Here is a 56,834-nt window from a genome sequence, read left to right on the forward strand (position 1 = left end):
CAATTTATCAAACGTTTGTTTGATTTCTTCAGGAACCTCATCCCAAGAGCGTTCAGTTTTTTCAGAAGGCTTTACATAATACGTAATTTCATCAAAGTTTAATGACGCTAAATCTCCGCCCCATTGCGGCATAGGCATGTTATAGAAATGGTCCAATGATTTTAAACGGAAGTCAAGCATCCATTGTGGCTCTTCCTTCAATTTTGAAATCTCTTCTACAATTTCTTTTGTCAAACCGCGTTTTGATCGGAAAATGGAAACGTCTTTATCGGCAAAACCATACTTGTAATCGCCGATCTCAGGCATCTTTTTTGCCATCGTCGTATTCCTCCATTCATATAGGAAAGGGTTCACACCCTATCAATTCATAGTTTTTTAGCACACAAGGCAGACGAAACAGTTTTTAATCAAACGTTTGATTAATTTATTCCTGGTCTTCTTTCTCCGTGCCAACGCCTTTTTCCATTGCTTTCCATGCCAAAGTGGCGCATTTGATTCGGGCAGGAAATTGGGAAACTCCCTGAAGAGCTTCGATATCGCCAAGATCCAGATCATCTTCATCATATTCTTTTCCCAGCATCATGTCCGAGAAAACTTTGGAAAGCTTTAAGGCTTCTTCAATATTTTTACCCTTGATGGCTTGGGTCATCATGGAAGCTGAGGACATGGAGATGGAACATCCTTCGCCTTCAAATTTCGCATCAGCCACTTTGCCGTCCTCAAGCTTCAGCGTCAATTGAATCCGGTCCCCGCAAGTAGGGTTATTCATATTGATCGTCAGGCTGTCATCTTCAAGTACCCCTTTGTTACGAGGGTTTTTATAATGATCCATTATAACCTGGCGGTAAAGGGTATCTAAATTTTTAGAAGACATCGCTGAAATACTCCTTTGTTTTGACAAGCCCTGAAACAAGCTTATCAATATCTTCTTCCGTATTGTACAGATAGAAGCTTGCACGTGCAGTTGCCGACACCTTAAGCCACTTCATCAGCGGCTGTGCACAATGGTGGCCGGCGCGGACTGCAATTCCTTCCGCATCCAATACAGTAGCCACATCATGTGGATGAACATCATCTATATTAAAGGTAACCAGACCGGCCCGTTTAGAGGCTTCTTTCGGCCCATATATGGTCATTCCGTCTATAGCAGACATTTTTTCCATAGCATAAGCGGCCAGCTTGTGCTCATATGCCTCGATTTCGTCAAGGCCAATCTGCTCAAGGAAATCAATAGCAGCACCCAGTCCAATGGCACCTGCAATAATTGGCGTGCCTCCTTCGAATTTCCACGGAAGCTCCTTCCATGTCGATTCATAGAGGCCGACAAAGTCGATCATTTCGCCGCCAAATTCAACCGGCTCCATTTTTTCAAGGTGCTTTTTCTTTCCGTAAAGAACACCAATGCCGGTAGGACCACACATCTTATGGCCGGAAAAAGCAAGAAAATCACAATCCAGGTCCTGAACATCAATTTTCATATGCGGAGCACTTTGTGCACCATCCACAACCATAATCGCGCCATTCTCATGGGCGATTTTTGCAATTTCCTTAATCGGGTTCATAACACCCAGTACATTCGATACCTGCATGATGGATACGATTTTTGTATCGGCTGTTACGGTTGTCCTGACATCCTCAAGGGAGATGGTTCCATCTTCCTGCAGAGGAAGATACTTTAATGAGGCACCCGTCTGCTTAGCTACCTGCTGCCACGGAATGATATTGCTGTGGTGCTCCATGTAGGAGATAACAATTTCATCGCCTTCAGACAGGTTTGCGCGCCCGTAGCTTGCTGCAACTGTATTGATGGAAGTTGTTGTTCCTCTTGTGAAAATAACTTCCTCAGTCGATTTGGCATTAATGAATTTACGCACCTTTTCCCTTGCACCTTCATAGCCATCTGTTGCTCTGGTGCCTAGCGTATGGACACCTCTATGAACATTCGAGTTATATTCCCGGTAGTATTTATCGATCGCTTCAATTACCGGAACAGGCTTTTGGGAAGTAGCGGCACTGTCCAGATAAACAAGGGGCTTTCCATTGACTTCCTGATCCAGTATGGGAAACATTTGCCGAATCTCACGGGCATTCATTATTTTACTTTCCTTTCAATAATGGCAGTCAGCTGCTTTTTAACGCCTTCGATTGGAAGAGCATTAACAACTGGCGCCAAGAAGCCGTGAATAACAAGACGTTCAGCCTCTTTTTGGGATATGCCGCGGCTCATTAGATAATAAAGCTGCAATGGATCCACACGGCCAACTGAAGCTGCGTGTCCTGCTGTTACATCATCTTCATCGATTAATAAAATCGGGTTGGCATCCCCGCGCGCTTTTTCGCTTAGCATCAGTACGCGTGACTCCTGCTCGGCATTTGACTTGGAAGCCCCATGCTCGATTTTACCGATTCCATTAAAGATGGATGAAGCAGAGTCTTTCATAACCCCATGCTTTAAAATGTAGCCTTCGGAATTCTTTCCGAAATGAACTACTTTCGTTGTAAAGTTTTGAGTCTGTTCTCCGCGTCCTACAACAACTGTTTTAGTATCCCCGAAAGAACCGTCTCCAACAAGGTTAGTTGTATTCTCTGAAACTGTATTGCCATCGTTCATAAGTCCAAGAGCCCATTCAATGCGGGCATCACGGCCTGCAACCCCGCGGCGGTTCACATAAGCTGTTGTTCCCTTAGCAAGTGTGTCAACCGCACCATATTGTACTCGTGCATTTGCATTGGCAATGACCTCTGTAACAATATTGAAGATACCGTTCGCTTCCTCAACTACAGAAACATAGTTTTCCACGTAAGTAACTGAGCTGTTATCTTCAGCTACAACCAATACATGGTTGAACAGGTTTGCCTCTTTATCATCATGGATATATACAGCCTGAATCGGCGCTGAAATTTCCACATTTTTCGGAACGTATAAGAACGCTCCGCCGTTTAAAAGAGCCGCGTGCAAAGAAGTTAAACGGTGTTCGTCCGTTTTGACGCCATCCTTCATAAAATATTTCTGAAGAAGCTCGCTGTGTTCTCTTGCCGCTGTAAAGATGTCTGTGAAAATAACACCTTTTTCCTGAAGTTCTTTAGATACAGACAAATGAGTTGGTCTATTATTGCGCTGAATATATAAATTCTGATCGCCAGCTTCTGTATCAATCAGGTTTCTTACATCCTCAGGAAGGTCGTTTAGAGACGCAAAGTCTTCGCTTCCGACAATGTGCTTTTCGAACTGTGTGAAGTTCCATTTACCTATTTTGGTTTTATCAGGCTTTGGCATTGGCAGGCTTTCCGCGTCTGCAAGCGCATTTAGACGGAGTTCTGTCAGCCATGCCGGCTCGCCCATATCTTTTGAAAAGGAACTAACATATTCCTTATCAAATGGTAGTTTTATTTCCGTTGTCATAGTGATCCCCCTAACGCTTACGCTTCTTGCCCAACTGTTTCGTCTTCAATGCCCAATTCTTTCTTAATCCAGTCATATCCTTCAGCTTCTAAGCGCTGTGCAAGCTCCGGTCCGCCTGATTTTACAACGCGGCCCTGCATCATTACGTGAACATGGTCAGGTGTGATGTAGTTAAGAAGGCGCTGGTAGTGTGTGATAATTAAGCATCCAAACTCTTCTCCGCGCATTTCATTGATTCCTTTTGAAACAACCTTCAATGCATCAATATCCAAACCGGAATCGATTTCATCCAGGATAGCCATTTTAGGTTCAAGCATCATTAATTGAAGAATTTCATTGCGCTTCTTTTCTCCGCCTGAGAAACCTTCATTAAGATAGCGCTGAGCCATGTCAAGATCCATTTCAAGGAATTCCATCTTGCTGTCCATTTTGCGGATGAATTTCATAAGAGAAATTTCATTTCCTTCTTCAAGGCGGCTGTTAATTGCAGAACGTAAAAAATCGGCATTTGTTACGCCGCTGATTTCACTTGGATATTGCATTGCAAGGAACAGGCCGGCACGTGCGCGCTCGTCAACTTCCATTTCAAGAACATCTTTACCATCTAAAGTGATGCTTCCCTGTGTTACTTCATATTTTGGATGGCCCATGATAGCAGAAGATAAAGTAGATTTACCTGTACCGTTCGGCCCCATAATTGCGTGGATTTCTCCGCCTTTAATCTCAAGGTTTACACCTTTTAGTATTTCTTTTCCCTCAATAGCAACATGAAGGTCTTTAATTGTAAGTACTGATCCTGCCATAATATATACCTCCGTCAATAAAAGAAGATTTGTAAATCGGTTTCATCCGCAAATCTCTATTCTCATTTTATTCTCATTACAATCTTATAACAAATCAAATATCATAGCAACTCTTTAAGACCATTAACAAACTTTTCAAACGAAAAAGTTTAGAAAGCCTGTAAATATAAATTTTATCATATAAAATCTTTGTCATCAAAGAGTGAAATTACCGGAAACCAGCATGTCCTGTCTATTTTTTCCCGGTACTGAAATTTCATGTACTGCAAAAAGAAAACCAGTGCATCATTGGCACTGGTTACTATTTACTTCATTATTATATATACCTTTAACTTAGGAATGAATTTTTCTTTCAAGATCTGCAACTAAGCGCTGGCTCTGAAGATAATCTTCTTCACGTCTTTTTTCAACTTCCATTCGAATATCATGTTTCCGGCTGTACACTTCATATCCAACTCCATGGGCAGCTTGCATAGCTTTTTCCATTTCACTCGTGTAGTTCAGCTGTAACTGACTAATAATGAATCAATCCTTTCGGTTTTTATGCTTTTCAGCATTTGGTTTTACATCTAAAATCTTAACACTCAAACTATACCCCGCACAAAGCGGAAAAAACCTGATTTTTTTAGCAAAATAAGGAATGAGAACTGGTGAAACGCTTTCATACTTCCTTTCCTTAGAATACTGGCCGAATGCTCTGGATAAATGGTTGTTTTTATAAATTTTCTGAAAAATCATCATTGCAAAAGAAAACTCCTGCTGCCAAGCAGGAGAAGATTTTCAGTGATTTTGCTGATTCAATTCGGTCATGGCCTCCTGGACGAGCGTAACCGCCTGGCTCATGGCCGCTCCGCCACCAAAAGCTGCTGTTACTCCTACTGCCTCAAGAATCTCTTCTTCGGACGCCCCTTGATCAATGCAGCCTTTGGTGTGGTAAATAATGCAGTATTCATCCTGAGAATATAAACTGATGCCGAGCGCGATCAGCTGCTTCTCTTTTTGGGATAAAACCCCTTCTTTAAAGCAGGCTTCTGTAAAAGCATTATAATGCTTTGCCAAATCAGGCATTTTTTCAGTGAAAACACCTAATCCGACTTTATAATCATGCAGGGCTTCTTCTATTGAGTTTGAAGGTTCATGATAATGTTCCATCGATCTCCACTCCATTTCAAATAGTATCAAGGTTAGTATGTTTGATTGCATTTCAATCTATACGGGAAGTGGGGCTGCTGATCCACAAAAAAAACAGGCGCTGTGAACGCCTGCATTTCTGCCTTACTCAGATACCGGCACAACGGCACCTTTATATTTTTCAAGAATGAAATCCTGAATTTCTTTAGAACGAAGCACTTCTACAAGAGCTTTAATTCCTTCTTTTTCTTCATCGCCTGTGCGGACTGCAATTACATTTACGTATGGTGAATCTTTGTCTTCAATTGCAATTGAATCTTCAAGAGGATTCAACCCGGCATCAATTGCATAATTGGAATTGATCAGGACTGCATCCCCTTCTCCATTATTGTAGATTTGAGGAAGAAGTGATGCTTCATATTCAGTATCAAACTTTAACTTTTTAGGATTTTCTTTAATATCTTCCAGAGTTGCTTCCGTTTTTTCTACATCTTCATTTAAAGTAATAAGTCCCTCTGCTTCAAGCATGGAGAGAATACGGCCATGGTCTGCTACTGAGTTGCTCATGATGATTGATGCACCCTCAGGAAGTTCATCAAGGCTCTTATACTTTTGGGAATATACTCCGATTGGTTCAATATGAATTCCGCCTGCATTTGTAAAATCATATCCATGTTCAGCTTTCTGTGACTCAAGGTAAGGAATGTGCTGGAAATAGTTTGCATCCAGCTCCTTAGACTCAAGAGCCTGGTTTGGCAATACATAATCCTGGAATGGCACAACATCAAGTTCAAAGCCTTTTTCTTCAAGTAATGGCTTTGCTTCTTCAAGAATTTCAGCGTGAGGTACGTTGGAAGCCCCTACTGTAATTTTAGTGTTTTCTTTACTTTCTCCGCCTTCACCGGCATTGCCGTCTTTTTCCGAAGTTCCGCAAGCTGCAAGAACAAGTGCTACTGCAAGTGCAAGAGCAAGTGATAACCATTTTTTCATGTCAATCTCTCCTTAACGTTTGTCTAATTTTGTTGTTATGATATCTCCAATAAACTGGATGATAAATACGATGATTAGAATAATGACAGTCGCCATAACCGTCACATCATTGCGGCTCCTCTGGAATCCTTCCAGGTAAGCGAGGTTTCCAAGTCCCCCAGCACCGATAACACCGGCCATGGCTGTGTAGCCAACCAGCGCGATGGCTGTAACGGTAATTCCTGAAACAAGGGCGGGCATTGATTCCGGAAGCAGAACCTTCCAGATAATCGTGCTTGTTTTTGCGCCCATAGACTTGGCCGCTTCAATTACACCTTTATCTATTTCCCTCAAGCCGATTTCCACCATTCGGGCATAAAACGGGGCAGCACCAATAATTAATGCAGGCAATGCTGCATCCTCCCCAATCATTGTCCCAAGCAAAAACTTCGTAAATGGAATCAGTAATACAATAAGGATAATAAATGGAATCGAACGGAAAATATTGACGAACGCTGAGATAATTTTATTGATTGCTGCATTTCCCCAGATATTCCCCTTTGAGGTTAAAAAGAGCAGCAGCCCCAAAATTGCTCCTAAAATAAAGGTTGCAATAACAGAAATAGCTGTCATATAGAGAGTTTCCACAGTAGCTTCCCACATGGAGTCCCATTTCACATTTGGAAACCATTCATTAAGCATTGGAAATCACCTCCACGCCCACCTGCTGAGAATGGATAAATTCAATCGCTTTTGCAACTTCCTCTGCTTCTCCATCAACATGGATGAATAAGGTGCCGTAGGAACCATTCTGTGTCTGGGAAATCTTCCCCTGCAGAATATTAACAGTTACCTGGAAGTGACGGATCAGGTTTGTAATCAATGGCTGTTCAGCTGATTCGCCGACAAATCCTAATTGGACTACTTTTCCTTTTGGATACAAATCGACCAGATGATCAATCGTTTCCTTCGTTTCTTCAGGCTCTGTCACCTGCTGGACAAAGCGCTTTGTAATCACAGCTTTCGGATTCTTAAAGACATCCAATACAGGGCCGATTTCCACAATCCGGCCGCCTTCCATAACAGCAACCCGATGGCAGATTTTACGGATTACGTGCATTTCATGTGTAATGAGGACAATGGTTAAGCCCAGCCGCTCATTGATGTCAACAAGCAGCTCCAAAATGGAGTCTGTTGTCTGCGGATCAAGGGCAGATGTTGCCTCATCACAAAGCAGCACTTTTGGATTATTGGCTAGGGCTCTGGCAATCCCTACTCTTTGCTTTTGACCCCCGCTAAGCTGGGAAGGATAGGCATCTTCTCTTCCCTCCAGACCGACGAGTTTAATGAGCTCATCTACTCTTTTGAGCCTTTCCTGCCGGGAAACCCCTGCGATTTCAAGCGGAAATGCAATATTCTCTCTTACTGTCCTCGACCATAACAGGTTGAAGTGCTGGAAAATCATGCTTATTTCCTGCCGCGCTTTTCTTAGCTTGCTTCCCTTTATCTTTGAAACCTCATTGCCTGCTACTGTTACACTGCCATGGGTAGGAAGCTCCAGCCCATTCAGCATGCGGATTAAGGTACTTTTACCTGCACCGCTGTATCCGATAACACCGAAAATTTCTCCTTCTTTTACCTCCAGGTTTACATCGTCAACTGCTTTTACCTGACCGTTTTTTGAAGAGAATATCTTCTGTACATCTTTTATGGAAATCAACGTGATAGTCACCTCTTTTATCGAAAGATACAGATAATAATTAATAGACTGCTTTTATTCCCTATTCTTCACTCTAAATAGGCTTTCATGCGCAAAAGCAAAAATGCCTTTCTGCACATGAGCAGAAAGGCATAAAAAAATTTAGTCCTTTCTCTCATCTATCAAAGCTATGCTTTGAGTGAATTGGCACCATTTCAACTAATTGACGGTTGCCGGGCTTCATAGGGCACTTCCCTCCACCTCTCTTGATAAGAGCGTAACGTTCTATATTAAATTAATACTTTAAATGAATTAAGCAGTTTTTTAATTACGTTTGCTATCGTATCATAGCCATTAAAAAGGTGTCAACGATGAAATTTCAAACTTTCGGAAAAAAGTGAATGGTAAATTTTCCTTTACGCTTTTGCAGCTAGCGATGTGAGACCTGCAGCTGCTTCTATCGCCTGTTCCAGGTCTTCAATTAAATCTTCTGCATTTTCGATGCCGATCGAAATCCGAATCAAGTCCTCCGGCACTCCTGCAGCTTTTAAACCTTCCTCATCCAGCTGCTGATGAGTCGTGCTTGCAGGGTGGATAATCAGGCTCTTTGCGTCCCCGACATTTGCCACATGTGCCCATAGCTGCAAACTATTGATCAGCTTGGCTCCAGCCTCTCGACCGCCCGCAATTCCAAATACAGCCACTGCCCCGGCTCCTTTTGGCAAATATTTATCTGCCAAGTCTTTGTCCGGGTGGCTTTCATGACCTGGATAGAGCACCCAATTAACGGCCGGGTGCGCCTCCAAATATTCCACTACCTTTTTGGTATTGGCAACATGTTCCTTCATTCTCACATGCAGAGTCTCAAGACCCAAAGTGAACTGGAATGCACTTTGCGCACTCATTGCAGGTCCTAAGTCTCTTAACAGCTGTACCCGTGCTTTTATAATATAAGCAGCTTCGCCAATTGCTTCGCTATAGACAATATCATGGTAGCTCGGATCAGGCTCTGTAAAGCCCGGAAACTTAGGAGAATTCCAGTCAAATTTCCCGCCGTCTACTATAACTCCCCCCATTGTGGTCCCATTGCCGAGCAGCCATTTTGTCGCAGAGTGTATGACAATGTCAGCTCCATGTTCAATAGGCCTGCAAAGATAAGGGGTAGCAAAAGTGTTATCGACAATCAGGGGGACACCGTTTTCGTGTGCAATTGCGGCAACCTTTTCAATATCCAGGATTTTCAGGCTGGGGTTTCCAATCGTTTCGGCGAAGACAGCCTTTGTTTTATCTGTAATGGCGCTCCGGAAATTTTCCGGATCCTTTGGATCCACCAGTTTTACCTTTATTCCATACTTGGGAAGTGTAACTGCAAATAAATTATAAGTACCCCCATATAAATTGGATGCGGCAACAATTTCATCACCAGCTTCGGCGATGTTTAAAATGGCAAGTGTAATAGCAGACTGGCCGCTGGCAAGGGCCAGCGCACCCACTCCTCCTTCAAGCAGGGCCACTCTTTCCTCAAACACACTGACAGTGGGATTATGTATCCTGCTATAAATATATCCCGGCTCTTTCAGGGCAAAGAGGTCTGCAGCGTGATCTGTATTTTTGAACTGATAAGCATTATTCTGATAAATTGGGACCGCCCTCGCGCCAGTTACAGGGTCAGGCTTCAGCCCCCCATGTACTCCAATTGTTTCAAAGCGGTAATTTTTCTGTTTGTCCGTCATCGCTATCTCTCCTCTATAAAAATGTTTGTATTTCATTTCTTAAAAGCAGAAAAACCCTCTTCATAAGAAGAGGGCTGTATCGACTCTTCTTATCTTCCAGAGCATTCTGCTCTGCTGGATTTAGCACCGTGTACTTTACCGGTTGCCGGGCTTCGCTGGGCCAGTCCCTCCGCCTCTCTTGATAAGAATATTCAGTTAATTAATATTAAAAGGATATTATCATACTATTAAAAAAACGGTCAAGTATTGTGCAGTGAAATTTTCCCTAAACAGAAAAAAGACTCGAGCAGCAACTTTTTTCTAAATGTGGTTTCCAGCATTATTTCATTTTGGGAAATGGCATTCCTTAGCTTTACTTTCCCTGTAATCAGTGACAATACAGCTTCTTCCGATCCCGCGATTTCCACATCATAATGGCTGGGGCGGCTAGCCTTCCGTATTTCCCCATTCGATATTTCCAAAGGAATGCATGTGTTTCCCGCCTTAATAAGCAAAGAAAAGTTTGATTTTCTTAAGAAAAATCTGAGGTGCCCTTTAGTCTTTAATTCCCGGATAAATACATCAGGTAAATCCCTCACAGCCTCACCTCTTTTAATGGGGTCAATTGACTTTAATATTCAGTAATAAAGAGCTTTAATCCTTTATTATTCATTCGACAAAATCTGAAAGGCAATGCCTGTTTAATTGGCATTGCCTTTTCATTTCCCGAGAAATATGTCAGATCATACTATTTTTACAGAGGCTGCTGCAGTTTTTGTCTTTTTATAGCCTTTGAATACAAAGAAAAAATATAGAGAGCCAATCAAGTATAAAGAAGCTGTAATGGTGAATACGAGTGCATATCCCCAATATTCTCCATACCTCATGACGATTCCTGTTGAAACTGGGCCCATTACAGCCCAGCCCAGATTGAACACCATCTGATTGACTGAGTTTGCCAATCCTTTCATCGAATCATTTACCTTTGACATCATCAATGACATTTGTATAGGATTTCCGGCATTCATCAACGCCTGCCGGAACAAAAAGCCGATGGCAGCCAGCCAAAGGTTTTCAGTATAAGCGGTTAAAAGCAGGAAAGGAAGTGACATGAGCTGCAGGATCACAACAGCTTTAACCTCTCCCACTTTTCTTACCACAACCGGTCCGATAATCATGGCAAAGGCCGTGGCAGCCTGCCCTAATGAAATAATCATGCCAATAGCTGAATTGGAGGCTTCAAAGCGGTCTGCGAAGTATAGATTCAGATAGGGAATAACTAGTCCTGCACCAAATCCAATCAGCAGTTGAGCAAAAGCAAACATCGCGATAATTTTGACACCGTTATTTTTAACTGAGAGATTTTTGAATGACCAGCCTTTTATGCCCTTTGCACCTTTTCGATCTTTCGAAACCTCTGCGAAACGCAAAATTGGAAATAAGCCGGCTACGAAAAACACACTTGCAATCAGAAGGGTGATGCGTATGCTGGTGAGCTGATCCATAAACAAAGAAAAAACATCCGTTAAGATGCCCCCGCTTAAGTTCCCGATCACATTTGCGCCCGTCATTATAGCAAAATGGATACTGAATAAATGAACCCTTTGATCAGCCTTTGAATTTTCAGCCAGCCATGGTATGCCGGATACCTGAAGAAAGGCTGTTGTCAGCCCGGTTAAAAATGCAAATAAAATCAGGAGCTCCTGCATTTCAACTATACTTCTGAAGAGCATAACTGCACCTGTTGCAACTGCACCAAACATCATCGCTTTTTTTCTGCCAATTCGGTCGCTGGCGATCCCTGCCGGCACAAGAATCATTGCTGTCGCGAGAGCAGTCATGGATATGATTTGTCCATTAACACTTTCTGAGTAGCCGAGCTCCCTTATGTAGAAATTATATATTACCATGAATATCCCAAAACCAATTTGTGTAAGGATATTCGCCATAAACGCCAATTTTATGTTTCGGTTATAACCTTTAAATTGACCAGCCCACTCCCTGTAAAATGCCATGCGGATCCCTTCCTGCACTGTATGATTTTTATTTCGATTTCCTAAATATCATACTCTTTCGGAAAGGGTTTGTAAATATATTTTGAATAGTGAAAAGGCTTTTTTAAAACATGCAAAAAACCAGGCTGCTTTGCTCCTGGTTTCTGCTAATCGATGCTTCTAATTTTATCCAATAAATAGGGTACGGATCGGAAAGCATATAATTTTTCATGTAAATTCCCTTTTCTGAAGATGAGGAGGCAGGGTACGCTTTCCACTCCCCATTTTTCAGCCAATTGCGGCATATAATTTAAGTCCGCTTTTCCCATTTTTTGACCTGGCAGCAATTGCTCTGCAACTGCCAGCATCTTTCCTGCCATCTGGCAGGTTCCGCACATAGGCGTATACAAATAGATAAGAATCGTTTCTTCTCCGCTAATCGCTTCCTCAATGTCCTGCTGCGACCATTCCTGCATTTTATCATCCTTACTTTATCTGTCCAGATATTGTGTATAAACGTCAATGTTAGCTCCCAGCAGCACTGTTGCCAAATGGTGTTCCGGTGCTGTCGCTACTTCTCTGTACATTCTGTCGATGTATAGATGCTCTGCCTCTGGAAATTCCCTTTTGAATTGTTTTCTCAGCTTTTCACCTGCTGAATCTGCATCCACCAATATATATACATCCTTATCAAACAGTGTGTCAATTAATTCATCCAGTTTGGTAATGCTTATTGTTCCATTTGTGCAGATAATTTCAACGGGCTCTCTTATAATGCTTTTAACCTTTGTTTTATCTGACTTTCCCTCGACAATAATCACTTTTTCCGGAATTCCATCGTTCATCGTCATCACCTGAAAGGAGTTATTTTGAAACTGTTCGTTAAGCTAAAAGCCAGCCATGCCATTGGTTTTTATCTTAATATATTCATTATTCTCGGTTATGGTGTGAATCTCCTGCCCATTTCACAGGTTAGGACTGCTCTGATTTTGTATATTCCTTGCCCAGTTTAGGAAAGGAAATGTTTTTGAAGAAAAATATTATAACGCAATCTTTAAACGGCCTATTTCATTGTATGCCCGGCCAAAATGCTTTAGCCTATTAAATAAACAGCGGAAATCATTCCGCTGTTTACAGTAGTCAGCACCAGCCGCCTTCGTCACAGTCTGTATAACGCTCTTGCGCTTTATCCGGAACGGAGACATTCTGGTATATTTTTTGGTGTTCGGTTTCAAAATGATGGGACAAGTTGAAAGAAGAGCCTTCAGGAAGGCTGATTTGACCAATTTTTTCGTTTTCAAGATAAAGATCTATCCGATTATTGTTAAGCTTGCCGACAACCCGGTCCGTTATATCGATTTTCTGCTGATTCAATGTCATGGGTAACCAATCCTTTCTTGCATTTGGGTACCTATAGTTTTGCCCTGTCTCTCTAAAAGAAAAATAGCAATTAAAGGTAAGAACAAAAAGCAGATGCAGCTGGACATAACCGGACACGATAAACCCTAAAAAACAAAAACCGGTTCGTAAATGAACCGGCTTTCAAATTAGTCTTCGTTTGTCATTTCTTCATATTGCTCAGCAGTCATTAAGCTTTCTACTTCGCTTAAATCTGAAGGCTCCACCACAACCATCCATGCTTTTTCATATGGAGATTCGTTTACGAACTCAGGGTTGTCGTTAAGGTCTTCATTTACTTCAACCACTTTACCGCTTAAAGGCGCATAAAGTTCAGACACTGTTTTTACAGATTCTACGCTTCCGAATGGTTCGTTTGCACTTAGCTCATCTCCAACTTCAGGAAGCTCAACGAATACGATGTCCCCAAGTTCTGATTGCGCGAAATGCGTAATCCCAATGCGGACTTTCCCATCTTCTGTTTTTACCCACTCATGCTCTTCTGAATAACGTAATTCTTTTGGTGTGCTCATTATGTATCCCTCCATAATAATATTTCAATTTATGATCATTAAATCGATCTCAGGTTAATGATGGCTTAAAAGCTGCAGCTATTAGGAAAGCCATGTCTTTTCATATTCCTCTTCTTTGAAGCCCACTGTTACTTTCTCTCCATCTGTCAGCAGCGGACGCTTGATCAGCATGCCGTCTGTTGCCAAAATATCGAGCAGCTCTTCATCTGAAGAGGTTTTAACTTTGTCCTTCAAGCCGAGCTCCCGATATTTTTGGCCGCTCGTATTAAAGAACTTTTTTAGTTCCAGACCGCTCTTTTTATAAAGCTCTTCAAGTTCGCTTCGAGAAGGCGGATTCTCTGTTATATGTATTTCTTCATAGGACAGATTATGTTCGTCAAGCCATTTCTTGGCCTTCCGGCATGTCCCGCATTTAGGATACCAATAAAAAGTCAACGCCATTTTTCACCACCCATTTGCAAATTCAGGCTTATCCAGAATTGCTACCTTTTAATTGAATAGTAACATAAAAGGGTGTCAAAGCATAACCTTGATCACTAATTTAATATTCGACATTTTTCTAATTGTTCCTGCATGCCGAAAAAAGTTTTTAAATGGTTATTTTTGCAAAAATAAAGCCCCCTTCATCTGAAGGGAGCTAAGTCAAATTAAACGGTAAAACGTTCCGCGTCGATCAGCTTTTCTGATGCTTCACGCTTCTTTGTAATCACGTTGACTGGGGTGTGGCGCGTGAATTTGCGCAGTGCTGAGATCATCATGCGCAGTGCATCGCCGTTTTCAACTGCCACAAGTGTTTCCTTTGCATCCTGCTCAATTTCGTTAAATGCCTCCTGGCAGAAGATTTGAGTGTACAGAAGCTTTTGTTTGCTCTTTTCAAGGCCAGCTTTTTCGATGGCCTTTTCAGTGCGAAGAACGACAGATTCCATTGCATAAGCATTCGAAATAATATCCGCAATGTTTACAAGTACTTCCTGTTCTTTATCAAGAGCCTTTCCATACTTTTGTGCTGCCAGACCAGCAGCAAGCAGTCCGATCTTCTTCGCGTTCTTAACCAGATATTTTTCCTGTGCAAGCGGCTCGTCACCAGGCTCTTCAGGCATCATCATCATGAGCTCTTCCTGCAGAGCCTGGGCTTTTTGGAATAACGGAAGCTCTCCCTTTAGTGCTTTGCGGAGATACGTTCCTGGTACTAATAGTCGGTTGATTTCGTTTGTTCCTTCGAAAATACGGTTAATGCGTGAATCACGGTAAGCTCTTTCAATCTCATATTCAGCCATGAAACCATAGCCTCCGTGGATCTGAACACCTTCATCTACTACGTAGTCGAGGACTTCCGTATTAAAGAATTTATTCATGGAGCACTCAATTGCATATTCAGCAATTGACTTTGCAACTTCCTTGCCATCTTTTATTTCTTCATCTGTAAGCTTGCTCATACGGTCCTCAAATAAGCCTACAGTCCGGTATACTGCACTTTCTGCGGCATAAATCTTAGAAGCCATCGTTCCCAGCTTTTCTTTTGTCAAATTAAACTGAGAGATTGGTGTCTTAAATTGCTGACGCTGATTGGCATATTGAACAGCAAGTTCAAATGCGCGCTTCGCCCCGCCAACTGCACCTACTCCTAGCTTATAGCGGCCAATATTTAAGATATTAAAAGCAATCACATGGCCCTTGCCGAATTCACCCAGCAGGTTTTCCTTTGGAACCTCGGCGTCTTCAAGAATTAACGTACGGGTAGAAGAGCTCTTGATTCCCATTTTCTTTTCTTCTGCCCCTACTGATACGCCAGGAAACTCTCTTTCAACGATGAATGCAGAGAAGTGTTCGCCGTCAATTTTTGCGTATACTACGAATACATCTGCGAAGCCTGCATTTGTTATCCATTGCTTTTCGCCGTTTAATACATAGTGTGTGCCCTCAGCATTCAGCTTGGCAGTTGTTTTTGCTCCAAGAGCGTCAGAACCGGAGCTTGGCTCTGTCAATGCATAAGCGGCAAGCTTTTCGCCTGTAGCAAGTTCAGGAAGGTATTTTTGCTTTTGCTCTTCATTTCCGAATAGAACAATTGGAAGGGAGCCTATGCCGACATGTGCGCCGTGAGAGATGGAAAAGCCTCCTGCACGCGCCATTTTCTCTGCAATAAGTGCTGAGCTTACTTTATCTAACGCAAGCCCGCCGTATTCCTCCGGAACATCTGCGCCCAATAGGCCAAGATCTCCAGCTTGCTTCAATAGTTTTACCGAACGGTCAAATTCATGGTTTTCAAGATGTTCAATTTGCGGGACAACTTCATTCACTACATAATCTTCAGTCGTCTTAGCAATCATAACCTGCTCATCTGTATAGTCTTCAGGTGTAAAAACCCGGTCATAGGAAACATCTTCGATTAAAAAGCTTCCGCCTTTGATAAGATTTTCAGTTTGATTTGACATTTACTTTCCTCCATTCTCTTATTGTGGAGAAAAGCCTGTGGCTTCTCTCCAAATTTCGATTCATCTTATAAAAGTTCAAATACTCCGGCTGCGCCCATGCCGCCTCCGATGCACATTGTGACTACTCCGAATTGCTGATTGCGGCGTTTCATTTCATGGATTAGTGACAGAGTGAGCTTGGCGCCGGAACAGCCCAGCGGATGCCCGAGTGCAATTGCGCCTCCGTTAACATTTACCTTCTCTTCATCCAATCCCAGTTCACGGATAATTTGAATAGATTGAGAAGCAAAAGCTTCATTCAATTCAAATAAACCGATATCCGAAAGCTCCAGTCCTGCAAGCTTTAATGCTTTAGGAATGGCCACAACCGGGCCGACACCCATGATCTCAGGAGGGACACCGCCTACGGTAAAACTTCTGAATTTAGCCATTGGCTTCAATCCGGATGATTCTGCCTTTTCCCGGTCCATAACCATTACGGCTGCTGCCCCATCACTTGTCTGAGATGAATTTCCGGCTGTGACACTGCCGGTTACCGAGAATGCGGGACGCAGTTTTCCAAGTGATTCAATTGTGGAATCTGCACGGACACCTTCATCCTGGCTGAATTGGATTGTTTTTTCTACCAGCTTATTGTCTTTTCCAACAGATCTGAACGTTACGTCCACAGGTACAATTTCATCTGCAAATTTGCCTTCCCGGATTGCCTGCGCAGCCTTCTGATGGCTTCTGACAGCAAATGCATCCTGGTCTTCACGTGTAATGCCGTACTTCTTTGCAACTTCTTCAGCTGTATGTCCCATACCCATATAGTATTGAGGAGCTGTTTCCGCCAGTTTGGCGTTCGGGCGGACTACATGCCCCATCATTGGCACCAGGCTCATAGATTCTGCTCCGCCGGCAATAATTGTATCTGCATGGCCAATCATGATTTTTTCAGCTGCATAGGCAATAGCCTGCAGGCCTGAGGAACAATAGCGATTGATCGTTATCCCCGGCACTTCATGTGAAAGTCCGGCAAGGGCGCCGATATTCCTGGCCATGTTCAGCCCCTGTTCTGCTTCAGGCATAGAACATCCGATAATTAAATCATCGATATTTCCTTCATAATTTCCTGCACGCTTTAGGGTTTCTTTTACTGCGAGCGCTCCTAAGTCATCCGGCCTGACATTTGCAAGCGTACCTTTTTTGGCTTTTCCGACCGGTGTCCTGGCACCTGCAACTATAACCGCTTCTCTCATCATGTTCCCTCTCTTTCTATTAATGTCCCACTCTATCACTTAATTGCGCAATGGTTTCCCTTTTAAAAGCATGTGCTGCATGCGCTGCTGTGATTTTGGTTCCGCAACAAGACTAAGGAATGCTTCGCGCTCCAAGTCAAGCAAATATTGCTCATCAACTTCTGTTCCGTATGGCACTTTTCCGCCTGCAATTACATAAGCAAGCTTTTTGGCAATTTTCAAATCATGCTCTGAGATATAGCCGGAGTAAAGCATTGCCTGTGCTCCAAGCAGAAGGGTTGCATAACCTGTTTCACCGACAACAGGCACCTTTTTGCGGACAGGGGGCTTATAGCCTTTCTCATGCAGCGCAAGGACAGCCTGCTTTGCATCATAAAGGAGATGATCCCCATTTACACTGATGCCATCTGCCAGGTTCAGGAAGTTATTGTCTCTTGCTTCCTCGCCGGATGTTGAAACTTTTGCCATTGCAATCGATTCAAACACTTTATTCGCAATCTTTTGAAGGTCAAATTCCACACCATTTGGCATGCTTTCAAGATGCTTCATATAAAGCTCCTTGTTTCCGCTTCCTCCCGGGATCAGTCCGACACCCACTTCAACGAGTCCCATATATGTTTCACTTGATGCCTGAATATGTGCAGCAGGCAGACATACCTCTGCCCCGCCGCCAAGCGTCATGCCAAACGGAGCAGCAACAACCGGCTTGGCGCTGTACTTAATTTTCATCATGGCATTCTGGAAGTGGCGGACTACCATATCCAGTTCATAAATATTGTCATCCTGGGCTTCCATGAGAATCATCCCGAGGTTGGCACCTACACAGAAGTTTTTACCCTGATTCCCAATTACAAGACCTTTGTAGTTCTTCTCCACTTCATCTACCGCAAAGTTGATCATCTGGATAATATCCAATCCAATGGCATTGCTTTGCGAATGGAACTCCAGCAATGCAACCCCATCACCTAAATCAACAAGGCTTGCACCGGTATTCTTTTTAATAACACCATTTTGCTTCTTAAGCTGTTTTAAATTAAGTACTTTAGGGTTTTCCTCGATTAATCTGTACTCGCCATTATGATAAAAATATTTCTGGCCCTCTTCTTCTTTGTAGAAGGAATTAATGCCTTTTTCCAGCATCTCTTTTACCCATGCTGGCACTTCTTCGCCTGCTTCCTCCATTTTTAGAACCGATTTCTCTACTCCAATGGCATCCCAAGTTTCAAATGGGCCCAGTTCCCATCCAAAGCCCCATTTCATAGCACGGTCTATCGCTGTTACATCATCAGCTATTTCGCCGTGAAGCTGTGCTGAATAGAGAAGGGCCGGACTGAGAATGTTCCACAATAATTGGCCAGAACGGTCATCTGAATATACAAGCGCTTTCAATTTTCCTGCAGTGCCTTTTGCCTGTTTGGCCAGTTCAGTCGAAGCTGTCTTAAGCTTTTGGCGCGGGCCATATTCCAGAGTTTCCGGATTCAGCTCCAGAATCTCTTTGCCCTTTTTCAGGAAAAATCCTTGCCCTGTTTTGCTTCCAAGCCAGCCTTTTTCCTGCATCACTTTCATGAAGTCAGGAACTTCAAAAACAGCCTTTTCTTTCCCATCCACCTGGTCATAAACATTGTTTGCCACGTGTATAAATGTATCAAGCCCTACTACATCAAGTGTTCGGAAAGTAGCACTTTTCGGCCGTCCAATCAGCGACCCTGTTATGGAATCTACCTCGCCGACACTGTATCCGCCCTTGAGCATCTCCTGCACTGTAACCAGCAAGCCATACGTGCCGATTCGGTTGGCGATAAAGTTCGGTGTATCTTTTGCTTCAACTACTCCTTTTCCCAGTACATCTTCGCCAAATTGCTTCATAAATGACAGCACTGCAGAAGAAGTTTTTTTAGTAGGAATAACTTCAAGCAGCTTTAAGTAGCGGGGAGGATTAAAGAAATGTGTTCCAAGGAAGTGTTTTTGAAAATCTTCCGAGCGCCCTTCTGACATTGCTTCAACAGATATCCCGGACGTATTGGAGCTGATAATGCTCCCTGGCTTACGGTGCTGGTCTACTTTTTCAAAGACCTGCTTTTTTATGCTGAGGTTTTCCACAACAACTTCAATAATCCAATCGACATCTTTCAGACGCTCCATGTCATCTTCAAAGTTTCCTGCCTCAATCAAACCTATATTTTTTTTAGAAGTTAATGGAGCGGGCTTTTGTTTTAAAAGCTTTTGGCGGTTTCCTTCACTGATTCGATTGCGGACTGCTTTATTTTCAAGAGTAAGCCCCTTTGCCTTTTCGGCATCCGTTAATTCGCGAGGCGGGATATCGAGTAAAAGTGTTGGAATTCCGATATTGGCCAGATGGGCTGCGATCCCCGAACCCATGACTCCGGAGCCTAAAACTGCCGCCTTTTTTATTTGTTGGATCAACTTTATTTCCCCCTTTTTCTTTTTTGAATGAATACTCATTCATTTTATTTTCAAAAAAAATATGCATCTCTTCTGAATGAGTTCTGTTAATTATAACTATAAAATATTTGCAAAATTTACGCAATGATTTTAAGCGGAAATTTAAAAATGTTTTGAAATTTTATAATGCCTCAGCTGTAATTTTTTTGTGCAATTTGTAATAAGTGTTTTGGACACTCTAAAAAGGAAACACTTTTAATTCGTGACGGAGGTGATAGAAATGGGAAAGATGAAAAAAGATCCTTCTAAAGCAGGAGTCAGTGCTGCAAGTGTCCAGGGAGATGCGGGCCCAACTGTTGAAAGGGAAGGACCTAAGAAAAGAAATAGCCAAAATAATCAATATAAGCGATGAGCCGTTTTTTGAAAATAGGCTGCCTCTGGTCTTTTTATAGTTTGCATTATGCATATAGGTAAATCATCTTCAGCAGAATAGCAAACATTTTTCAGAGGCAAGATATCTTCGAAAGGAATTTATAGCGCTATTAGAATTGGAGGGACAATTTATGCAACAGCAAAATATGAACATGCAGAATCAGCAGGGCGTTATGCAGCAGCCTCCTGCTGTCATTTCCACTAAAGATGCCCTTTATTTAACAGATATGCTTTCCTGGAACCTTCTTGCCTGTAAAAAAGCGCATTTTTACGCTCAGCAATGCCAGGACCAGGAGCTAAAAACACATTTCGAGCAATGCGGCCAAATGCATCAGCGCCACTACGAACAGCTGCTTGTTCATTTAAACCAGCAAAGTCAGCAAAACTTTATGGGAATGCAATAGGAAGGAGCCTTGAAAATGAACCAGAACCAGAATCCCAATACGATTCAAAATCCCGAAACACAGGTGAATAAGACACCGCAAATGAATGAGCGGGATTTTACAAATGATATTCTGTCTACTGAAAAGTATATGACAGATGCCTATTCGGTTGCCTTAAATGAGGCAAGCCACCAGAGCCTGTATCAGGATATTCTTGCAGCATTCAATGAAACACAAAACCAGCAGAGGGAATTTTATAACTTAATGTTCAGAAAAGGCTGGTATAAGGTTGAAGCTGCAGATCAGCAAAAGCTCCAGCAATCCTATCAGCAGTTTCAAGGCTATACTAATCAATTGCCTTATGGCAATGGCCAGATGCAATAGGAAAAGCAGCCTTAATACTGCCTGCAAACAATATGCTAAAAACAACCGCTGCTTTTGAAGGCAGCGGTTTTATTAAATACAAAATAGCTTTACTTTTTTTTGCTTCTCATCTCTTCATTCAATGTTTTAATTTCAGCTATCAGTGTTTTCATTTCCTCTTTTGCATCAGGATATGTTTCATTCCAGTGCTTGGCTAAAGGAGGCATGGATTTCGCAATAAAAGAGTACAGTGCCCAAGCTTCAACCTTTTCTATTAACTCCGGAGAGGCCTCACCGATTAGGAGTTCGGTATATTTTTCAAGCAGGCCATCCAGCTGTTCCTTCAAATGATCATTCATCAGGATTCCTCCTCTTACTATTGCAGGAATGTGGACAAGTCCCGCATCTTTTACCGCTGCTGGTCAAGTAGGAATAGCAGCATGTTTTCCTGGGCCTTACTGCTGTGCCGGTGTTTTCAATCACTATTTTTCTGCTGTCAAATTTCTTTATGGGATTCGTATTTTCACAGCCGAATAAATTGCCTGGAGCCTCCTCCAGGATAAACCTATAATCTTCAGCTGCCCTTTCCGAATGTGTTTCCAAGGGTAAAATTTTTTCGTAAAGCCAGAACAGATAAACCGCAATATTCTCCCAAAGAATTAGTTTTGATACTTTAGCTTCACCTGCTATTCTATTGATCAGCGGAATGATATGGCCATTAAAAAGAGTGCGCACGGCATCCTCTCTCCATTGTTCCCTCTCCGTACCAGCACCATGGCCCTGAAGGCAGGTAAAGTGAAATCCCGGAAGCCACAGACCGTCTCTTTCCTGGCTGACAAATGTTATATTTTCATGCCTGATATCCAATTTTACGTTCCATGTCGTCATGCAATACAAATAAATGACAGGCAGAAAGGCATACCTTTTTATTAAAATAGAAGCTGCCGTTTTGTTATCAGGTGCTCCTAAATGGTTTTTCACTTCTTCCAGATATGCACCCGTTTGAATCGGGTCCAGCAAATTTTCCACTTTAATGGTTAAAGGAGAGCTTTTCCCTGAAACCCGGGCAAGTCTGAACTGCCCGAGAGCTTCTGCCTGTTCTCCTGTTAATTTAATCATCCTTGAAGTCCTTGACCCTTTAAAATACATCGCCCTTTTCCATATGGGATGCAAAGCGGTGTGCCGAATAACGGGTCTATCGTCACTTCGCATTCCATGCCAAAAACGTTTTTAACCAATCCGCAATTAATGACATGTTCCGGTTTGCCCTGAGCAAAAACCTTTTGATTTTTTATCGCGACAATATTATGAGCATAGCGGCAGGCCAAATTCAGATCATGAAGCACCATGACGATGGTACGCTTTTCCTTTTCATTCAACTCGAATAATAAATCAAGGATTTCAATTTGATGTGTCATATCCAAATAGGTTGTTGGCTCATCCAGCAGAATGGTATCTGTATCCTGTGCCAGAGTCATGGCAATCCAGGCCCTCTGACGCTGCCCCCCTGATAGGGAATCCACTGTCCGGTCTTTCAATTCTTCCATTCCTGTTGCCTTTAATGCATTTCTGACTTTTAATTCGTCTTCAGTAGACCATTGCTTCAGCCATGTTTGATAAGGGTATCTTCCCTGTTTGACAAGCTGAAGCACTGTGAGCCCTTCCGGAGCTGAAGGAGATTGAGGCAGAATCGCCATCTTTCTGGCCACATCTTTCGTGGAAAGTTTGGCTATAGCCTCACCTTCCAATAATACTGCACCAGATTTCGGCTTTAGCAGCCTGGCAATAGACCTTAGCAATGTCGATTTCCCGCAGCCATTTCCACCAATAAATACAGTGATTTCCCCTTTAGGTATTTCCAGGTCCAATTCATTAATAATAATGGTGTCTCCATATGACAAGGTTAAGTCTTTTGTAGCGATTGCTTGCCCTGCTGTCATCTCTGCCCTCTCCTTTTCCTAATATATATCTATAGGCTCTCCAGTTGCCTGTATCATACGAGTTTCAAGCTTTTCCAGCTTATGCGTTTCTTGTCTTGAAAAGCAGGTAAATAAAGTAAGGTGCGCCGATGCTGGCTGTAAACACCCCCGCTGGGATTTCAAGCGGCGAGAACAAAGTCCTGCCTATCAGATCGGCTGCCATGACCAGGATTCCGCCAATCAGAGCAGAAGCCGGAAACAAAGCGCCAAAAGCAGAGCCTACCATCCTTCGTGCCATATGAGGAGCCATTAAGCCAACAAAGCCTATCCCTCCGCCGAATGCGACAGCTCCGCCAATTAATGCCGTGCTGACCATCAGCAGAAGAAACCGGTATTTCTGTACAGTGCTGCCTACGCCCATGGCAATATCATCGCCAAGTTCCTGGATATTAACATTGCGCGCCAGAACAAACGCCAGTACCAGAAACACAAGCGTCCATGGAACCAAAATTGCGACATTATCCCAATTTGAACCGTAAACTGTCCCGGTTATCCAAATATTCGCCTGACTGGCCTGGTAAATTGGCCCAAAGACCATCATCAAAGTGGTCAGTGCCTTCATTAAGCTTGCAAGCCCAATCCCAATTAAAACAAGGCGTATTGGCGATACTCCATCCTTGTAGGCTAGAAAATAAACAAGGAAAGCCAAAATAGCAGCACCCGCAAAAGCTGCAAGAGGCATCCAATTAATACTTACAGTTAATGCATTGTTTTTATCACTAAAGAAAGCAAGAAAACCTACAACTGCTACAGATGCTCCCCCTGTAATCCCGATAATATCAGGAGATGCAAGCGGATTTCTTATAATACCCTGCAGGATTCCCCCCGCAGCAGCAAGCGCCATTCCCACCATTAAGGCAACGATGATTCTTGGAAGCCTGAATGACTGAATGATCAGCCTGTCCATATCTGACCCACCGCCAAAGAATACCTGCACTACCTTCAGAGGGCTGATTTTCATTTCACCCGTGCCGGTGCTGATCACGAATACTCCAGCAGCAGCTGCTGCCAATAATAAAAAAGTGTTAAGTGCTTTCCGGTTTACTAAAAAAGATATCTTATCGCCAAAAAGGCGCAGATTATAATATTTTTTCATTATTTATTGAACCTCCTTCTGGCAATATACACAAAGAAAGGAGTTCCAATGACGGCGGTCATGACGCCGACAGGTACTTCCTGCGGCATGATGATGTACCTGGATGCTATGTCTGCAATCAGAAGGAGCATCCCGCCGAGAAGTCCCGCATAAGGAATAACCCAGCGGTGATCAATGCCAACGACAGCCCGGGTCAAATGTGGAATGACAATGCCGAGGAAGCCAATGGGACCTGCGACAGCTACCGCTCCTCCTGACAGAAGAACAATAACAATGCCTGCACCCAGTTTAAGCAATCCTGTTTTCAAGCCCAGCCCCTTCGCTACGTCCTCACCCATTGACAGGACGTTCAATTTTCCGGCAATGATGAGTGAAAAAATCCAGCCGGCCAGTAAATACGGGAATACAGCTGCAAGGGTTTCAAGCTTCCTTCCGGATACAGATCCCGCCAGCCAAAACAGCACCTGTTCCAGGGCAGTCTCATTAATGACGAGAAAGCCTTGTGTCATCGAAGCAAACATGGCACTCATCGCTGCACCGGCAAGGGTTAATTTCATCGGTGTCAGCCCTTCCCTGCCGATAGAGCCGATAATATATACAAATATAAATGAAACAGCTGCTCCCAGAAATGATACCCATGTAAAGACCTGCAGATTACTGATGGAAAATAGCGTTACTGTAATGACAACTGCAAATCCGGCACCTGCGTTAATTCCGAAGATCTCAGGAGCAGCAAGAGGATTCTTAGTTAATGACTGGAGCAGGACACCCGCAATCGCTAAGCTTGCCCCTACCGCCGCTGCAATCAATGCTCTCGGCAGACGGACAGATTGAATAATTATGTGTTCATTCGTTCCATCGAAGTTTGTAAATGCATCAATTGCCATTTTCCAGGTGGTGTCGGTATATCCGTATACAATACTGAAAGACATTAATACTAATAATAGGAGAGCAGCTGCAAATAGCCCAGCCCATCTCAGAGAATTTGTTTTTAATAGCATAGCGAGACCCTTCTTGCATCTATTTAATAAGGTATAGTTACATTTTCAGTCTATTGTACAGAGGAATAGCTGTCAATGAGTTTGAAAATCATTTTCAATGATCATTAAATAAATTAAATGAAAATGATTTTCAATTACCTATTGACAATGTAAAGCGTTCACATTAGTATAATAGTATCAAATGAAAATGATTATCATTAACAACGCAAAATGGAGGAATACATAATGAAAATCAAGTCTTTACTTGCCATTCTTTCAGTTTTCACAATCTTGTTCCTGGCAGCCTGCGGGAATAGCAGAGAACAGGATGATAAAGCCGATAAGGAAAAAGAAGGTACTAAAACAGAAGATACAAGCTATACAGTTGAGCATGCAATGGGCACAACTAAGCTTGATAAAGCACCTGAAAAAGTAGTCATTTTGACAAACGAAGGTACTGAGGCATTACTTTCCATGGGTGTTACTCCAGTTGGTGCCGTCCAGTCCTGGACTGGCGATCCGTGGTATGAGCATATCGCTGATGATATGAAAGATGTTCAGGTTGTTGGTACAGAAAGTGAAGTCAATGTAGAAGCAATCGCAGCGCTGCAGCCGGACCTTATTATCGGCAACAAAATGCGTCAGGAAAAAATCTATGATCAGTTAAATGACATTGCTCCTACTGTCTTTGCTGAAACATTGCGCGGAGACTGGAAGGAAAATTTTGAGCTTTACGCAAAAGCAGTAAATAAAGAAGAAGAAGGCAAAAAGGTCCTTGCTGATTATGACAGCCGCATCGAAGAAATTAAAACTAGCCTTGGCGATAAATTAGACCAGGAAGTATCCATTGTCCGCTTCATGGCCGGCGACGTCCGCATCTACCATAAAGACTCCTTCTCAGGCGTCATCCTTGATCAAATCGGGCTTGCGCGTCCGGAAAGCCAGAATGTTGATGACTTCGCTGAAAAGAATGCTACGAAGGAGCGCATTCCTGCCATGGATGGTGATGTATTATTCTACTTCACATATGAAACAGGCGATGGCGAAGCAAACAAGCTAGCTAAAGAATGGATTGAAGATCCATTATTCAAAAACCTTAAAGCAGCTCAGGAAGGCAATGTTCATGAAGTCAGTGACACCATCTGGAATACTGCCGGAGGCGTTATTGCTGCTAACCTGCTATTGGATGACATTGAGAAATACCTTGTGAAGTAATGCAAAACTTGTGATTGCGCTCCCATAATACCCCCTCTTTTATGAGAGCTCAAATATATATTAAAATCAGCGCCTGCCCAACTGACTCGAGTGGCCAGGCGCTGCAGCTTAACAGAAAAGGAACCTTACCCAGGTTCCTTTTTTATTTTCCCTCACTATCTTCATAAAATTACCCGACAGCTAAACCTTATTTTTATTGCCTTCCATTCATAAGTTTTCCAAAACCGGCAACAATAAGCGTAATGCCGAAAATGATGGTGATTTACCTATGAGAAAATGGTTGAAGAATAAACGGATTAAAGAGGATATAGACCATAAGGAATGGGAGCAATCCTTTATTAAATCCAAAGACTTTAAAAAAATCTTTTATTATAACCAAAAAACAAATGTGCGTTTTGGACTTACTTTCATGGCCACTTTAATCGATGAAAATATTATCCAGGATGGAATCCTCCCTAATCTGCTCGAAGACGAGTTCCGGGAAATCGAGGACATTAAACAGCTTGTCCCAGTAGCTGATGTGCAGATTTGCGAAGACCCGTCTTTAATTGAACAAAAGCTGATGAATGGATACGTCATGCTGACGATCGAGACAGAGCTCAAACATTTCGGCTTTATAGCTGCGCAAAAAGAAATAGTCAGAGGTCTAAGCCAGCCTGAGGTTGAGTTTTCTGTTATCGGTCCTAAGGAAGCTTTTGTAGAATCTATGGGCCAAAATTTGAATTTAATCCGGAAACGTCTGCCTGTAAAAGAACTGATCATTGAAGAATTCACATTGGGAACCCTGTCAAAGACTTCAGTCGCAATCCTTTATATGGAAAATATCACAAATGAGGATAATATCAATACTGTCAGGCAGAGACTTAAAAACGTGAAATTTGATGCCATCACAGACAGTTCCTATATTGTCCAGCTGATTAGCGATAACTCCAATTCCCCTTTCCCGCAGCTGCTTGATACAGAGCGGCCTGACAGGGTCGCAGGGATTTTGGCCGAGGGAAAAATCGCTATTGTGGTTGATGGCTCACCACATGTATTAATAACGCCAACCACTCTCGTTGAATTTTTCAGCTCTTTTGAAGATTATTTTTTAAATTGGATTTTATCTTCTTTTTTCCGGCTTATCCGTTTGTTCGCGGTTGCGTTTTCTATTCTGATTACACCTATTTATGTAGCAACTCTTTCATATCATTATGAACTGATTCCGAAGGATTTGATGAGTACTTTAATCACATCAAGGCGGGAGATTCCGCTTCCTCCTATTCTTGAAGCGCTGTTTTTGGAGCTTACGATTGAATTGCTTCGCGAGGCTGGAGCTCGTCTTCCGACGAAGGTCGGCCAGACAATCGGTATCGTGGGAGGAATTGTAATAGGAACTGCATCAGTAGAAGCAGGCCTGACGAGTAACGTCCTGCTTATTATTGTAGCCCTTGCAGCTCTCGCTTCCTTTACAACACCTGTATACAGGATGGGCAATACTATTCGTTTGCTTCGCTTTCCTTTTCTCTTTTTCGCAGAGTTATGGGGCCTGCTCGGAATTGTATTTTGCTTCTGTGTACTGTTGACTCATTTAACCAGGCTGACTTCTCTTGGAAGGCCATTCCTTGAACCGCTTTACCCCCCGCGGGTGGTGGATATGAAGGATGCCCTTATCAGGCTTCCATTTGAAGCACAATCCAAAAGGCCGATTTTCTTAAGGACTAAGAACCCTATCCGCTTTAGCAAGAAAAAAGCAAAGAAGAAGAAAGATATTGATGAATGATGAAACAGTAACCTGGTCAGAGCGCTTTTAGATCATCATATGGAGGTGAACCAGATGAAGGAACAGCCAATACCAGAGAGATTACAAATATCCCCCTTTTTAGTATTTTACATGGTCATGTCCATACAAATCGGAATTGGCGTATTAGGTTATCAGAGAATTATTGCAATGGATGCAGGATACGATGCCTGGATTTCCATATTATTTGCCGGCGGATGCATTCACGTAATTATTTGGTTAATCTATAAAATCTGCGAGACTGCCGGCGGTGATATTGTAACTGCACATAAATACGTCGCAGGAAACTTTATTGGCAAAGCACTCAGCGCCATTTTCATTGGCTATTTTATTCTGTTTTCCTTAACAGTATTAAGGACATTTATAGAAGTCATTCAAGTTTGGATGTTTCCGGAAATCAGCACCTTCTGGTTCTCCTTCGGTTTTATGGCGCTTTGTGTATACATTATTTTTGGGGGATTTAGGACTGTCGTGGGTATCGCATTCTTTGGGCTTGTTTTGCCGGCCTACCTTCTCCTTACATTTGGCTGGGCGATTAAATTCTCCAACTTTTACAATCTGCTGCCCATTTGGGACCATTCCATAAAAGAGCTGCTTACTGCTTCTTACCATATGTCCCTTACTTTTATCGGGTTTGAAAGTATCATTTTTTTCTACCCTTTTATTAAAGAACCAAAAAAATCACAGAAATGGGCTCATTTGGCCGTATTGACAACTACTCTTATATACACGATTTTAGCCATCATTACGTTTGCCTATTTTTCCGAAGGACAGCTGTCTAAACAAATTTGGGCCAGTTTAACAATGTGGAAAATAGTTGAAATGCCCTTTGTTGAACGATTTGAATATATTGGAATTGCCAACTGGAACTTAATTATCCTTCCTAATATATGCATATCCGTCTGGATCGCCTCACGGCTCATTAAAAGGGTCTTTAATATCCGCCAGAAAGTGGGCGTGTTTTTTGTTGTTGCCGCAGTGCTTTCCATTATTACTTTTTTGGATACGAGGGAAAAAATTAATATGCTTAATGACTCTATTGGGAAAATGGGATTTGCATTTAACTTTATTTATATTCCTTTGCTTTTCACCGCTGTCATGATCGCCAAGAAGCTGAAAAAGGGGAAAAAGAAATGAAAAACCTGCTGCTTATCTTTCTTGTGCTGCTGCTTTCCGGCTGTGTGGACAAAGAAATACTGGATGATATCAATATTGAAGTAGGAGTTGGCTATGATTTAGCAGAGGATTCAAAAGAAAAATACAGAGGGACGGTGTTATTTCAGGAATTCCAGCCTGATAAAAGCGTAATAAACCGGACCTTTTCAGGAAACGGAAAGCTAAGACAAGATCTTTTATTAGATGTGACCCGGCAATCATCTGAGCCGGTAGTGACAGGCGGGTTAAAGGTGGCCGTCTTCGGACCTAAAATTTCCAGACAAGGTATCTATGACCTGATAGATTCTTTTCAAAGAGACGCAAGTATAGGAGCACGGGTATTTGTTGTGACCTCGGAGGATAAAGCGGAAGATGTGATGAAGGGAGAGTATGGAACAAGGGGAAATTCAACTTACATTTATAACTTGATACAGCATAATATTCAGCACCGGGATATTCCGAAAACCAACCTCCACATTGCTTCCCGTAATTATTACGAGAAAGGGAAAGATACTTTTCTTCCCCGCATCAAAAAGATTGGGAATGATAAAGTAGAAATAATCGGAATTAGCCTTTTCGACCAGGATAAGGAGGTAGAAATCCTGCCTTTGAAGGATTTATTCTTTTTTAAACTGCTGGTTGACAAATATAGTGAAGGAAATTTCGACGTTAAATTAAAAAAAGACGATATTGCTGCTGTTAAAAGTATTAAATCCAAACATAAAATTAAGATTACTGATAATCACGCTTCCATTCACATCAATATAGAAGGCATTATCCGTGAGTATACCGGCGATAAGCTAGCTTCAGAGGTGGTTGATGACGTTGAAAAGAAGCTGGAGAGAAAGGTAGAAAAGGAATGTCTCAAACTATTGAAAAAGTTTCAGGAGCTTGGGATTGATCCAGTTGGGCTGGGGCAAATTAAGAAAACACAGCACCGGAATTTTGATTATAAAAAGTGGGAGGATGATTATAAAACACTGGGATTTGATGTTACATGCAATGTAACAATTGAAGAAACAGGAATTATTGAGTAAGAGCGGGCTGTAATAAACCCGCTCTTTCTATTTAATCACTAGTTGAGAACATATATTTTTTATAATGGTAGCGAATGGAGAAAATCAGCCCCATGGCCAGCATATTCCCCATCAGCGAGCTTCCTCCATAGCTGATGAAAGGAAGCGGGATGCCTGTAATGGGCAAAAGACCAATAGTCATTCCGATATTTTGAAAGACATGAAATGTAACCATGCTGATAACCCCTACACAAATATAGGTATAGAAATTGTTCTTCGTTTCCATGCCAATCTTGGTAATATGGTAAATCAGCAGAAAGAAAAGGCTGACAACAATACTAGCCCCTACAAAACCAAATTCTTCACCTACAATACTGAAAATGAAGTCGGTATGGCTTTCAGGAAGATAGACCTCCCTCGTTCCATATCCTTTCCCGCTTGTTTCCCCGGATCCAATGGCAAGAAGAGAACGCGTCAGCTGAAATCCAGTTGAACTTTGGTAATTATAGGGATCAATCCAGGAATAGATGCGCGCAAACTGATATTCCTTTACTCCCAAATACTTCTCAAGGATGTCAGGATGCCATAAAACAAAATATAAAATAGTGCCTGCAAGAGCCGCTCCAGTTCCAAATATAGGGGCCAGCAGCTTCCAGCTGATTCCTGAAATGAAGATCATGCCAAGCATGATTGCCAGAAATACAAGGCTTGTCCCTAAATCGGGCTGCTGCATAACCAGCAGCAGGGGCACCATTGTTAATCCAACCAATTTAACCAGCAGCCATAAATCAGTCTGCATGGTTTTGTATTGATTTTTTTGATGATGCTCATCGATCGTTTTCGCCAATACCAAAATAATGAACACTTTAACAAGCTCAGCCGGCTGAAGGGAACCCATCCCAGGAACCTTGTACCATGCTTTTGCCCCGTTAATGACAGGAGCTATGCTTGCTGGCGCGACAACCAGGAAGCCAAGCAGTACAATGCCCAGGCCATACACATACCAGGAAATCTTCTTCAGCTGATCGGAATCCAGTGTGATTACCGCAGCGATGATTCCTGTTCCAACGGCATACCAGACAACCTGCTTTAAAAGGAAGTTTTCTGTATATTGCCCTGTAGTCTGTGCGCTGTAAATAGATATGGCACTTACCAGGAATAGCAGCATCAATATTAATACTAAGCCCCAATCCAGCTTAGGAGGTGTATATCGATTTGAGGTCATGATCATTCTCCTTTAAAGAAAAGCGGAAGCGCCTTGCCCACCCCCGACCAGCACAAGACAAGCCTGCCGTAAAGGCGTCATTTGCCTTTTTGGGAGGGTTGCCCGAAATGTGGAGGCGACTGCCCAGGGACGACAAGCATAAGACGAGCCCTGCAAGAAGGTGTTCTTTCCTTCTGAAAGGGATTGGTTAGTCTTTCGTCCCTAGGAGCCGCAACTAGACAAGCTTGTGACCTCGAGGGGGCAGGCGCTGGAGCTAGACAGTTATCTAACTTCAGCATTTATACTTTCTTATCAATTAAACAAAACCATTTGCCTTTTAAGGCATAACGGAGCAGAGCGCAAGGAATAGCATATGTAAATCTCATTATTCCTCGCTACAATATTTCATTATATTTTTTATAGAGAAAAATCACAACTTCTAAAAGCGAATGGTTATTATTTCAAATTTTTACGATTACTGTGAATGGTTATTTACGGTCATATTCAGTACAGTCTAAGGAGATGCAAAAGGTATTAAGACCCGGTTTTAAACTCCCCGCTGAAATATCTCACTTTTATATCATCTCTCATCCACTCGAGATTATTAGGCACCTGAGGGATGCTGTATCCAATGAAAATAGGCGTTGTAATATAGCGCGGAACAATTTTCGCGTAAATCTCCCTGCCCAGCTTGTAGAAAAACAAGTTATAACTATTGCTTGGAAAAGGGAAGGCATTCAGAATATAATGGGCAGCAGTCTGGATGCATTTCGCAAAGTACGGAATATCATCCTGATCGGCAAGCTTCACATTAAATTCATAAAAGCCGATTCTCGGGGAAGTCGATAAAGTGAACACCGTGCCGCTTTCCTCATGAATGAGGAGCCCTTCAAAATCCTGCGCCTGAATTTTTTCCTTGTAATCAATATTTTTCAATCCCACAATCTGCATATGCGGATGGGCGATACTTCCCCCGGATAATGGCCCATGGTTTTTGAAAAATAATACAGATTCATATTCCCCGCTTTCTTCCATAAGCAGCCAATGTTTTAAACCAAATGAAATTAACCTGATCAGATGCTCCTCTGGGTAAACTGACAGCTCACCGTCACATTGATCCGTTTCAATCAGCACCGTCTGATAGGAATTTTCCAGAACAGGAAACTTATTTTTCAGCAAAATAATAGAATCCTCTACGGCGATGATATCGGTCAGCTCCTCCCTTGCACAAAAAGGGCAGCTGATATCCTTATTCCGAATGCTATTAGGCTTTTGGACCCCAATCCCCGTATTAAAATGCAAATGTGTATCTGACATATCTCTTTGACACCTGCTTTTCTGTAATCTCTCCTTCTATATTATCATGAAACCTGGTGTAGGGTATCTGTGCCAGTTTCATTAGTGCTCTTGATCGAAGTTGCTCTTGGCGCCGGGGAAGGGTTCGGACTTACATCGGCTTTTTCTTGGGCTTAGTGTCTGTAGTTGCCCCGGCTTCGGACTCAAACTGTCTTATTCCTGCCGTTTGTGTCTGAAGCTGCTCCAGGTTCGGACTCAAACTAACTTGTTCCTGCCGTTTGTGTCTGAAGCTGCTCCAGGTTCGGACTCAAACTAACTTGTTCCTGCCGTTTGTGTCTGAAGCTGCTCCAGGTTCGGACTCAAACTAACTTGTTCCTGCCGTTTGTGTCTGAAGCTGCTCCAGGTTCGGACTTAAACTAACTTGTTCCTGCCGTTTGTGTCTGAAGCTGCCCCGGCTTCGGACTTTCAGCTGCCTTTTCAGGGGTTTTTTGTCCAAAGTTTCCGCCAAGACACTTTGCGAACTAAAAAATCTTCCTCCAATTAAAAAATCAGCGGGGATATTAATCAACCCCGCTGAAAAGTTTTTATTGCACCGTTAATTCAGTTTCTGTGTGCTCGTGAATGTCGTCGCCTTTCTCTACATGTGTCGTGATAGTGTATGTGCCTGCATTTGCAAACTGATAGCCGGCTGTGTAATTGCCCGGTTCTGTTTCAGACATGTTCACCCATTGAGGTGTTGCACCATTCAGTGAGATTTCAAGCTTTACTTTAGCATCCGCCAGCGGTTCCCCATCATTATCAACCAGGGCAGATAGGTGTGTCTTTTCGTTCGCATGGATTTGGGCAGGGACCTGCAGCTCAATGGATACTTCACTGCCATGGCCATGAGAGTGGCCTTCTTCATGGCCCTCATTTTCTTGATCATGCCCCGTTCCTGATTCCTCTGCTTTTGCCTTACCAACTTGTACAGAAACCATTGGCATGGTATGCTGGCTTCTTGCCGTAACATGGGACTGAACATAGTAGAGGCCTTCCTCAGCAAAAGCATGATCAGCAGTATATTTACCCTCTGACCCGTGCTTTGCCTCTATCATTTCACCGTTTTCTTTTTGTCCTTCCTGCCAGACTTCAAATTTCACCTCATCCGCATCCGTTACAGCTTCACCGCCTTGTTTGACAGTGACAGCAAGAGCTGCATCCGCGCCAGGGTTAATAGTTTCAGGCACCTCGATGACAGCTTCAATGATCTGCGGCACTTCGCCGTTTTTTGCTGGCTTTTCTTCTTCAGATTGGCTGCATCCGCCAAGAACAAGTAAGCCCGCCATTATGCTGAATAATATCTTTTTCAATTTAGTGTCCCTCTCTTTATCTATATTGTTCCTTGATAAGATAACTATAAAAGCCATTTGTGATAAAACAATGAAATCTTTTCAAAAAATAAAAGGCCCTTTCAGGCCTTTTGAGATTCTTTTAATAAATTCCTCAAACAGCCCAATTTCCTCTTCGTTCCTTATCTTCTAATTCAGCTTATCCGTCATATATTTAGAGAGTGGAGGGATTGATATGAATTCTAAATTAAGTGTCCATTCTCTTTTCTTTTATATAAACAGCTGGCTTTTCAGTATTTGTGCGGTCGTGGTGCTTGCCGGGGCTGTTACACTTTATCCGGCTGCCTTTTCTTCGTCACATATGAATGTGCTGCTGAAGGATATTAAAGCCGACCAGCTCTTCATTCACTTTTTAAAAGCTGAAAATCATTATTTTTATAAGGAAGCTCCTGCCGAAAGCTACTCCCTGTCCGGAACCCTATTTAAGCTGGCAACCAACACACAGCCGCAGGATATTAGAACGTTCCTTGGCCGGGAGCTCCCTGGTTTTTCGATTTTTGATACCGGTATTGCTGTTGCCGGAGAGGGTACCGATTTTACCAACCTGCCAGTGGAATCTGCCCCTCCCCTTGAAGTTCTTTTAAAAGAAAAAGAACTGGCTATGAATAACAGCCAAAGTGAGGAAAATGCTGCTCACCCGGCAATTCCGGATGAAAAAGGGGTTTTCATTTACCATTCCCACAGCTGGGAATCATTTGCTCCATTGTTAAAAGATGTAAAGAATACAGATGAGGCCGTCAGTTCCAATGAACAGGTGAATGTTATTGCTGTCGGGAAAAAGCTTAGTGAAGAACTGGCCAGAAAAGGAATAGGTGCTGAGCATGATAAAACCAATATAGCCGCAGAACTGAAAAAGAAGGGCTGGAACTGGGAAAATTCCTATACGATGTCCAGAGAAACTGTCCAGACTGCCATGACAGAGAATAAAGATGTTAAATTCCTAATCGATATCCACAGAGATTCGCTTCCCCGCGGGAAAACAACCGCATTAATTGGCCAGGAGACCTACGCACGACTGTTTTTTGTCGTCGGCAAGGAGCACAAAAACTATGAGCAGAACTTAAAAGTGGCTACAGAGCTCCACCAGGCACTGGAAGCAAAATATAAGGGAATTAGCAGGGGGGTCATTGTGAAAGGAAAAAGTGAAGGAAATGGCATATATAACCAGGACCTTTCCGAACGGGCCCTTCTGGTTGAGTTCGGAGGTGTGGAAAATAATCTGGATGAACTGAATAATTCCATTAAAGCATTTGCGGATGTGTTCAGTGATTATTACTGGAAGGCAGAGCCGGTCAATGCGAAAGATTAGCGCTTGTCATTATTGTCTCCTGTTTACTTTTTTCACCACCTTTTTTCTTTACCTTCTGTTTGGCATAAGCACGATTACGGTTGCCTCCCTGTTTTCAGGAATTTCCCTCTCCATTATCAATTTAATAGAGGATGAAATAAAGGTATTCAGACAGGAACACAATGGCCGATCCAGGAAAAAATAATTGTTTTCTGCTTTAATAGGAGATAATGAAGGAGAAAATAGGAGTGATTAAAGTGAAATTAGCTATCATAACAGGCGCATCAAAAGGGTTAGGAGCTTCTATCGCCAGGAGAATGATGACAGAAGGAACAGGAGTCATATCTGTATCAAGGACAGAAAACCCGGAATTGGCGAAACTTGCTGCAGAGAACCACGTATTCTACGCCCAATATTTCTGCAACCTGTCTTCACCTGATGAGCTTGAATCAGTTTTCAGCAAACTGACTGCATTATTGCAGGAAAAACAGCCGGAGACCGTATATGTATATAACAACGCAGGGGTCATTGATCCAATCGGTACAGCCGGGAATCTCAATCATGAGGCATTAATTCAGAATGCAAACGTTAATCTGATTGCTCCTATAATGATTTCGAACATCCTGCTGCGTGAAGTTTCAAGTGATATGGTCATTGTCAATATTACTTCAGGCGCTGCGGAAAGACCTATACAGGGGTGGAGTGCTTACTGCAGCACTAAGGCCGGAATAAATATGTTCACGGAAACTGCTGCATTGGAATTGCAGACAGCAGGAAGCAGCCATAAGATTATTGCCTTTAGTCCAGGTGTCATGGACACAGATATGCAGGGAACAATTCGTTCTTCAGCGAAGGAATCATTTCATGATCTGGAGAAATTCCAGGCATATAAGGAGAAAGGAATGCTAAGGGATACGGAAACTGTGGCAAACGCATTGGCCGGTCTGCTGCATAAGGAGATTGAGAGCGGTAAAGTGTATTATGTAAATGACTTAATTTAAAGATGTCAAAAGCCGGCTGGCGGGCCGGCTTTCTTATTTATCTTCCAATATATTACTATCGACGACACCATGGTGAATACGCAGAACTTCATGGTTATTTTCTCTTTGTATAACAAAAAAACCATTTGAGAAGTCAGAGGATAATTCTTTAAAGAAGATGCCCTTTATTCCATTCTCGTGACTTTCTCCCATGATCAGATGATAATCGGAGCCTTTTTTGACGATCTGGGCCGGCAGCCCTTTATCTGTATCATCAGAAGGATCATGGACCTTTCTGGAAACTTCTGCGACAAGAATATCCACCCCATCAAGCAGCTGGAATAATTCATTGACCAAGGAAGGCTTTACAATCCGCTCCAGCTTGGTTTGAACAGCCTGTCCAAGAATAATCTGGGTAATTTTATACTCCTGAACCACTTCAGCGATCACCCTGGCAGTTTTCTTGCCCCCGGCATACTTGGCGAGCATCTTCAGCCCGTATTTCTCTGCTAAACTTTCGAACAAGTATTTTGTCTGAAGCTCGTTAAAGTTAAACTCTTCCTGTTTCCGGTTTTCTACAGAGAGAATATAGCCCTCTCCCTGAAAAGCTTCCTTCAGTTTTTTTCCTCTTTGGGCCAGTCTTTCCGCATGATTGGGATTGCTTACACAAATTAATATATTTTCCTTCATTTTAGCACCTCTCCCACCGGATTCTATTTTCAGTATAGCACGAATAACTTGGAATAAACCTGGGGCACAAGGGAACCAAAGTTTGAATCAAAACTTTTTTAGAAAATATGAATAAGAATTTCTTAGTACGGGCATAATAATCCTACAAGTGTAAATCCCCCTTTTTTCAGCTTCCTTTCAAGGAAGCATTTTTTTTGCAAAATTGCCTATTTGCCCGCCAATATAAAAAATAACCCTCCCTTTTTAAGAGAGGGTTCCAAAAGCTATTATACATAAGACGGTTTTTTCAAAGAACATTTTGAAGCTTCTCCCGCTAGTTCAGGAGCATAATAACTGAGCTTTTTAATTAAATAGCAGGCTTCCGGGAAATGGTGTTCGAGAAATCTCAGAGTCGTTTTATTGAGAATTCTTTTGCCTGCATATTTCTGTACAATGCCTTTAATATATTCATTCATTTCAATTACAGCAGCCCCCACGTCCCTCGCCATTTCCTGCTGGCGCGGAAACCCCGGCTCCGTGAATCGGAGATACCCCTTCATATGGCGGTTCTGCACGAGGAACCCCTGAAAAATCCTCGTATAAATTTGAGCCTGTTCCTCTACAAAAACCTCAATTGGATCAATAGAATTCCTCAAAAGGATAATATGCCCCAGCTGATCCTCGAGCCACAAATCCAGCAGATCAAAAAGAGATTGCGGCGGAGGTGTAAGCCCTTTTGCATAATAAGACAGAAGCCGCAAATATTCCTGATTTTCACTTAATGTGCCGTTAAAATACGTTGGCGAAAGATTAATATTGATCTTGTTAATGATTCTCAAATTCTGAAGTTTTCCTTCAAATTGAAAATAGCCATTTGCAATCGGCCATATCTCCATCGCCATTGCAATAGCCTCCTGGGATTCTGCCAGTACAGAGGGGGATAATTGGTTAAGCCTAATCCTGAGATCCCGGAAGGCTCGCCTGTATTCATCCGCTCTTTTTACAAACTTGCCTTCAGCCGGAGAAAGATTGTCCCTGACAAAAATCGCATGATCTTCAAGAATCTCCAGCCAAAAAGCATGCTCCTCCCACGTTGTCAAAACCATTTCATTCATCCAGATCCCCCCATATTAATCCTTTTAAATGTATATGCAATTTAAAAGGAAACATGAAGGCCGGTCCGGATAAAAAGGAAGTGGTTTAGAGAAAATAAGGAAACACTTTTATGAAAGGAGAATCCCAATGACCAAAAAGTATAATAAAGGCAGCAATAATCAAAATTCACCAAGAGGGAACCAATCCCCGATCAGCGGTGATAACAGCAAAGGCAACAAAAGGAATAAAGACCAAAAAGATAAGACTGATTTGGATTAAGAAAAGCGCAATGCGCCCGCCTATATAGAACGCAGACTAAAACCGCCACGTCCTGTGGCAACGTCTGCATGACCCGCATCGTGCGGGCCTCAAGCATAAGACAAGCCGGCTGAAAGGTTGTTCTTTAACCTTTTGGACGGATTGGCTTAGACCCGAGAGCCGATGGCGCCTGGAGCTAGACAGTTATCGAAGTTCAAAGTTATACTTTTAATCCTTTAAAAGAAAACCGGCTTCCTGTTCGAAGCCGGTTTTCTATTCGTCATCGCCTGATATTTTAATTGCTGGTGTTTCGTTATAAAGGTACGTTGGAGCCATATTTTGTTTTGGCTCACGATTATTCATTGCTTCTTGCAGCTTAAGATTAGCGTCTTCTGTTTCTGTCGTACTGCTCATTTGGGAATAAACAGTCTGATCTTCAAGTTTTTCATTTAGCCTGATATTCGTTTCAGCAGTTTTATCATCCATTTACCTAATCCTCCTTTTGTTATAGTTTGTTTTAAGTGATTATTAAATATTACCCCAGTCTGTTTCCATAAAACAAAAAGCATAAACCGATGGCCTATGCTTCTAAAAGTTCTCCATAACCGAGTGTTCCGGAACTTTGAACGGATCATTTTTATCAATTCGATCATAAAACATAATTCCGTTCAGATGGTCAATTTCATGCTGCATGATGATAGACGGAATCCCCTTAAACCTGAGTGTCACTTCCTCGTCATCAAGATTATGTGCTTTTACCTTAATTCGCTCATAACGGGGCACATACCCTTTTACATCACGGTCTACAGACAGGCAGCCTTCACCCTCCGGAAGAAAAATGACACCGACAGAGTGGCTGATAATTTTCGGGTTAATTATATAATGCTCCTGGGGCTCACCTTTTTCATTGGTAAAATAAGCAGTAAACATGCGCTTATTAAGGCCAATTTGGTTGGCGGAAAGTCCAATGCCCGGTCGCAAACCATATTTCTTTGCAATGGCAGGATCCTGGCTGTTTTTCAGATACTGCATCATCGCAATCAGCGTTCCGCGATCTTCTTCAGTCAAAGGCACTGTGACTTCTTTTGTTACTTCGCGCAGGATCGGATCGCCCTCACGTACAATATCCTTCATCGTAATAATTGTATCAGCATTAAATTTACTCATAAATAAACAATTCATCTACCTTTACTTTTAGTGTTTTAGAAATTTTAAAAGCGAGCTTCAGTGTGGGATCATATTTATTATTTTCTATGGAGTTAATTGTCTGCCTGGCCACACTGCATTCTTGAGCGAGCCTTTTCTGAGTTATTCCCAGCTTTTTTCGTATTTCCTTTATTTTATTCTTCATCCTACCACCTTTTGGGCCGAAACTGTTCTTATGGTAGCATTTCAGATGGCTGGATGTCTAATACTTTGGACATTCGTAGCTGCACAAAAAATTTTTTCGCGAAAAATTGAAGATAACCGCAAAATTTTGATTTCATTGTCGATTTACCTTGCTTTATCCGCGAATATGCAAAAAACCAGTGCAGATCCCCTCCACACTGGTTCCCTATTTAACTACGCCTCAGCTTCAACCAGAGTTTCAGCTGGTTTTTTCTTTTTCAGCAGCAGTTTGAGCTCTCTTTTATATTTTCTCTTAGTAAGGATGTAAAGAAAATCTCCCTGCTCAATTTGGGTATTGCCTGTAGGAGTAATTAACTCATCTTTACGAATGATTGCATTGACAAGCGCGCCTTCAGGAAAAGGAATCTCCATCAGATTTTGCCCGATAATGAATGCATCTTCTTCGATTTCGAATTCAATCATTTCAGCATCTGCTTTCCCAAGGGAGACCAATTCCAGGGAATGCATGGGAGTAGCCTTTTCAGGCCCAGTCAGACCAAGCTTTTCAGCTAACAATGTAATTGTTGATCCCTGAATAAGAGCGCTGGTCAGGACAACGAAAAAGACAACATTGAAAATCTCGTGACTGCCTTCCACGCCGGATAGCAGCGGAAAAGTGGCCAGCACAATTGGCACAGCCCCTTTTAATCCTGCCCAAGATAAGAAGATCAATTCTTTCATCGAAAAGCCCATTTTAATGGTGGTTAGAAAAACAGCAGCAGGTCTGGCAACAAATATGAGAAGTGCTGAAAGAGCAAGGCCTTTTAGCAAAATGTCAGATTGGAAAAGTTCATTTGGAAAGACCAGAAGACCTAAAATAACGAACATTGCAATTTGCATCATCCAGGCAAAACCTTCCGTAAAACGGAAAACAGAGTGGCGATAAGCAATGTCTGCGTTCCCAATCATAATACCCGCCACATATACAGCAAGAAGGCCGCTGCCTCCCAGATAAGCTGTTATTCCATATGTCAGCATGGCAAAACCAGTTGCAAACACAGGATAAAGCCCGCTTGAATCCAAGTTAATTTTATTCAATGACCATATTGCGAACTTGCCAAACAAGAGACCGGCTATTGCTCCTACTCCCATTTGGATAAAGAAGGAACCAATAAGTGAGAAAATACCCGAGCCGGGAGTCATGATCAGCTCAATCATGGCAACTGTCAGGAACACTGCCATGGGATCATTAGAGCCAGACTCGGCTTCCAGTGTTGCGGAAATCCTGGGCTTTATATTTTGCCCTTTTAATACAGCAAAAACGGCAGCTGCATCAGTCGAACCGACAATCGCACCAAATAGCACCGCAACAGGCCAATCTACACCGAGAATAAACTTTGCTGCCACAGCAACAAGTCCGGTGGTAATCACAACACCTAAGGTTGCCAATAATAAGGAGGGTACAATGACCGTCCGGGCTGTTTTCCAGTTCGTCTGCAGTCCACCTTCAAACAAAATAATGATAAAGGCCAAAACCCCAATCATCTGTGCAATTCTCGCATTATCAAAATAAATGAATTGACCCAATCCCATTCCGACCGCTATAAACAGAACAAGAGCGGGCACGCCAAGCCGTGCAGAAAATTTAGTTGTCATAACACCAATAATAAAAAGAATAGCAGCCAGCAGGATAAGTGCATCTGTGTGCCAAATAAATTCAGCCAATACGATCACCTTCTTTATTCAGATTTAATTAAAGGTAGGTTAATAAAAAATGTTCTATCGTTGTTGAGGATTTCTTTTTATTGCATCAGCAAACAGGATTATGCCAGGAGAGATGATGACAGCAGCTCATTGCGGATCTTTAGCATGGTGCAGAGCTGCTATTAGAAAGAAGTGACAGTGAGACGTTGGCTTTATTATCTTTTGCAGCTTCCACTGTCTTTATCGTTTTTTAATGTAACATAAATACATCATAACATATATTATGTAACATCGCACTTCATATGCATGATTTTTTTAAAAAAAATCGGACTTGCCCTTAGGCAAATCCGCTAAATTTCTTTAGATAGATGAATCATCTCAGCTTCCATTTTATACTCCTTATAACCGCAGCTTTTATAGAGGTTTACCGCACTATCCCAGACAATATTTGTTTCTAGGACAACTTTTATGTAACCGGCTGCTTTAGCATGATCCTCCAGTTTCCGTACCATCATTCGGGCAATGCCCTGACCCCGGAATTCCTTTTTTACAGACATTCGCTGCAGCCTGCACTCCCCATTGCCTTCATTGGTAATTGCACCCGTACACACCAGTTCATTATCAATTAAACCAGCCAGAAAAAGAGCACCTTCAGCGCTGTATGTTTCTGTAAGGCTGCTCAAATCAGGATTTAACGAATGGTCAATAAACCCGAAGCGTTCCTGGAATCCATTCAATATTAATTCTTTTGCAGCAGTTTCGTGATCTATTGAGATCGGAACAATCTTTATATGCGATTTAATCATTTTCAGCTCAAGCGCAGTCAGCTTTTTATCGCATACCTCATGCTTACTGACATTTCCAATAACATTTGTGATTTTCATAGATTCTCCTGTTTTTTCCTTTTATAATAAGATATTAGCAGGGAAAAGAGAATTCTTTTTAGCGAGTTACTATAGGCAGAGCTCCTCTCTACAACTTCTGCTGCAGTGTATATTCAATTTTGCACATCTTTCGCCGGACAAAACGCTATATATTATATTCCGTAAGACTCAAGTCTTAGCTGAAATTAAACCTGGGGCTCAATGTGCATGAATTGAGATTAGCATAAAATATAATTAAGAAATTATTGAGGGAAAGCAGGGATTCATATTGAAAAGAATCTTCACCATTTTTATCATTTTAGTCTGTTCCTATTTGCTCTTTACCGGCGTGAACAGCTGGCTGAGTTTTGGAGGAAACAGTAATGAAGTTTCTCTCAGTAAGAGGACAGACCATATCAGCATAGATGTATCAAGTTCTGATACAGTCATTATTCCTGAAAAGAGGAATGATGTCAGAGCAGAGCTTGATGGTAAAGGAGAAGTGACCGTAAATAAGTCTGGAAACGAAGTTAGTGTAGAATACAAAAGAAAGTGGCTGGACGGCTTTCAGTTTGTCAATAACAAAAGCAATCTGAAAATCTACATTCCTGAAGATTTCAATAAGTCCATGTCCATTGACATCGGTTCCGGCCGTTTGAATTTCGCCGGTGAATCTGAGAGCAAGCCTTTTGAGCTTGAGAGCCTGGATGTTAATATGAGCTCTGGAAAAGTCAGCCTGGCCAACATAAAGACAGATGAATTTGAGCATGAAGGCTCCTCAGGAATGATGGATGCAGATCACTTATTTGCCCGATCAGGCGAAATAGATATGAGTTCAGGCAAAGTGAAGATTCGCAACTACCAGGGCAAGCTTGACGCCGGGGTCTCATCTGGACAGCTCGATATAATGGTCGGCAAACTGATTGACTCTATTAAAGTGGAAGCCAGTTCAGGCTTTGTCCGTCTTGACTTGCCTGATGATGCAGACTTCACCTTAAAAGGCAAAGCAAGCAGCGGCCATATCAGCAGCGATTTTGAATTGGATGAAGAGGAGCGCGATAAAAATGATATTTCCGGCAAACATGGATCAGGAGAACATGACATCCGCATCTCTGTATCCAGCGGGAAAGCCGAAATTAATTAACTGCTGTATTAAAGTCCGGGAAACCGGGCTTTTTTTGATGATGAATGAGGATTAAGGCTGAGCGCTGTGGGGAACTAGTCTTATACGCAATATTTTGACAAGCGAAATTTGCACAAAGGAGTGTGAGTCTTGAAGAGAGCTATTTTACTGGTATCCATCCTGCTGTCAGGCTGCTCATCACCATCCTGGATGACCGGCCAGGAAAGTGAAACCGAATCCGCAGAACAGGAAGACGGCAAAGTGTTAATTGATGCCCCTCATTATTCACAAAAGCCTGAACTTGAAAGAGGATGTGAAGTAACCAGTCTTGCCATGCTCCTGAATCATGCTGGAGAAGAGACCGATAAAATGGAATTAGCCGAAAAAATAAACCGTGTTCCTTTCGAAAAGGATGGCTATCGCGGAAATATTCACAAAGGCTTTGTTGGCAATATGCAGACATTGAACGAACCCGGGCTCGGCGCCTACCATGAACCCGTTGCAGAACTGGCTGAAAGCTATTTGCCCGGGAAAATTGAAGACCTGACAGGCAGCGGATTCGACAAAGTGATCGAGCAGCTTGATGACGGCAGACCAGTCTGGGTGATCATCACCAGCACTTACGACGTATTGCCTGATTCAGAATGGGAAACCTGGGAAACAAAAGATGGTCATGTCAAAATAACATACCGAATGCATGCTGTATTAGTCACAGGCTATGATGAAGATCATATCTATGCAAATGATCCGCTTAAGGAGAAAAATACACAATACCAAAAAGACAAGTTTATTGCCGGATGGGAACAGATAGGAAGACAGGCAATCACTTATGTGGATAAATAAAAGAGGATGTTGTTTGGGGATAACTTTTATCTCAATCATAATCATCTATGTGGATAACTCTATTATCCCCTTAGTTTATCCACTTAGTGTGGATGAATCGAACAAAAAACGCTTCTAATTGTGGATACTTCTGAAAAATTAAAAAAATCAATGAATTAGTTATGCACATTTTGAAACAGCGGGAAGTCAATCCCCAACCGTTGGATTAATTGTGGATTACAAATTCTCAACTTAAGCCGATAACTTCAGCCAGCAGTGTGTATGAATTCAGCTTGCCCTGAAAATCATGAATATTGGTGATGATCATAAACTCATCTGTTGCGTAAATTTCGCTGAGCAGCTGCAATTCTTCTTTTATTTTTGCCGGGGTGCCGATTAATATCCGCTTGCGGTTTTCTGTAATTTTTTCTTTTTCCTCATGTGTTAGCTGGATATCTACTGCTTCTATGCTTGGGATTATTCTCGTATCCCTCCCTTTTTCAACTGCCAGAAGCCACATATCCTGGCTCAATGCCAGCTTCTCAGCCTCTTCCTGTGTCTCAGCGCATACAACAAAAATACACACATTTGCTTTCGGTTCAGCCAAAGCTGCTGAAGGCTGGAATTGACTGAAATATGTATCCATTGCTCTCTTTCCATTGGCAGGATTGATAAAGTGTCCATACGTAAAGGCAACTCCAAGTTCCGCAGCCAGTCTTGCTCCGCGATGGGTGATTCCAAGAATCCACAATAGTGCAGGGTCTTCAGCCTGTGGAAAAGCTTTGACTTGCTGATAAGGATGTCCTTCTGGAAGCTCTTTGTTCAAAAACCCCTGCAAATCCCTAAGTTGTCTCGGAAATTCATTCAGACTTTTCCTTACTCCATCTGTCAGGGCAAGCCTTGTGGATGCGGATCCTCCAGGAGATCTCCCAACGCCCAAATCGATTCTTCCTGGAAATAATGTCTGCAGGACATTAAAGTTTTCGGCAATTTTATAAGGACTGTATTGCGGTAAAAGAACCCCGCCTGAACCAACCCTGATTCGGCTGGTGCTTGATGCTATATGGGAGATAAGAATTTCCGGTGAGGAGCCAGCCATTCCGTTCGAATTATGATGCTCAGCCACCCAAAAACGACTGTAGCCAAGCTCTTCTGCCATCTGAGCAAGCTTGACTGTTTTACGAAAAGTATCCGCTGCAGTATCCCCTTTTGCCATGACCGATTGATCCAATACACTCAGCTTCATGCGAACTCCCCCTTTTTATTGAAGCGATCTTATCATAATGTCTATAGCTTCCTCAAATGTCTCAACTGCGCAAGCGGTTTATTAGGAAATCCATCTGCTTTCTGGTAGTATATGAATGATTTTTTTTAGAGGAGGAAAAACGATGCATACATTAAAAGGTAAAACAGCTCTCATCACAGGAGCAGGCAGAGGGATAGGGCGTGCAGCAGCTATCGCGCTCGCGAAAGAAGGCGTCCATATTGGCTTGCTTGGCCGCACGATTGAAAATCTTGAAAAAATGGCAGATGAACTGAGCCAGTACGATGTGAATGTATCTGCTGCAGCAGCCGATGTTGCCGACCTTGAAGCTGTTACTCATGCAGTCGAGCATATTAAGTCAGACCTTGGCTCTGTGGATATCCTGATTAACAATGCCGGAATCGCCAAGTTTGGAGGATTCCTGGAGCTGTCTCCGGCTGAGTGGGAAAGCATCATCCAAGTCAACTTGATGGGTGTTTATAATGTTACAAGAGCCGTTCTCCCTGAAATGATTGAACAGAAGTCCGGAGACATTATCAACATTGCATCCACAGCAGGCCAAAAAGGTGCGCCTGTCACCAGTGCATACAGCGCATCCAAATTTGCCGTTTTAGGCTTAACAGAGTCCCTGATGCTTGAGGTTAGAAAACACAATATCCGAGTTAGCGCGTTGACTCCAAGTACGGTTGCCACTGACCTTGCGATTGAAACAAACCTGACCGACGGCAACCCTGAAAAAGTCATGCAGCCGGAAGATCTGGCAGAATTCATGGTAGCACAGCTGAAATTAAATCCGCGGGTGTTTGTGAAAACAGCCGGCATGTGGTCGACAAATCCATAAGATTTAGCAGAAGCCCCAATTGCTTAATGATTGGGGCTTTACGCTTCTTTTTGAAAGCTGTTTTCGTAAAGTTTGTTGCTTTTTTATAACTTAGATTAATTTGCTGAGTTGATTGGAGCGGAAGGTGCGAGACTCCTGCGGGAGTAGCGGGACAGGTGAGACCCCGCAGACGCGGAGCGTTGAGGAGGCTCACCGCCCGCCCCGCGGAAAGCGAGCAGCCTGGAGCGGAAATCAACGGACAACATTGATAGGCGAAAACAACAATTTATACGAAAAGAGCCTTTTGAAATAAACCATCAAAAAAAGACTGCCATAAAGACAGTCTCCGCTTTCATTAATTCTCACTTCTTTTAAATGGCCACCAGTTTGCCTGGCCGAAGTTCTTGACCATGACCGGTATAAACAGCGGCAGCACAACCAGTGCGTAAAGCATTAATCCAATCAGAACGATGGATGCGATCTGCAATAGCGACAGCATTCCGGATGGCATCATTGCCGCGAATGTTCCGCCCAGGATTACAGCAGCTGAAATAATAACAGTGCCCATCTTTTTCATGGATAACAGCATGGCATCTGCGATTGAAAGGTCACGATATTCATTAAAGCGGTCCATTAAGAAAATGCTGTAGTCAACGCCAAGCGCGACGAGAATAACGAATGCAAAGAATGGAACCGCCCAGCTGATGCCTGTATATCCAAGCAGATTCACAAAAATCGCCTCGTTCATTGCCATACTTGTATAGTAGGTCAGAATCAATGAACCAATTAAATAGATTGGCATGATGATAGACCTGAAAAGGAACACAAGGATGATGGAAATGCCCAGCAGCATCAATACGACTGTACGGGAATAATCCTGATCAGACATTGTGCTTAAGTCAGCATTGGTACTTGTAATCCCGCCTACCGCCACAACCGCATTTTCAAGCTTAGTCCCTTTTGTCGCTCTTTCCACAGCTTCCTTGATTTCATCCACCTGGTTAATGGCTTCGTTGGAATAAGGATTTGCTTCAAGCACTACATCCATTGTCATAACTTTACGATCCTCTGACAAATAGACATCAAACACCTGAGCAAACTCTTTATCCTCCAGAACCTCCGGCGGCAGATAGAAACCATCCATATTATCCGAGTTTGAAAGACCTGACAGGTAATCCTGTGCAGAACCAAGTCCTTCAGATACCTGCTCAAGCCCATCTGCACTCTGGCTAAGGCCATCTGTCAGCTGGCTTATTTGTCCTCCTAGATCGCCAAATCCGGCAAGAAGCTGTTCCTGCCCGCCATTGATTCCGGCTAAACCATTTGTCAGCTTTGGAAAATTATTAACGATTTGTCCCTGGCCATCAGCAAGCTGATTGAGTCCTGCCTGCTGGGCTTCGATTCCATCGATCAGCTGCTGGAGCCCGGCAGCTAATTCCTTTTGGCCGGATATGGCGGTTCCGAAGTTTTTATTTGCTTCCGCCAAGCCATTTTGCAGCTGTGTTAACCCCCTATTAGCAGCATTGATTCCTGCTGAAACTTTTGGAAGCTGCTGCTGCAGGCCTGCTACTTGACCTTTGATTGCTTGGTATTGAGGGTCTTGGGCCAACTCAGGGTCCTTGGTTTCAACATAGCCAAACAGTGCTTCATTTGCCTGTCTGATGCCATCCGACAGCTGATTTAAATTCGCCTGGATTTCTTTATAGCCCGCCATTAAGGAAGGAATGGCCTCTTCTCCTGACTGATACCCAACTAGCAGCTGCTGGTATCCGGCGAGAAGCTCTTCGGCACCAGCCTTGGATTTTTCCAAACCATCTTTAATTTGATCTGAACCTGCCGATCCCTGACGAATACCATCTTCGATTTTAGCCAGGTTTGTCTGAATTTCACCAAGACCCGATTTGATTTCATTGGTGCCGGAAATCAAGTCATTGATTCCTTTTGTGGCATTCTGCAGCTCAGGTTCTGATTTGGACAGTTCGCTGCTTGCTTCATTCAAGCCATCTGAAATTTTGTTCAGTCCATCTTTTCCTTCCCCAAGCCCTTCTTCAAGCGTTTCAGCTTGTTTGGCAACAAAGAAGTCTTCGATCGGCTCTCCAGTTGGTCTTGTAACAGAACGAACTGTATCAACCAAGTCTACTTTTTCAACCTCACGGCTAATTTTTTCAGCCAGGCCTACATATTCTGCTGAATCCATTTCCTCATCGTTTTTCAAGACGATCTGCGTTGGCATGGATTCTCCCGGCCCAAAGCTGTCAGCAATGGCATTAAACGCCTTAATGGAATTAACATCCCCGCCGATTTCCTCAAGGGAGTTGTATGAAAGTTCTCCGTCATATGTCACCAGGAATGGCACACAAACGGCTGCTACGATAAGCAATGCCAGGAATGGACGCGCCAGCGAGAATCGGCCGGCCGTACCCCATAGCTTGCTTTCACCGTGCTCGGCACTCTTTCTCGAAGGCCAGAAAATTTTCTGTCCCAGCACCGCCATAAAGAATGGCACAATCGTAAATAAAGCAATTAAAAGGATCGCTACACCAATGGCCACAGCTGCTGCTGACTGGTAAAGAATAAACTGCGAGAAGCCAATTGCAGCAAAGCCAATCATAACAGCCAGTCCGCTGAAGAATACTGTGCGCCCCGCATTGCGGTATGTTGCCACAATGGCGTCCGCTGTGCTTTCATTATAGGAAAGCTCTTCTTTAAAACGGCTAAGCAGCAGGATACAATAGTCTGTTCCAATCCCAAACAGAATCGCTACAAGGAAAATTTGGGTATAGTTTGAAATGGGAAAATCCAGCTTATCTACTAAAAATGCCACAATGGATTGTGAAGCAAGGTAAGTGAATCCCACTGTCAGGAGCGGGATAATCGGAGCAACCACTGAACGGAAAACCAGCAGCAGAACAACCAGAATAAAGACGACTGTAATTCCTTCCGTCTTTTTCAGCCCTTCCTGCGAACTGTTCATGAGATCTTCATTGATCAGCCATTCACTCGTATAATAATGATCTACCTTTGCATCATCAATAGCTGAATAAAGATCTTCACTCAGCTCAGCTGGCTCACGGCCGTTCCAGCTTACGTTGACAGAAGCCAGAATGGACTTGCCATTCTCTGAAACAAGCTGGTCCTTCAGGCTTTTTTCATTAAAATGGGTAAGCATTTCTGTAATGCCCAATTCGCTGCTTTTGTCTTCAAGCATGCGGATAGCTTTCTCCGCTTCTTTGATTTCTTCTCCTGTGAGCTTTTTATCATTATGAAAAACAAGTGCGATCTGGGTCTCATCCCCGCCGCCTTCCTGTTTCTGCACTTCTTGCATGATATCCCCGGCAAGTGTGGATGAATACTCTTCAGGAACAGTAATCTGCCCTTTATCACGGACCAGATCTGCCATGTTTGGCGCTGCCATAAACAAGCAGGCAGCCACTGCGATCCAGACGGCAATGACAAGCCATTTTCTTTTAATAATTGAATACACTATATTATCCCCCGCTTTGTTTTCTGATAAAGTGAAAGCTCAATCAGTGGGTACTTTACCCCTCTGATTGTTAGTCTTCCGCCATACTCTTTGATTGCTATGAGTCTAGAGGCGGCAGTCTTACTGCCCGTTAGACTGCGATAGTACTTTATCCAATTTCTCAAAGGTTTCAATGAACTGCTGAATTTCAGCCTGATCAAATCTGTTTATCAGTGACTCTACAAGATTATGAATCTTTTCTTCTGCTTTGACGTACAGCTCATTCCCTTTTTCGGTAAGTGTCAGATAGACTACCCTGCGATCATTCTCATCACGTGTCCGCTGAATCAGGCCTTTTTCCCACATGCGCGTAATCATGGCTGTGATCGCACTCTTTTTTACATCAAACACTTCCGCAAGCTCTGACGAAGTACAGGAACCTGCCTGATTTATGTACCTCAGAGTAAAATGCTGATCATTGGTCAGATCGCTGCCAATCTGATTTTTTACAAGTGACGCAGCCTTTTTCTCAACAGAAAAAGAAACGGCAATATACCGGTCGACCAAATCCTTAATGTCTGGCACACTCACTTATATATTCACCTCACAGTGTGATTATTCTATCGTTTAACTGTTCAACTACTTAACTATTAACGTAGTTAACTTTAATATAGGGAAGGATTGTTGTCAATTTAACTTTATCAACTGGAATAAAATAAAGTTCACCTTGCTCATTTGCGATAACAGCGAAGGATTCTAATTCATTGAGTTTGAACTTATCGGCGAAACTAAAAAAGACCCCATCTCTGGAGCCTTGTCCGTTAAAATTCGATTTTAATCTTTTTTGCATCTTCAATCTTGTTATTATCACCACTAAACACGTCGCTGGTGGTTATTTCAATACTATTCAGATCCGATTTTTCAATGATAAAGCCAACATTGCCGTATTTGGTTTCGTTAGGCCCAATTTCTTCGTTAAGCCCATCAAGATACATATCTTTTTCCCAGGTTATTTGCTCGCCTTCGCTTGTTTCAAGGATGGCTGCCGGGGCAAAATTCACTTTTTGATCAGAGGTGTTCTTTATTTCCACAAAAACCTTAACAAAGTCGAATTCCTCGTCATGGGTCAAGGTGTGAAAATAGTCAACCAGACTGTAGTCAGGCTTCAGATGCATCACTTTGGCATCAGTTATTTTCATTTCGATTGGGCCAATATTATAAATTCCATCCACAGTTTTTGCTTTTTTTAAAGTGATTTCACCTTTTTCATCTATGTGAGTCTTCCCTTCTTTCCACAGCTGCCGGTCGTCCGGAACCTGAGGGTTTGGGTCATAATTTTTCACCGATTCGTTTTCTGCCGGAACTTCTGCCTTAACCTCTGCAGGCTGTTCGGGGGCACTTGAGCAGCCGAACAGGACAGTGGATAAGAGCGTAATCACTGTGATTATTTTTATCATGATGATCCCCCTTCAGTTATTGTAAAAAAGTTCCCGCTGCATTCCAAAAGCAGCGGGAGATAAAAATTTATTTATCTTCAATCTTTACTTTAGACTCTAATATCTCAAAGATCAGTTTAGCCTGGTCAGTATTCTCAATTTGCCCTGCAAATCGGTCGCTGGCTGGGCCAAATGCATAAACAGGCACATCTTCGCCAGTATGTCCGCCTGTTGTCCAGCCCGTATGGGAGCGCTGGTTGAAAATTTCTTCAATGGCGTTATCGATGTCTGCTGCCTTTTTCGTTTCAGCAGCTTTTTTAACAGATTGAATTTCTTCTTCTTTTAAATCAAGATCAATATATTCCTTTAGCGTTTCTTCCACACCGGCTCCATTGGCAATTTCCTGAGCCATGAAATCTGGTGTGCGCTTCGCTGCTTTAATTGGCTCGCTGAACCAGTTATAGTTGCCATCTGAACCGATGGAATAGCCGCCAGTTGAATGATCAGCAGTTGCTACCACAAGGGTGTGCTTGTCCTTCTTCGCAAACTCGATCGCTGCTTTGAATGCTTTCTCGAAGTCTTCCATTTCACTCATTGCGCTAACGATGTCATTATCATGGCCAGCCCAGTCTACCTGACTTCCTTCTACCATCAGGAAGAAGCCGTCTTTATCTTTGTTCAAACGCTCGATTGCAGAAGCAGTCATATCCTTCAGTGAAGGTGTGTCTTCTGTGCGGTCAATCATTTTGGGCATGCCGCGTTCTGCAAACAGACCAAGGACTTGTTCATTTTTATCTGCCAATAATTCTTTGCGGTTTGTTACATAGCCGTATCCGTCTTTCTTGAATTCCTCCGCGATGTTTCTGTCTTTGCGGACAAGTAAATCAGTTCCCCCGCCAAGAAGAACATCTACTTTGTGCTTGCCATTGATAAGCTCATCATAATAATCATCGGCAATGGCATTCATATTCTGCCGGCTTTCGTCATGCGACCCGAATGAGGCAGGAGTGGCATGCGTAATTTCTGATGTAGCTACAAGACCAGTCGCTTTTCCTTGCTCTTTCGCTGCTTCCAAAACTGTTTTTACCTCAGAACCGTCATTATCAACAGCAATGGCATTGTTATATGTTTTTATGCCTGCAGACATGGCTGTGGCTGCCGATGCAGAGTCTGTAACATTTTGTTCGGGATCTTCCGGATAAGTCATTTGCTGGCCGACCAAATATTTATCTAACTCAGTACGTTCAACAAATTTTGTGCCGGGATCGTCTTTTAAATAGCGGTATGCAGACGTGTATGATACGCCCATCCCGTCGCCGATAAGGAAAATAACATTTTTGATTTCTCTTTTATCTGATTGTCCTTTAGCTTCTGTTTGCTGTACTGAACCAATAAGTCCGCCAAACGCAACTGCAGAAGCAGCAAGGATTGGAAGTGTCTTTTTTGTGAATTTCTTGAATGTCATTCTATGAACCTCCCTTTTTTAACTTACATGTAGTAGTATAGAACCCTAATGTAAATGAGAGATTAATAGAATGTAAATATGGATTAACACTTATGTAAAGATGCTTTTTTTGCTTCCCCTAAAATTTTTATGTAAAATTCATACAAAGACGATAGTCGAAGGAGAGATTTCAATGAAAGTATTGGCTTTGCTGGGCAGTACCAGAGAAAACGGGAACTCGGAGTATTTGGCAAATAAGATTGTGGAAGGGACTGATCACACCCTGGTAAAATTAGCAGACCTGCATATCGAACCGATTGTGGATAAGAGGCACGCGGAAGGCGGCTTTACAATGGTCGATGACGACTATGAACAAGTAGTGAGGCACATGCTGTCACATGATATTTTCATATTCGCAACCCCTTTATACTGGTATGGCATGAGCGGTCCCATGAAAGATTTCTTTGATCGCTGGTCACAGTACCTAAGGGATGAACGCTTTAATCTGAAAGAAGAGCTGGCAAGGAAGAAAGCCTATGTTGTTATTACAGGCGGCGCCAGCGCGAAAGTAAAAGGACTTCCTCTTGTTCAGCAATTTCAATACATTTTTGATTTTGTCGGGATGGAATTTGCTGACTATATCATCGGGAGCGGGGTAAAGCCGGGAGAAGTGAAAGAAGATTCTTTAGCATTAGCGATGGCCGAACAATGGAATAAGTTATTTTCATAATAAAAAGGCGGACTCAAGGGTCCGCCTTCTTATATATTATGATTCCTGTCTCACTCTGGATTCTTTTTTCAGCTGGTTTTCGCCCTCAGGATCTAAGTATAGTTTCCTGCTTGGCATAGCAACATAAACACGCTCATTTTCAAGAATGTCCATGATCTCAAAATTGATTTCTTCCTTAATTTTCAGGAATTCGCCCCAATTTGTCGTTTTGGTGAAGAAATAAAGGAATATATCGAGCCCATTTTCTTTGTAGTCGTCAAAGGTAACAAGAATGGTTTCCGGATGAATATCCGGATGATTTTTTAAAAGATACTCGATCTGCCCGACGACATTAGCCATTTGATCTTTAGTTGTATCATGGGTAACACGCAGTCTAAAGCTGATCTGTCTTTTTCCCATCTTGCTCCAGTTGGTAATGGATTCATTTGCTAAAGTTGCATTAGGAACAGTAACAAGCGCCTGGGAGAAGGTTCTAACCCTGGTGCTTCGAAAAGAAATGTCTTCAACGGTTCCCTCTACACTTGGTGTCATAATCCACTCACCGATTGTGAACGGCTTTTCAGTAATAATGACGAAGCCGCCTAACAAATTGCCAAGTACGTCCTTAGCAGCAAAAGCAATGGCAACTCCGCCTAACCCGAGTCCTGCCACAAAACCATTCACATCATAGTTAAATTCTTGAGCAACAATGCTGATACTAATAGCCACAATCACGAATCTCAATGCCTTAGAAATGAATGGAATGAGAATATCATCAATTTCCAGATTGTACTTAACCTTTAGGCTTGTGAAAAGGGCTGAAGATGCCGATGCCATATTGTACAAGCCCCATGTGAGCATGATGATGACAGATGCTCTAATAATATCCAGGAACAGTGAATTATGCTGATTCAGATAAGGAAAATAACCAACAGAAAAATAGATTCCTATAATAATGAATAAACACTGAATCGGCTTTTGAAATGAAACAAATACGTGTGAGAAAAAGTCATTTGGGGCTTTTCTGCTAAGCCTTAATAATAGTGTAAATACATATTTGGCAAAAAGCTTCCGGAAAAAGAGAAACAGCAGGAAAATTCCAATTGATATTCCCAAGTCCACTAATATATCTTCTTTCATGTAAGTTTCCCAGAACATATGAATAACCTCCTTGATGCTATTTGTTATCATAACATAATTCTGTAAGACAGGTTATCATACGAAATTCCCTAAAAAACGCATTGGAAAAACCTTTCTTCATCTGAGGAGCACTCCCATTTCAATACCCAGAAAAGCCAAAAGAACACCGCCGCCATAGCTCAATACATTATAAAGAATGAGCTCTTTTTTCCTTTTATCTATGTGAAGCTGTATCGCTTCCAGCTTAAATGTAGAAAAAGTAGTGAAAGCCCCCATAAATCCTGTGCCGAGCAGCATAAAAAGTCCGCCCTTTATTCCTGAACCCACCATGATTCCGAGAAGCAGTGAACCAAATAAGTTAATAATAAGCGTGGCAGCAGGGAAACCCGACACAAACCTTTTACTAATAAACTGACTGACCCAAAGCCGGGAAATCGCTCCAAAGAAACCGCCTATCCCCACCATTAGTACATATAACGTACTCATCCGGCATCTTCTCCTTTCCTGACTTGAAATCCCAAGCGGCTCATCCATAGTCCGCCAAAAATGCTGGCCGCAATATACAAAACGGCCAGAACTGTCTTTCCATTGAGAAAAAGTGCTGCCGTTTCAACACTCAATGTCGAAAAAGTGGTAAAGGATCCAACAAAGCCCGTTCCCAATGCTGTTTTTATATGGGCCGGCAAAGAAAAACGAACCATCAGCCCCGTCGTCAGCCAAGCCAGGAGAAAACTTCCCAGAAGATTAACCGTCAAAGTGGCAAATGGAAAAACGGCACTTTCCTGAAAAAAAAGAACACCCATGCTGTAACGTAATGCGGCACCTAAAAACCCCGCTGCGCCAACCAGTATATATACCATCCGGAACCCTCCATTTTTCTTAGTTTACCCAAAACAAAAAGACTCCTGCCAGTTACCACATAACTGACAGGAGTCATTAGCCAAAAGGCAGTTAAAGGTGAACTCCATCACCTGATAAGACGAATCTTTACTAACACTATAAAACATATTAACAAGGATTAAAAGACAATTATCCTAATTCAGTAAGAATTCCCCTTTTTTATAAACAGCGAAGAAAGCAGCAGACCATATAACAGATGGCCTAGAAGCCAGAAAAATATGGCAGGTAAAGATGTAAGTTCAGGGGTTCGATCAGATAATGCAGTCGTCGGATAAAGCAGAAATCCTATCGAAAAGGTGATGAATAATGTACGGACGATGATTTGGGTCCCGTTCCAGCGGTATTTTTTTATTATAAATAATAAACTGAATGCCACAACAACTGAAATGATCAGATGAAATCCAAATTCGATTAATTCGGGAAAATGGTAGTTTTTTAAAATCGGAAAGTAATCCACATTTAATAGCAATGTGTACACTTTTATACCAGTGGATATCTCAATCATTTTCAGAAATAACCCCAGAAAAGTTCCAGATAGCAGTCCCTTAAAAGTGCCCCGTATCCAAAGTTTCCTCATTTGTTCCTATCCTTCCCATTGATCACAGGATAAAATCAAGCTATTTATGATTTTCCGGGATCTTGCCTTTATTAGGCCCTATCGTGGATTGTTTTATATAGTCCTGTATTTCCTCAATTGTTAACCCCAGCTGTTTGGCTGTCAATATTAGCTCAACCCATTCTTTATCAATTTTCCCCTCACAGGTTTCCATTCCCTTTTCCACTCTCCCGTAAAGATTCTGTTCCCCTCAGAAGTCTTCATTGAGTGCTGCTTTTATTAATCATTCCATATAGGAATAAATGGACAATTTCTTTTGCTAAATCTTCTGGAGTCTTTATCCCTTTAAATAATTTGGTTAATGTCAGGCGTTCAATAATCCCTGTCAGACTCTCTGCGACAGTTCCCATATCAATATCTTCCCTGAAGTATCCTGCCTGCTGCTCTGACAAGAGGTTGGCTTCAATTTGACCAGCAAGTATCTCCTTAAATTCGCCGGCATCCGAAGCCATAAAAAAACCGATGCGGGTCAATTCCTGATTCTCCATAAAAAATGTAAAGATAGCAGTTAGGCCTGAGGTTATTCGTTCAGGCAATGATGACAAATCAACACCTGTTTCCACACGGCTCCTGGACGTAAGCTCTGAAATCCGTCTGCGAAACAGGTCGACAAGCTCTTGGAAAATGGCATCTTTGCTTTCAAAGTAAAGGTAAAACGAAGGCTGTGTCAGACCCGCCCTTTTCACAATATCGCTGATTTTTGTATGAAAATAGCCTTTCTGCGCAAATTCCTCCTCGGCAATTTCAAGAAGCAATGCGCGGCTCTGCTCCCCGCTGGCCCCTATTTTCCGGCCTCTGTGCCCCATAAATAACAGCTCCGTCTGCATTATATTACTCACAAGTATTATCCGCCATCACTATAGGGAAAGTCAACCAATTATCTGAATTTTTTATTAATATATGGAA

Annotated in this window: 61 protein-coding genes and 3 riboswitches (1 of these 64 only partly in view); of the genes, 14 read left to right on the top strand and 47 right to left on the bottom strand. The window is 42.5% G+C overall.

The annotated features are described in order from the left end of the window. The 21 genes from sufB to NYE23_RS22030 form a co-directional block, all read right to left on the bottom strand. On the bottom strand, positions 1-318 hold the beginning of the coding sequence (gene sufB, locus NYE23_RS21930) for a Fe-S cluster assembly protein SufB (protein WP_061793255.1). 1,080 nt of this gene lie to the left of the window's left edge; 318 of the gene's 1,398 nt are visible here — the first part of the coding sequence; the start codon lies at positions 316-318; the stop codon falls past the left edge of the window. Positions 319-424: 106 nt separating this feature from the next. After that, positions 425-874, bottom strand: coding sequence for a Fe-S cluster assembly sulfur transfer protein SufU (gene sufU / locus NYE23_RS21935; protein ID WP_197218604.1), 450 nt, complete (start codon positions 872-874; stop codon positions 425-427). Further along, on the bottom strand, positions 864-2,093 hold the full coding sequence (locus tag NYE23_RS21940; protein ID WP_341081090.1) for a cysteine desulfurase: 1,230 nt from the start codon (positions 2,091-2,093) through the stop codon (positions 864-866). Before NYE23_RS21940 ends, sufU begins: the two co-directional genes overlap by 11 nt. Further along, on the bottom strand, positions 2,093-3,403 hold the full coding sequence (sufD, locus tag NYE23_RS21945; RefSeq protein WP_341081092.1) for a Fe-S cluster assembly protein SufD: 1,311 nt from the start codon (positions 3,401-3,403) through the stop codon (positions 2,093-2,095). The genes NYE23_RS21940 and sufD overlap by 1 nt, the downstream gene beginning before the upstream one ends. A gap of 17 nt (positions 3,404-3,420) precedes the next feature. Then, a complete protein-coding gene (gene sufC, locus NYE23_RS21950; protein WP_035329355.1) occupies positions 3,421-4,206 on the bottom strand; it encodes a Fe-S cluster assembly ATPase SufC in 786 nt (261 codons plus the stop codon). A 333-nt stretch (positions 4,207-4,539) separates the two neighbouring features. Next, a complete protein-coding gene (locus NYE23_RS21955; protein WP_169799774.1) occupies positions 4,540-4,692 on the bottom strand; it encodes a hypothetical protein in 153 nt (50 codons plus the stop codon). A gap of 294 nt (positions 4,693-4,986) precedes the next feature. Beyond that, positions 4,987-5,358 (bottom strand): carboxymuconolactone decarboxylase family protein, encoded by a 372-nt coding sequence (locus NYE23_RS21960; RefSeq protein WP_048008467.1) that lies wholly within the window; start codon positions 5,356-5,358, stop codon positions 4,987-4,989. A 123-nt stretch (positions 5,359-5,481) separates the two neighbouring features. Next, complete coding sequence (locus NYE23_RS21965; RefSeq protein ID WP_341081095.1) at positions 5,482-6,327, bottom strand: MetQ/NlpA family ABC transporter substrate-binding protein; 846 nt, start codon at positions 6,325-6,327, stop codon at positions 5,482-5,484. Between the two features lie 12 nt (positions 6,328-6,339). Further along, a complete protein-coding gene (locus NYE23_RS21970; protein WP_341081098.1) occupies positions 6,340-7,008 on the bottom strand; it encodes a methionine ABC transporter permease in 669 nt (222 codons plus the stop codon). Then, positions 7,001-8,026, bottom strand: a complete 1,026-nt coding sequence (locus NYE23_RS21975; RefSeq protein WP_222499099.1) for a methionine ABC transporter ATP-binding protein — start codon at positions 8,024-8,026, stop codon at positions 7,001-7,003. Before NYE23_RS21975 ends, NYE23_RS21970 begins: the two co-directional genes overlap by 8 nt. 151 nt (positions 8,027-8,177) lie before the next feature. Next, a riboswitch (SAM riboswitch) is annotated at positions 8,178-8,281 on the bottom strand. 140 nt (positions 8,282-8,421) lie between these two features. Beyond that, positions 8,422-9,738 carry an O-acetylhomoserine aminocarboxypropyltransferase/cysteine synthase family protein gene (locus NYE23_RS21980; protein ID WP_341081103.1) on the bottom strand — a complete coding sequence of 439 codons (1,317 nt, stop codon included), beginning with the start codon at positions 9,736-9,738 and terminating at the stop codon, positions 8,422-8,424. 86 nt (positions 9,739-9,824) lie between these two features. Beyond that, positions 9,825-9,926: riboswitch (SAM riboswitch) on the bottom strand. A gap of 51 nt (positions 9,927-9,977) precedes the next feature. After that, positions 9,978-10,316, bottom strand: a complete 339-nt coding sequence (locus tag NYE23_RS21985) for an SCP2 sterol-binding domain-containing protein (protein ID WP_341081104.1) — start codon at positions 10,314-10,316, stop codon at positions 9,978-9,980. Between the two features lie 144 nt (positions 10,317-10,460). Further along, on the bottom strand, positions 10,461-11,732 hold the full coding sequence (locus tag NYE23_RS21990; protein WP_341081106.1) for an MFS transporter: 1,272 nt from the start codon (positions 11,730-11,732) through the stop codon (positions 10,461-10,463). Between the two features lie 146 nt (positions 11,733-11,878). Continuing rightward, complete coding sequence (locus tag NYE23_RS21995) at positions 11,879-12,187, bottom strand: thioredoxin family protein (RefSeq protein ID WP_341081107.1); 309 nt, start codon at positions 12,185-12,187, stop codon at positions 11,879-11,881. 15 nt (positions 12,188-12,202) lie between these two features. Continuing rightward, on the bottom strand, positions 12,203-12,556 hold the full coding sequence (locus NYE23_RS22000) for a toprim domain-containing protein (RefSeq protein ID WP_035329346.1): 354 nt from the start codon (positions 12,554-12,556) through the stop codon (positions 12,203-12,205). Positions 12,557-12,851: 295 nt separating this feature from the next. Further along, a complete protein-coding gene (locus NYE23_RS22005) occupies positions 12,852-13,091 on the bottom strand; it encodes a YusG family protein (RefSeq protein WP_341081110.1) in 240 nt (79 codons plus the stop codon). A gap of 167 nt (positions 13,092-13,258) precedes the next feature. Continuing rightward, positions 13,259-13,642, bottom strand: coding sequence for a glycine cleavage system protein GcvH (gene gcvH, locus NYE23_RS22010; protein WP_009331744.1), 384 nt, complete (start codon positions 13,640-13,642; stop codon positions 13,259-13,261). 81 nt (positions 13,643-13,723) lie between these two features. Continuing rightward, positions 13,724-14,083 (bottom strand): arsenate reductase family protein, encoded by a 360-nt coding sequence (locus NYE23_RS22015; RefSeq protein ID WP_341081113.1) that lies wholly within the window; start codon positions 14,081-14,083, stop codon positions 13,724-13,726. 206 nt (positions 14,084-14,289) lie between these two features. Further along, the gene (locus NYE23_RS22020) at positions 14,290-16,074 is read right to left on the bottom strand and encodes an acyl-CoA dehydrogenase family protein (protein ID WP_341081116.1); all 1,785 of its coding nucleotides are present in this window, start codon (positions 16,072-16,074) and stop codon (positions 14,290-14,292) included. Positions 16,075-16,139: 65 nt separating this feature from the next. Continuing rightward, entirely contained in the window at positions 16,140-17,315 is a 1,176-nt protein-coding gene (locus tag NYE23_RS22025) for an acetyl-CoA C-acetyltransferase (RefSeq protein WP_341081819.1), read from the bottom strand. Positions 17,316-17,354: 39 nt separating this feature from the next. Further along, on the bottom strand, positions 17,355-19,736 hold the full coding sequence (locus tag NYE23_RS22030) for a 3-hydroxyacyl-CoA dehydrogenase/enoyl-CoA hydratase family protein (protein WP_341081822.1): 2,382 nt from the start codon (positions 19,734-19,736) through the stop codon (positions 17,355-17,357). Between the two features lie 262 nt (positions 19,737-19,998). Between NYE23_RS22030 and NYE23_RS22035 the strand changes: the two genes are divergently transcribed. From NYE23_RS22035 to NYE23_RS22045, 3 genes are all read left to right on the top strand, one after another. Then, positions 19,999-20,130 (top strand): YuzL family protein, encoded by a 132-nt coding sequence (locus NYE23_RS22035; protein ID WP_076258846.1) that lies wholly within the window; start codon positions 19,999-20,001, stop codon positions 20,128-20,130. 151 nt (positions 20,131-20,281) lie between these two features. Further along, on the top strand, positions 20,282-20,554 hold the full coding sequence (locus NYE23_RS22040; RefSeq protein ID WP_341081118.1) for a hypothetical protein: 273 nt from the start codon (positions 20,282-20,284) through the stop codon (positions 20,552-20,554). Positions 20,555-20,569: 15 nt separating this feature from the next. Beyond that, positions 20,570-20,917: a spore coat protein gene (locus NYE23_RS22045; protein WP_053433798.1), complete on the top strand. Its 348-nt coding sequence runs from the start codon at positions 20,570-20,572 to the stop codon at positions 20,915-20,917. Between the two features lie 89 nt (positions 20,918-21,006). Here NYE23_RS22045 and NYE23_RS22050 read toward each other — a convergent pair whose 3' ends face one another. The 5 genes from NYE23_RS22050 to NYE23_RS22070 all read right to left on the bottom strand — a co-directional run bounded on the left by NYE23_RS22050 (position 21,007) and on the right by NYE23_RS22070 (position 24,972). Beyond that, positions 21,007-21,255, bottom strand: a complete 249-nt coding sequence (locus tag NYE23_RS22050) for a YusU family protein (RefSeq protein WP_341081127.1) — start codon at positions 21,253-21,255, stop codon at positions 21,007-21,009. Beyond that, entirely contained in the window at positions 21,248-22,015 is a 768-nt protein-coding gene (locus tag NYE23_RS22055) for an IucA/IucC family C-terminal-domain containing protein (protein ID WP_341081128.1), read from the bottom strand. Before NYE23_RS22055 ends, NYE23_RS22050 begins: the two co-directional genes overlap by 8 nt. After that, entirely contained in the window at positions 22,012-22,836 is an 825-nt protein-coding gene (locus NYE23_RS22060; protein WP_341081130.1) for an ABC transporter ATP-binding protein, read from the bottom strand. The genes NYE23_RS22055 and NYE23_RS22060 overlap by 4 nt, the downstream gene beginning before the upstream one ends. A 79-nt stretch (positions 22,837-22,915) precedes the next feature. Further along, positions 22,916-23,971 carry a FecCD family ABC transporter permease gene (locus tag NYE23_RS22065; RefSeq protein ID WP_341081132.1) on the bottom strand — a complete coding sequence of 352 codons (1,056 nt, stop codon included), beginning with the start codon at positions 23,969-23,971 and terminating at the stop codon, positions 22,916-22,918. After that, positions 23,971-24,972, bottom strand: coding sequence for a FecCD family ABC transporter permease (locus NYE23_RS22070; protein WP_341081134.1), 1,002 nt, complete (start codon positions 24,970-24,972; stop codon positions 23,971-23,973). The genes NYE23_RS22065 and NYE23_RS22070 overlap by 1 nt, the downstream gene beginning before the upstream one ends. A 225-nt stretch (positions 24,973-25,197) precedes the next feature. Between NYE23_RS22070 and NYE23_RS22075 the strand changes: the two genes are divergently transcribed. The 4 genes from NYE23_RS22075 (at position 25,198) to NYE23_RS22090 (ending at position 30,138) form a co-directional block, all read left to right on the top strand. After that, entirely contained in the window at positions 25,198-26,166 is a 969-nt protein-coding gene (locus tag NYE23_RS22075) for an ABC transporter substrate-binding protein (RefSeq protein ID WP_341081136.1), read from the top strand. Between the two features lie 268 nt (positions 26,167-26,434). Continuing rightward, the gene (locus NYE23_RS22080) at positions 26,435-27,928 is read left to right on the top strand and encodes a spore germination protein (protein ID WP_341081138.1); all 1,494 of its coding nucleotides are present in this window, start codon (positions 26,435-26,437) and stop codon (positions 27,926-27,928) included. A 54-nt stretch (positions 27,929-27,982) separates the two neighbouring features. After that, positions 27,983-29,083, top strand: coding sequence for a GerAB/ArcD/ProY family transporter (locus tag NYE23_RS22085; RefSeq protein WP_341081140.1), 1,101 nt, complete (start codon positions 27,983-27,985; stop codon positions 29,081-29,083). Then, complete coding sequence (locus NYE23_RS22090; RefSeq protein WP_341081143.1) at positions 29,080-30,138, top strand: Ger(x)C family spore germination protein; 1,059 nt, start codon at positions 29,080-29,082, stop codon at positions 30,136-30,138. The genes NYE23_RS22085 and NYE23_RS22090 overlap by 4 nt, the downstream gene beginning before the upstream one ends. A 31-nt stretch (positions 30,139-30,169) precedes the next feature. Here NYE23_RS22090 and rodA read toward each other — a convergent pair whose 3' ends face one another. From rodA to NYE23_RS22105, 3 genes are all read right to left on the bottom strand, one after another. After that, positions 30,170-31,342, bottom strand: a complete 1,173-nt coding sequence (gene rodA, locus NYE23_RS22095) for a rod shape-determining protein RodA (protein WP_341081144.1) — start codon at positions 31,340-31,342, stop codon at positions 30,170-30,172. A 513-nt stretch (positions 31,343-31,855) separates the two neighbouring features. Next, entirely contained in the window at positions 31,856-32,638 is a 783-nt protein-coding gene (locus tag NYE23_RS22100) for a DUF4931 domain-containing protein (protein ID WP_341081146.1), read from the bottom strand. A gap of 563 nt (positions 32,639-33,201) precedes the next feature. Continuing rightward, positions 33,202-33,966, bottom strand: a complete 765-nt coding sequence (locus NYE23_RS22105) for a FixH family protein (protein WP_341081148.1) — start codon at positions 33,964-33,966, stop codon at positions 33,202-33,204. Positions 33,967-34,180: 214 nt separating this feature from the next. Here NYE23_RS22105 and spoIIP point away from each other — a divergent pair, with 214 nt between their 5' ends. Both spoIIP and NYE23_RS22115 read left to right on the top strand, forming a co-directional pair. Continuing rightward, positions 34,181-35,314, top strand: a complete 1,134-nt coding sequence (spoIIP, locus tag NYE23_RS22110; protein ID WP_341081149.1) for a stage II sporulation protein P — start codon at positions 34,181-34,183, stop codon at positions 35,312-35,314. Positions 35,315-35,541: 227 nt separating this feature from the next. Further along, on the top strand, positions 35,542-36,294 hold the full coding sequence (locus NYE23_RS22115) for a (S)-benzoin forming benzil reductase (protein ID WP_341081151.1): 753 nt from the start codon (positions 35,542-35,544) through the stop codon (positions 36,292-36,294). Positions 36,295-36,327: 33 nt separating this feature from the next. On the opposite strand, the gene NYE23_RS22120 is transcribed toward NYE23_RS22115, so the two are convergent. After that, complete coding sequence (locus NYE23_RS22120; protein WP_341081154.1) at positions 36,328-36,963, bottom strand: histidine kinase; 636 nt, start codon at positions 36,961-36,963, stop codon at positions 36,328-36,330. Positions 36,964-37,229: 266 nt separating this feature from the next. Beyond that, the gene (locus NYE23_RS22125) at positions 37,230-38,057 is read right to left on the bottom strand and encodes a DUF2935 domain-containing protein (RefSeq protein ID WP_341081156.1); all 828 of its coding nucleotides are present in this window, start codon (positions 38,055-38,057) and stop codon (positions 37,230-37,232) included. Positions 38,058-38,184: 127 nt separating this feature from the next. Here NYE23_RS22125 and NYE23_RS22130 point away from each other — a divergent pair, with 127 nt between their 5' ends. Then, complete coding sequence (locus NYE23_RS22130) at positions 38,185-38,316, top strand: hypothetical protein (RefSeq protein WP_268745101.1); 132 nt, start codon at positions 38,185-38,187, stop codon at positions 38,314-38,316. Between the two features lie 252 nt (positions 38,317-38,568). Here NYE23_RS22130 and NYE23_RS22135 read toward each other — a convergent pair whose 3' ends face one another. From NYE23_RS22135 to NYE23_RS22155, 5 genes are all read right to left on the bottom strand, one after another. After that, complete coding sequence (locus NYE23_RS22135; RefSeq protein ID WP_341081159.1) at positions 38,569-38,781, bottom strand: hypothetical protein; 213 nt, start codon at positions 38,779-38,781, stop codon at positions 38,569-38,571. A 102-nt stretch (positions 38,782-38,883) separates the two neighbouring features. Further along, positions 38,884-39,462 carry a peptide deformylase gene (gene def, locus NYE23_RS22140; RefSeq protein WP_341081161.1) on the bottom strand — a complete coding sequence of 193 codons (579 nt, stop codon included), beginning with the start codon at positions 39,460-39,462 and terminating at the stop codon, positions 38,884-38,886. Beyond that, a complete protein-coding gene (locus NYE23_RS22145; protein ID WP_341081163.1) occupies positions 39,455-39,646 on the bottom strand; it encodes a helix-turn-helix transcriptional regulator in 192 nt (63 codons plus the stop codon). Before NYE23_RS22145 ends, def begins: the two co-directional genes overlap by 8 nt. A 212-nt stretch (positions 39,647-39,858) precedes the next feature. Then, positions 39,859-41,349 (bottom strand): potassium/proton antiporter, encoded by a 1,491-nt coding sequence (locus NYE23_RS22150; protein ID WP_341081165.1) that lies wholly within the window; start codon positions 41,347-41,349, stop codon positions 39,859-39,861. Between the two features lie 329 nt (positions 41,350-41,678). Then, the gene (locus tag NYE23_RS22155; RefSeq protein WP_341081166.1) at positions 41,679-42,212 is read right to left on the bottom strand and encodes a GNAT family N-acetyltransferase; all 534 of its coding nucleotides are present in this window, start codon (positions 42,210-42,212) and stop codon (positions 41,679-41,681) included. A 268-nt stretch (positions 42,213-42,480) separates the two neighbouring features. On the opposite strand from NYE23_RS22155, the gene liaG reads away from it, so the two are divergent. Beyond that, positions 42,481-43,335, top strand: coding sequence for a LiaG family protein (liaG, locus tag NYE23_RS22160; RefSeq protein ID WP_341081167.1), 855 nt, complete (start codon positions 42,481-42,483; stop codon positions 43,333-43,335). Between the two features lie 129 nt (positions 43,336-43,464). Continuing rightward, entirely contained in the window at positions 43,465-44,157 is a 693-nt protein-coding gene (locus NYE23_RS22165; RefSeq protein WP_341081169.1) for a C39 family peptidase, read from the top strand. 226 nt (positions 44,158-44,383) lie between these two features. Here the strand turns inward: NYE23_RS22165 and NYE23_RS22170 are convergent, their stop codons facing one another. Next, the gene (locus NYE23_RS22170; RefSeq protein ID WP_341081170.1) at positions 44,384-45,382 is read right to left on the bottom strand and encodes an LLM class flavin-dependent oxidoreductase; all 999 of its coding nucleotides are present in this window, start codon (positions 45,380-45,382) and stop codon (positions 44,384-44,386) included. Between the two features lie 142 nt (positions 45,383-45,524). Between NYE23_RS22170 and NYE23_RS22175 the strand changes: the two genes are divergently transcribed. Further along, positions 45,525-46,241, top strand: coding sequence for a 3-ketoacyl-ACP reductase (locus tag NYE23_RS22175; protein WP_035329319.1), 717 nt, complete (start codon positions 45,525-45,527; stop codon positions 46,239-46,241). A gap of 334 nt (positions 46,242-46,575) precedes the next feature. Here NYE23_RS22175 and NYE23_RS22180 read toward each other — a convergent pair whose 3' ends face one another. The 4 genes from NYE23_RS22180 to NYE23_RS22195 all read right to left on the bottom strand — a co-directional run bounded on the left by NYE23_RS22180 (position 46,576) and on the right by NYE23_RS22195 (position 52,584). Next, positions 46,576-49,704, bottom strand: a complete 3,129-nt coding sequence (locus tag NYE23_RS22180; protein WP_341081173.1) for an MMPL family transporter — start codon at positions 49,702-49,704, stop codon at positions 46,576-46,578. Positions 49,705-49,824: 120 nt separating this feature from the next. Continuing rightward, the gene (locus tag NYE23_RS22185) at positions 49,825-50,274 is read right to left on the bottom strand and encodes a MarR family winged helix-turn-helix transcriptional regulator (RefSeq protein ID WP_048008428.1); all 450 of its coding nucleotides are present in this window, start codon (positions 50,272-50,274) and stop codon (positions 49,825-49,827) included. Between the two features lie 230 nt (positions 50,275-50,504). Then, positions 50,505-51,140, bottom strand: a complete 636-nt coding sequence (locus NYE23_RS22190; RefSeq protein ID WP_341081176.1) for a DUF4352 domain-containing protein — start codon at positions 51,138-51,140, stop codon at positions 50,505-50,507. 67 nt (positions 51,141-51,207) lie between these two features. Beyond that, positions 51,208-52,584 (bottom strand): alkaline phosphatase, encoded by a 1,377-nt coding sequence (locus NYE23_RS22195; protein ID WP_341081179.1) that lies wholly within the window; start codon positions 52,582-52,584, stop codon positions 51,208-51,210. A 172-nt stretch (positions 52,585-52,756) separates the two neighbouring features. On the opposite strand from NYE23_RS22195, the gene NYE23_RS22200 reads away from it, so the two are divergent. Then, on the top strand, positions 52,757-53,293 hold the full coding sequence (locus NYE23_RS22200) for a flavodoxin family protein (RefSeq protein ID WP_341081181.1): 537 nt from the start codon (positions 52,757-52,759) through the stop codon (positions 53,291-53,293). A gap of 36 nt (positions 53,294-53,329) precedes the next feature. Here NYE23_RS22200 and NYE23_RS22205 read toward each other — a convergent pair whose 3' ends face one another. The 6 genes from NYE23_RS22205 to NYE23_RS22230 all read right to left on the bottom strand — a co-directional run bounded on the left by NYE23_RS22205 (position 53,330) and on the right by NYE23_RS22230 (position 56,767). Then, positions 53,330-54,430, bottom strand: coding sequence for a mechanosensitive ion channel family protein (locus tag NYE23_RS22205; protein WP_341081182.1), 1,101 nt, complete (start codon positions 54,428-54,430; stop codon positions 53,330-53,332). A 99-nt stretch (positions 54,431-54,529) separates the two neighbouring features. Then, positions 54,530-54,898, bottom strand: coding sequence for a fluoride efflux transporter CrcB (gene crcB / locus NYE23_RS22210; protein ID WP_341081184.1), 369 nt, complete (start codon positions 54,896-54,898; stop codon positions 54,530-54,532). Next, positions 54,895-55,272, bottom strand: a complete 378-nt coding sequence (locus tag NYE23_RS22215; RefSeq protein WP_341081186.1) for a fluoride efflux transporter FluC — start codon at positions 55,270-55,272, stop codon at positions 54,895-54,897. Before NYE23_RS22215 ends, crcB begins: the two co-directional genes overlap by 4 nt. A 60-nt stretch (positions 55,273-55,332) precedes the next feature. Next, positions 55,333-55,393, bottom strand: a riboswitch (Fluoride riboswitch). A gap of 58 nt (positions 55,394-55,451) precedes the next feature. Continuing rightward, positions 55,452-55,889, bottom strand: coding sequence for a hypothetical protein (locus NYE23_RS22220; protein ID WP_341081189.1), 438 nt, complete (start codon positions 55,887-55,889; stop codon positions 55,452-55,454). A 40-nt stretch (positions 55,890-55,929) separates the two neighbouring features. After that, a complete protein-coding gene (locus NYE23_RS22225; protein WP_341081193.1) occupies positions 55,930-56,082 on the bottom strand; it encodes an anti-repressor SinI family protein in 153 nt (50 codons plus the stop codon). A 46-nt stretch (positions 56,083-56,128) separates the two neighbouring features. Further along, positions 56,129-56,767: a TetR/AcrR family transcriptional regulator gene (locus tag NYE23_RS22230; RefSeq protein WP_341081196.1), complete on the bottom strand. Its 639-nt coding sequence runs from the start codon at positions 56,765-56,767 to the stop codon at positions 56,129-56,131. Positions 56,768-56,834 lie beyond the last annotated feature (67 nt).

Source organism: Cytobacillus sp. FSL H8-0458 (assembly GCF_038002165.1).
Lineage (GTDB): Bacteria > Bacillota > Bacilli > Bacillales > Cytobacillaceae > Cytobacillus.

Excerpts from the sequence above, each read along its gene's own strand:
- NYE23_RS22100 (WP_341081146.1), bottom strand. The coding sequence starts at position 32,638 with ATGTCAGATACACATTTGCATTTTAATACGGGGATTGGGGTCCAAAAG.
- crcB (WP_341081184.1), bottom strand. The coding sequence starts at position 54,898 with ATGAGTACGTTATATGTACTAATGGTGGGGATAGGCGGTTTCTTTGGA.
- spoIIP (WP_341081149.1), top strand. The coding sequence starts at position 34,181 with ATGAATTCTAAATTAAGTGTCCATTCTCTTTTCTTTTATATAAACAGC.
- NYE23_RS22020 (WP_341081116.1), bottom strand. The coding sequence starts at position 16,074 with ATGTCAAATCAAACTGAAAATCTTATCAAAGGCGGAAGCTTTTTAATC.
- NYE23_RS22120 (WP_341081154.1), bottom strand. The coding sequence starts at position 36,963 with ATGAAGGAAAATATATTAATTTGTGTAAGCAATCCCAATCATGCGGAA.
- sufD (WP_341081092.1), bottom strand. The coding sequence starts at position 3,403 with ATGACAACGGAAATAAAACTACCATTTGATAAGGAATATGTTAGTTCC.
- NYE23_RS22130 (WP_268745101.1), top strand. The coding sequence starts at position 38,185 with ATGACCAAAAAGTATAATAAAGGCAGCAATAATCAAAATTCACCAAGA.
- NYE23_RS21940 (WP_341081090.1), bottom strand. The coding sequence starts at position 2,093 with ATGAATGCCCGTGAGATTCGGCAAATGTTTCCCATACTGGATCAGGAA.
- NYE23_RS21980 (WP_341081103.1), bottom strand. The coding sequence starts at position 9,738 with ATGACGGACAAACAGAAAAATTACCGCTTTGAAACAATTGGAGTACAT.
- NYE23_RS22085 (WP_341081140.1), top strand. The coding sequence starts at position 27,983 with ATGAAGGAACAGCCAATACCAGAGAGATTACAAATATCCCCCTTTTTA.
- NYE23_RS22005 (WP_341081110.1), bottom strand. The coding sequence starts at position 13,091 with ATGACATTGAATCAGCAGAAAATCGATATAACGGACCGGGTTGTCGGC.
- NYE23_RS22135 (WP_341081159.1), bottom strand. The coding sequence starts at position 38,781 with ATGGATGATAAAACTGCTGAAACGAATATCAGGCTAAATGAAAAACTT.
- NYE23_RS22200 (WP_341081181.1), top strand. The coding sequence starts at position 52,757 with ATGAAAGTATTGGCTTTGCTGGGCAGTACCAGAGAAAACGGGAACTCG.
- NYE23_RS21990 (WP_341081106.1), bottom strand. The coding sequence starts at position 11,732 with ATGGCATTTTACAGGGAGTGGGCTGGTCAATTTAAAGGTTATAACCGA.
- NYE23_RS22155 (WP_341081166.1), bottom strand. The coding sequence starts at position 42,212 with ATGAAAATCACAAATGTTATTGGAAATGTCAGTAAGCATGAGGTATGC.
- NYE23_RS22170 (WP_341081170.1), bottom strand. The coding sequence starts at position 45,382 with ATGAAGCTGAGTGTATTGGATCAATCGGTCATGGCAAAAGGGGATACT.
- NYE23_RS22205 (WP_341081182.1), bottom strand. The coding sequence starts at position 54,430 with ATGTTCTGGGAAACTTACATGAAAGAAGATATATTAGTGGACTTGGGA.
- NYE23_RS22050 (WP_341081127.1), bottom strand. The coding sequence starts at position 21,255 with ATGAATGATCATTTGAAGGAACAGCTGGATGGCCTGCTTGAAAAATAT.
- NYE23_RS22145 (WP_341081163.1), bottom strand. The coding sequence starts at position 39,646 with ATGAAGAATAAAATAAAGGAAATACGAAAAAAGCTGGGAATAACTCAG.
- NYE23_RS22175 (WP_035329319.1), top strand. The coding sequence starts at position 45,525 with ATGCATACATTAAAAGGTAAAACAGCTCTCATCACAGGAGCAGGCAGA.
- NYE23_RS22080 (WP_341081138.1), top strand. The coding sequence starts at position 26,435 with ATGAGAAAATGGTTGAAGAATAAACGGATTAAAGAGGATATAGACCAT.
- sufU (WP_197218604.1), bottom strand. The coding sequence starts at position 874 with ATGTCTTCTAAAAATTTAGATACCCTTTACCGCCAGGTTATAATGGAT.
- def (WP_341081161.1), bottom strand. The coding sequence starts at position 39,462 with ATGAGTAAATTTAATGCTGATACAATTATTACGATGAAGGATATTGTA.
- gcvH (WP_009331744.1), bottom strand. The coding sequence starts at position 13,642 with ATGAGCACACCAAAAGAATTACGTTATTCAGAAGAGCATGAGTGGGTA.
- NYE23_RS22055 (WP_341081128.1), bottom strand. The coding sequence starts at position 22,015 with ATGATTAAATTAACAGGAGAACAGGCAGAAGCTCTCGGGCAGTTCAGA.
- NYE23_RS22045 (WP_053433798.1), top strand. The coding sequence starts at position 20,570 with ATGAACCAGAACCAGAATCCCAATACGATTCAAAATCCCGAAACACAG.
- NYE23_RS22125 (WP_341081156.1), bottom strand. The coding sequence starts at position 38,057 with ATGAATGAAATGGTTTTGACAACGTGGGAGGAGCATGCTTTTTGGCTG.
- NYE23_RS22075 (WP_341081136.1), top strand. The coding sequence starts at position 25,198 with ATGAAAATCAAGTCTTTACTTGCCATTCTTTCAGTTTTCACAATCTTG.
- NYE23_RS21960 (WP_048008467.1), bottom strand. The coding sequence starts at position 5,358 with ATGGAACATTATCATGAACCTTCAAACTCAATAGAAGAAGCCCTGCAT.
- NYE23_RS21955 (WP_169799774.1), bottom strand. The coding sequence starts at position 4,692 with ATGGAAAAAGCTATGCAAGCTGCCCATGGAGTTGGATATGAAGTGTAC.
- NYE23_RS21970 (WP_341081098.1), bottom strand. The coding sequence starts at position 7,008 with ATGCTTAATGAATGGTTTCCAAATGTGAAATGGGACTCCATGTGGGAA.
- NYE23_RS22035 (WP_076258846.1), top strand. The coding sequence starts at position 19,999 with ATGGGAAAGATGAAAAAAGATCCTTCTAAAGCAGGAGTCAGTGCTGCA.
- NYE23_RS22190 (WP_341081176.1), bottom strand. The coding sequence starts at position 51,140 with ATGATAAAAATAATCACAGTGATTACGCTCTTATCCACTGTCCTGTTC.
- NYE23_RS22060 (WP_341081130.1), bottom strand. The coding sequence starts at position 22,836 with ATGACAGCAGGGCAAGCAATCGCTACAAAAGACTTAACCTTGTCATAT.
- NYE23_RS21965 (WP_341081095.1), bottom strand. The coding sequence starts at position 6,327 with ATGAAAAAATGGTTATCACTTGCTCTTGCACTTGCAGTAGCACTTGTT.
- NYE23_RS21995 (WP_341081107.1), bottom strand. The coding sequence starts at position 12,187 with ATGCAGGAATGGTCGCAGCAGGACATTGAGGAAGCGATTAGCGGAGAA.
- NYE23_RS22070 (WP_341081134.1), bottom strand. The coding sequence starts at position 24,972 with ATGCTATTAAAAACAAATTCTCTGAGATGGGCTGGGCTATTTGCAGCT.
- NYE23_RS22040 (WP_341081118.1), top strand. The coding sequence starts at position 20,282 with ATGCAACAGCAAAATATGAACATGCAGAATCAGCAGGGCGTTATGCAG.
- sufC (WP_035329355.1), bottom strand. The coding sequence starts at position 4,206 with ATGGCAGGATCAGTACTTACAATTAAAGACCTTCATGTTGCTATTGAG.
- NYE23_RS22215 (WP_341081186.1), bottom strand. The coding sequence starts at position 55,272 with ATGGTATATATACTGGTTGGCGCAGCGGGGTTTTTAGGTGCCGCATTA.
- NYE23_RS22195 (WP_341081179.1), bottom strand. The coding sequence starts at position 52,584 with ATGACATTCAAGAAATTCACAAAAAAGACACTTCCAATCCTTGCTGCT.
- NYE23_RS22220 (WP_341081189.1), bottom strand. The coding sequence starts at position 55,889 with ATGAGGAAACTTTGGATACGGGGCACTTTTAAGGGACTGCTATCTGGA.
- rodA (WP_341081144.1), bottom strand. The coding sequence starts at position 31,342 with ATGACCTCAAATCGATATACACCTCCTAAGCTGGATTGGGGCTTAGTA.
- NYE23_RS22025 (WP_341081819.1), bottom strand. The coding sequence starts at position 17,315 with ATGAGAGAAGCGGTTATAGTTGCAGGTGCCAGGACACCGGTCGGAAAA.
- NYE23_RS22015 (WP_341081113.1), bottom strand. The coding sequence starts at position 14,083 with ATGGCGTTGACTTTTTATTGGTATCCTAAATGCGGGACATGCCGGAAG.
- NYE23_RS22225 (WP_341081193.1), bottom strand. The coding sequence starts at position 56,082 with ATGGAAACCTGTGAGGGGAAAATTGATAAAGAATGGGTTGAGCTAATA.
- NYE23_RS22065 (WP_341081132.1), bottom strand. The coding sequence starts at position 23,971 with ATGAAAAAATATTATAATCTGCGCCTTTTTGGCGATAAGATATCTTTT.
- NYE23_RS22090 (WP_341081143.1), top strand. The coding sequence starts at position 29,080 with ATGAAAAACCTGCTGCTTATCTTTCTTGTGCTGCTGCTTTCCGGCTGT.
- NYE23_RS22000 (WP_035329346.1), bottom strand. The coding sequence starts at position 12,556 with ATGAACGATGGAATTCCGGAAAAAGTGATTATTGTCGAGGGAAAGTCA.